The organism is Streptomyces sp. NPDC001443, assembly GCF_053597355.1.
Window position 1 is genome coordinate 551,833 of record NZ_JBSFIA010000001.1, and the last position, 56,656, is coordinate 608,488.

Below are 56,656 nucleotides of genomic sequence, written 5' to 3' on the forward strand. Positions count from 1 at the left end.
GGTGCCGCCTTGGGTGTTGCCGGTGCCGCCGCCTTGCGTGCCGCCTTGGGTGTTGCCCGTGCCGCCGCCCTGGGTGCCGCCTTGGGTGTTGCCGGTGCCGCCGCCTTGCGTGCCGCCTTGGGTGTTGCCCGTGCCGCCGCCCTGGGTGCCGCCTTGGGTGTTGCCGGTTCCGCCGCCTTGCGTGCCGCCTTGGGTGTTACCCGTGCCGCCGCCCTGGGTGCCGCCTTGGGTGTTGCCGGTGCCGCCGCCTTGCGTGCCGCCTTGGGTGTTGCCGCCGCCGCCACCCTGGGTGCCGCCTTGGGTGTTGCCGGTCCCGCCGCCTTGCGTGCCGCCTTGGGTGTTGCCGCCGCCGCCACCCTGGGTGCCGCCCTGGGTGTTGCCGGTCCCGCCGCCTTGCGTGCCGCCTTGGGTGTTGCCGCCGCCGCCACCCTGGGTGCCGCCCTGGGTGTTGCCGGTCCCGCCACCTTGCGTGCCGCCTTGGGTGTTACCCGTGCCGCCACCCTGGGTGCCGCCTTGGGTGTTGCCGGTGCCGCCCTGGGTGCCGCCCTGGGTGTTGCCGGTTCCGCCGCCTTGCGTTCCGCCTTGGGTGTTGCCAGTGCCGCCCTGGGTCCCGCCCTGGGTGTTGCCGGTCCCGCCCTGCGTGCCGCCCTGGGTGTTGCCCTGGCCGCCGATCTGAGTCCCGCCGATGGTGTTGCCGGTGCCGCCGTTGATCGTGTTGTTGACGATGTTCGTCACGTTGTTCGTGACGTTGTTCGTCACCTGGTTCACCACGGAAGGCGGCAGGCCGAGCTGCTGCGCCGCTGCCTGCGCCGCCTGCCGCCCGATCACGGCGGCCTGCGCCGCTGACGCGCCACCGCGCACCGCCTGCTGTACGGCGGCGTTGCCCTTCGCGGTGGCCGCTGCGGCGCCACCGGCCGTTGCCGTGCCCGATCCGGTCCCCGACGACGTGCACTTGACCGTGCCCAGGGAAACCGGGCCGCTGCCGGAAACCGTGGCCTTGATGTTTCCGGTCGCCCCGGCGGAGGTCCTCGAAACGGACTTTCCGTTGCTCATGACGTTGTACATCTGATTGGGAGTGAATCCGTTTCCGGTCACCGTCCCGCCCTGCACCCTGCATGTCGCCGCCGGGGTTGCCGTCGGACCGGTGGCGGCCTGGGCGGCTGGAATGGAGCAGACGACCGATCCCGCGGATATCACCGCGGTTACCGCCGCTGCCAGAATTCCCTTTGCCATGGAATTCCCTCCTCCAGGGAGTCTGAAAGTATTTCGTCTGCTCCGCACGGTCGACGACGCGACCCATTCCGATGCTCGCCTTGCGTGTCGGCTGAGTCAACTGGAATCCCAGGTCGGAGAATATTCGATCACCTCGGCTGTCACCGGAAATGCCCACACGTGAAGCGAGAGGTCGACGTATTCAATAGGCGAACCGGTGCCGGTCCTGTGGGTGGAATTAACCACATGCCGAGCGCGGAATTGACCACACGTGGTGCGGCGGTGCCGGGCGGTGCGTCCCGGCGGCACGGGCCCGCTCGCCGTGGAACCGCCCGTACACCCGCCCGTATGGGCCGCCGGGAGTGCTGCGCCCCGCGCGAGGGCCGACGCTGGGATCGGACGGCGTAGAGTCGCCGGCCGGTCCGCCCCGCCGCGTCATGCGGCCGGTGGCCCCCGCCTACGCTGGAGCTTGCGATGAGCCCGTCGGTGACGTCCTTGGCCGTTGTCTGCGACTGGCCGTTGCTCCGGTCCGGTCTGGCGCAGGCGATCAACACTCAGCCGGACCTCGAGATCACGGCCTTCGTGAAAAGCGTCGACGACCTGTCCCACAAGGAGAACGTCGCGGACATCGCCATGCTGATCAACCTGCAGATGTCCGATCAAGTGGCGTCCGGACAGGTCGCCAGGCTGCACCGGCACGGGTACGCGGTCATCGTGCTGTCGATCTCGGAGACCCAGTCCGACGCCGTCCTGTGCATCCAGGCCGGCACGCGCGGGTATCTGAGCCGGCACACCGACGACACGGAGCTGGTGACGGCTGTCCGCGCCGTCGCCGCGGGCAGCAGCTACTTCGGCGCCAGCCTGGCGGGGCACAGCCTGCCCGCGCCGCCCCCGCGCATCACCCTCCGGGAGAAGCAGATCCTGGAACTGGTCGCGAGCGGTGCGACGGATCGAGAGATCGCCGCCGAACTGAACATCACCGAGAACACCGTTCATACTCACTTGGAGCGACTGCGGAGAAAGAGCGGCTCCCGACGCAGGGCCGATCTCACCCGGCTGGCACTCAAATACGGCGTATTGGGAGACCCGTCCGCCGAGTGACCATCAGGTCGGATGGATGTCGTTCAGGCTTTCGACAGTTATCGTGGCCGGCGGATCAGAGGGCCTGGGCACCTGGACAAGAAACGGAATATAAACCATTTCGCCGTGCCGGAATTCGGCCTTCGCCGATATTCGATAACACACGACATCCGCTGGATCACTGCGCGTGGCGTAGCATCGGAGCGCCGATTCCGCGGCAGGGCTTCGCGAACTGTGTGCCGTTGCCGGGGACGCGGCCGACACCGCGATGACGCTCGCCGCCGCGGATGCCGCTGCCAGGACTGCGACTGCCTGGATTCTTCCTCGCATGGACCTGCCTCCTCCTGCGAGGGCGGGTCCGGATCGCCCGCTCATGTGTCGAGAGTCGGTCCGCTTCCGATCCTTGGCCCGCGTGCCGGTCGAGTCAACTCGAGTCGCGCCCCGGGGCGCCGGGTCAGTGGTGGTGGCCCGGCGGGGGCGGGGGAGGCAGTGTCGTGCGCGGGGCCTCGCCGGGCCAGACCAGCAGCACGGGGCACGGGGCGTGGTCGACGACGAAGCGGGTGGCGGGGCCGAGGCTGTGCGGACCGAGCCGGGTGCGGTCGCCGTCCCGGGCCAGGATCAGCAGATCGGCGCCCTGGGCAGCGAGGACGACCTCGCGCTCGACGCGTCCGGCGCGCTCCATGCGGACGCAGTCGCGCCCGAGACGATCGGCGGCGTCCTGGAGCAACCGGTGGGCCGAGGCGGCGGCGAGGTGTTCCAGCCGGGTGCCCGGGTCGCGTTCCCGGTGGCCTCGTCCCAGCAGGCCGGCGAAGGCGCCGTGGGCGGTCTCGGCGAGCGCGTCGTCGTTCACGTACAGCAGCACGATCTCCTCGTCGGGGACCGTGCGGGCGAGGGCGGCCTCGACGCAGGCGGGCCAGGTGCCCTCGGTGATCCAGACGATGACGCTCATGGGGCGGCTCCGGGAGCGTAAGGGGCGGTTTCAGGTGCCGATGGTGTGCAGCATCCCCCACAGGGCCAGGGTGGAGGCAAGAAGCGTGGCCGGTACGGTCAGCAGACCGAGCCGGGTGAACGGGCCGAGCTCCGCCCGGGTGCCGTGGGTGTGCAGGATGCGCCGCCACAACAGCGTGGCGAGGGAACCGACGTAGGTCAGGTTGGGGCCGAGGTTCACGCCGATCAGGACCGCGAGGACCGGTCCGGGACCGTGGGGTGCCACCAGGGGCAGCAGGGCCAGGACGGCGGGCAGGTTGTTGATCAGGTTGGCGAGGACCGCGGCCACCACGGCCACCACGAGCAGTTCGGTCAGGGAGTCCCCGCCGGGCAGCAGCCTGCCGAGCCCGGTGTCCAGGCCGTTGTCGACGACCGCCTGCACCACGACGCCCAGGGCCAGTACGAACAGGCAGAACAGCGGGGCGGCCGCGCCGACCAGTTCCCGGGGCGTGGTGCGGCGCCGCAGCAGCGCGCGGCCGCCGAGGACGAGCACGCCGGCGAGCGCCGCCCACGCCGGGTCGAGTCCGGCGAAGGACGCCAGCACGAAGCCGGCCAGGGTCAGGGCCAGCACCACGAGGGTGAGGACCGGGAGTTCGGGGCTCGGCTGCGGGGCGCCGGGCGTGGTGCCGGCGGCCAGGTCGGTGCGGAAGAAGACGCGGAAGACGGCGTACTCCACGACGATCGCGGCCAGCCACGGCAGCGCCATCAGCGACGCGAACCGGGTGAAGGTCAGTCCGCTCGCGGAGAACGCCAGCAGGTTGGTCAGGTTGGACACCGGCAGCAGCAGGGACGCGGAGTTCGCGAGATGGGCGGTCGCGAACACATGGGGACGCGCGCGGGCGCCGGTCCGGGCCGCGGTCGCGAAGACGACCGGGGTGAGCAGGACCACCGTCGCGTCCAGGCTGAGGACCGCCGTGGTCACGGAGGCGACCGCGAACACCCCGGTCAGCAGCCGGCCCGCGCCGCTGCCGCACCAGCGGGCGACCGCCGCCCCGGCCGCCTCGAACAGCCCCTCGTCCGCGCACAGTTGCGCCAGTACGAGGATCAGGGCGAGGAAACCGACGACCGGCAGCAGGCTGCGCGTCTGCGCCCAGGCGGCGTGCGGCGACACGGCCCCGACCAGCATGACCAGTACGGCCGCGGGTACGGCGGCCGCCGCCTCCGGCCAGCCGCGCGGGCGCACGACGGCGAACGCCAGCACGGCCAGCAGCAGCACGACCGAGACGGCCTCGTAGACGACGGTGGTACTCAGTGCGGTCCTCCAGCGAGCAGGAGCGCCTGTCGGCAACCCTCTGAACAGCGACGTTCAAGGGTCGCACCTTGGTGGGCGTCTGCCGGTGCGCGACGGTGCCGGAGGTCGGGACGGCGACCGCCGCCCCGGTGCCGTCGGTCACCCCGGGGCCGGTCCGGTCGGCCCGTCGCCCACCACCGCGGCCGCCATCAGTTCCGCCCGGTCCTGGGGCATCCCGCCGTGGCGCATCAGGGTGCGGGTCACGATCCGCCGTACCTCCCGCCACTGCTCCTCGTCGATCCGGGCCCCGGGCGGATCGTCCGCGGCCGGGGCGGCGGCCGGCGGTCCGTCCTCGCCGGGGGTCCGGTGGAGCATCCGGCGGACCAGCTCCCGCGAGGCGGTGGCCGCCCTGTCCGCCAGATGCGTCAGCACCGCGGCGGCGGCCGCCACCAGGACCGGCGTGAGCAGCTCGTGCGTGCCGGGCAGGCCGGGACCCGGTGGCCCGGCGCCGTTCGCCGCCGGGCGCGGTGCCGGTGCCCGCCGGGGATCCGCGAAGTAGGCCATGCACATCATGGCGAACGCCCGGCGTTCGGCGGCGACCTGTTCCGGTGCCACGAGGGCGGCCCGTTCGAGCATCCCCCGTGCCAGTTCCGCCACTTCGGCGTCGTACGCGTGTCGTGAGGTCTTCACGGCATCCCCCTGACCAGAGCGTCTGTGCGAGCGCGCGGGTCCGTTCCGGAGGGAGCGGCCCGCCCGGCTGTCTCGGGGGTCCAAGCTAGGAATCGACGCGACGGGCGGGGACGGGTACCGGTGAATCCGTGATCGTCGCCGTCGTCATACGGTATTGCGGCATTGCGGTATTGCGGCATTGCGGTACGCGGTCGTGCGCACACGCCCGAGCCCCCCGTCCAGCGGTGGGGCGCGGACGGAGGGCTCGGGAGGAAGAGGCGGTCGGGACCTACTTGTGCGTGCCCGGCTTGGGCTCGTAGGCCTTGCTGCCGCACTTGTTCACGTCGATCCGGACCACCTGGGGGTCGTGGTCGCTCGCCTGGTCGGCGAACTCGGAGTTGATGTGGACGACGTCGTAGTCGTAGTGCGTGACCGAGGGGCTGGTCAGGATGTGGTCGAGGGTCTGGCTGTTGCCGTCGTAGACGTAGCTGTAACGCTGGTCGGCGGGCAGGGTGTTGATGAGGTCCGTGAGGACGTCCCCGTTGTCCGTCAGGGTCTTGACCGCGTCGGAGAACTCGTAGTCGTTGAGGTCGCCGAGGGCCACGATCCGCGCCCTGGGGTCGGCGGCGAGGAGGGAGTCGACGAAGGCGTTCTCCTCCTGCGCCTGGAGCCCCCGCTGCGTCTCCGAGGAGCGGCTGGGCTCCTGGAAACGGCCGTGCATCGGGTCGTCGCCGCCCTTGGAGTTGAAGTGGTTGGCGATCACGAAGACCGTCCGGCCCTGGAACCTGAACTCGCCCACCAGCGGCTTGCGGCTGCTGTTCCACGCCGTGCTGGCGGGGTTGATGCGGCCGGGCGAGGCGGAGAGGTGGGCCTCGTGCGTCCACCGGTCCTTCACCACGGAGACGGCGGTGGTGGAGACGTCGGTGGCGGAGGCGCGGTCCACGAAGGAGACCCGCTTGGGGTTGAAGAGGAACACCTGGCGGATGTTGCCGCCGGGCTCGCCGCCGTCCTTGTCGTTGACGGGGTTGACGTAGCGCCAGGAGTACTTCGGGCCGCCGGCCGCCCGGATCGCCGCGGTGAACTTGGTCAGCGTCGCCTCGGCGGAGACGGTGCCGTCGTCGGTGGCGCCGTTGTCGTCCTGGATCTCCTCCAGGGTGACGATGTCGGGCGAGGAGAGGTTGGTGACGACGCCCTTGGCGAGACGGGTGAACTTGTCGTCGCCGTCGGTCGGGTCGAGGTTCTCCACGTTGTAGGTGGCCAGGGCGAGTTCGTTGCCCTTCTGGCGGCGCGTGACCTCCGGCTTGAGGCCGTTGTCGACGGCCGTGCCGGTGGTGGCGGCGGTCGGGGCGAGCAGGTAGCCGCCGAAGGAGGCGTAGTCGACCGGCCCCGTGGTGGTGCCGGCCAGCTCGTCGCCGACGTTGAGGGTCGGGGTGGAGCCGTCGGCCGCGGCTATCTCGATCCGGCCGGTGTTCTGCTGGTCGTAGGCGCCGTAGACGGTGCCGCCGCGCGGGGTGGGGCGCTCGTCGGGCTTGGCGGTGACGAACATCTCGCCGTAGCTGTTGGTCGCGCCGACCACGCGGGCGTCGCTGACCGAGGCGCGCATGCCCTCGATCGACTCGTAGAAGTCCTGCGAGTAGACGGCCGGCCGGAGGGGCAGGGCCTCGATGCTGCCGCCGCCCGCGGTGGGCGTGTACGTGTCCGGGACGGTCGAGTCGTCGAGGACGACCGCGTCCGGCAGGGCGTTGCCGCCGGACAGGGTGGTGGAGACCGGGCTGCCGAGCTCGGTGACCGACTGCGTGCCGGTGCCCGGGTAGTACTCCGTGACCTTGCCGCTGACCAGCACCGAATCGCCGACCGAGACGGTCGGGGCGGCGGAGCCGGTGAAGACGAACAGGCCCTCGCTGGTGGCCGGGTCGGCGTCCGGGGTCGGGTCCTGGATCCAGTAGCCCTTGCTGCCGGTGGTGCGCACGGCGGTGACGACGCCGGGCACGCCCACCACGCTCTGGCCCTTGAGGGGCGAGACCCGGGTGGTGCCCTGGATGTCGTGGATGCGGAACGCGCCGGGCGCGGTCGGCCCGCCGGAGCCGCCGCTGCCGCCGTCGCCGCCCGCGGTCTGGCCCGCGCTGTTGGTCGGGGTGGGCGTACCGGCGGTGAAGTCCGCGGAGTTGTCGTCGGTGTCGGCCAGCGAGGCGGACCGGGACACGGAGGCGGTGTTGGTCGCGGCGGGCGCGGCGGAGCCCTCGCGGACGACGGCGGTGCCGTAGCCGAGGAGGTCGACGACATCGGGGTTGCCGGTGCAGTCGGCGGCCGTCTTGCAGGTCAGCGCCGTGGTGCCCTTGACCAGGGCCACGGTGCCGCTGCCCGCGGCCATGGCGATGCTGCCGGTCGCGTCGGGGGCCGGCAGCGCGGCGGTGCCGCCGGTGCCCGCGCCCTCGCCGACCAGGTAGCTGCCGCCGGGGGCGAGCGAGCCGGTGAGGGGTGTGACCTGCCAGAGCGAGCTCGCGGACGCGGAGCCCGGCAGGTACTGGACGCTGTATCCGTCGAGCGGGTACGCGGTCGTCGAGCGGTTGGCCAACTCCACGAAGTCGTTCGTCAGCGTGGCCCCGGAGTTGCCGCCGCCGCCGTACGCCTCCGATATCACCGCAGTCGTCGACGGCGTGGCGTAGGCGGCGGGCAGCGGTGCCACGACGACGGCCGCGGTGGCGGTCGCGGCCACGAATGCGGCGCCGGCTACGCGCGTTGCGCTGGGTCTGTGAATCGGCACGAGGGTGACTCTCCTTCAACGTCCGCTGCACTAGCGGCACATGAGCTGCGATACGGCTGTCTGGGGCCATGCGTCGGCTGAGGTTACGCGCGTAGAAAGGGCGTATCAAGGGGTACGTCGTTAAATCTGCGGGTCCAGCCGCTGACATTCAGTGTCGAGTCGCCTCACCTGCGGTGATGTTGAGGCCCGATCAGCGCGCGACGCGGTAGGGCTCCGGGCTGCGGGCGCGGGCCGCCGCCGAGGATTCCCGTTCTCCGTGCATGAGCGGTGTCCGTGTGGGCACGATGTGCTTCACCGTCGAGGTCGCGAGGGTGGAGGAGCCGGGTACGGGGCATGGGTTCCGTACCGGATGCGCAGCACGAGGAGGCGTCATGAATCGTCAGGCCCGGGTTCGTGTCCGTGTCAGCCGTCGGCCCGCCTCCCCGCGGGACGAACAGATCGACCGCAGGACGCCCTCGGGCCGGATCCTGCCCTACTGACGGCCGGTCGACTGCCGGCAGCCCGTCCGCGCTCGCCGACGGGCTGTGCTCACAACGGCGACTGCCAGATCACCGTCGTACCGCCACCGCCACCGCCACCGCCACCGCCACCGTCGCTGCCGCCACCGCCACCGTCGCTGCCCCCGTCGCCACCGCCGTGGCCGTCGGTGTCGCCGTCCGGCGCCGGGGTGCCGTCGTCCGGGGTGCCGTCGTCGTGGACCGTCAGGCGTACGCCCTCGCGGCCGTCCGGCAGCGTTGCCGTGACGTCGACGGTGATCTCGACGCGGGAGACCGCGGTACGGCGTGCGGTGGCGGCCAGGGCGCGGCGCAGGGCGGCCAGCAGATGACCGGCGGCCCGGTCCGGGACCCGGCTGTCGACGGCCCCGGTGAAGCGGACGGACGGCGGTCGGCCGAGTACGGCGGCGAGGCCCGCCACCTCCCGCAGCACCCTGCCGCGGACCGTGGCGGGAGCCTCGGCGGGCGGCTGCTGCAGGGTGAGGATGGCCGTGCGCACCTCCTCGATCGTCGACTCCAGTTCGTCCTCGGCCCGGCCCAGGGCCTCCCCGACCTCCCCGGTGTCGCTGCGGCGCCGGGCGGCCTGGACCATCATGCCGGTGGCGAACAGCCGTTGGACGACGAGGTCGTGCAGGTCCCGGGCGATCCGGTCGCGGTCCTCGTAGACCGCGAGGCGCTCCCGGCCGCGCCGGGCGTCGGCGAGGACCAGGGCGAGGGCCGCCTGGGAGGCGAACTGCGTCGCCAGCAGCCGTTCCTCGGGGGTGTACGGCTGCTCGCCGCGCCGCCGGGGCAGGGCGAGGGTGCCGATCAGCCGCCCGCCGGCCTGGAGCGGCAGCATCATGCTCGGGCCGAAGCCGCGCCCGACGGGTGTCGCCGTCCGCGGGTCGCCCGCCGGGTCGTCGACGAACACCGGTTCCCCGCCCAGGAGCCGGGCGAGCACCGGATGGCCCGGCTCGATCGTGGTCCCGACCAGCGCGCCCGGGTCGTCGGGCGTCGAGGCGGTCACGACCTCCATGCCGCCCGGCGCGGTGGGCTGGAGGACGACACCGGCGGCGGCGTCGGCGAGGACCCGGGCCCGGTCGGCGACCGTCAGCAGCGCGTCGGCGGCCGGATCGCCGGTGAGCAGGGCGTTCGTCACAGCCGCCGCGCCCTCGATCCAGCGTTCGCGCCGGCGGGCCGTCTCGTACAGGCGTGCGTTGCCGATCGCGATGCCCGCCTGGGCGGCGAGGGTCCGCAGCAGCAACTCGTCCTCGGTGGTGAACGGGCCCCCGGTGCGCTTCTCGGCCACGTACAGCCGTCCGAACACCTCCTCGCCGACCCGGATGGGTACCTCCAGGGTGCCGGGCCGGGCGCCGGGTCCGTCCGGCCGTGCGGGTCGATCCGCGCCGGGTGGTCCGGGCAGGTCGGTCTCCGGCTGTCCGGGCCGGTCCGCGCCACGGACCTCCACGAGCCGTTCCGGACCCGGCCCCGTGGTGCCGACGGCCGCGCGGCGGGCGCCGGTCAGCCCGGCGGCGGCGTCCACGATGTGCTGGAGCGTGGTGCGCAGTTCGAGGTCGGCGCCGACGCCGAGGACGGCGTCGAGCAGGGGCGGCAGGTCCGGTACGCGCGCGTCGGCCATGGCGCTGCCGCCCCTCGGGTCAGGCGGCCAGCGGGTTCAGGGTCAGCGGTTCGATCCGGCCCTCCAGCATGGCGCCGAGCCCCTGCACGGCACACACGTCGGGCCGCTCGGCGATGTTCACCGGCATCCCGGTGGCCTGCCGCAGCATCCGGTCGAGTCCGGGGAGCTGGGCGGAGCCGCCGACCATCGTGATCCCGCGCTCGGCCAGGTCGGCCACCAGATCGGGCGGGCACTCCCGCAGGACCCGCCCGATACCGTCGAGCACGGCGGTCAGCGGGGTCTCGATCGCGTCGCGGACGGCGGCGGTGTCGACCCGTACGGAGCGGGGGAGCCCGGTGGCCACGTCCCGGCCGTGGATCTCGGTGGACATGAGCGCGGGCGCGTCGAGGCCGTCCACGGACAGGGCGAGCTGGAGCGGCCGCACGGACTGGCTGGGCAGCATCAACTCGTGCGCGTGCCGCAGGTGCTGGACGATCGCGTGGTCCACCGCCTCGCCGCCCACCGGGATCCGTTCGGCGGTCACGATCGAGCCGAGGGAGAGGACCGCGACCTGGGTGGCGGCGGCACCGCACACCATGATCATGGTGGCTTCCGGCCGCTCGACGGGCAGCCCGCAGCCGACGGCGGCGGCGATGAGCGTGTCGACGAGCTCGACGCGGCGCGCGCCGAGGCCGACCAGCGTCTCGATCGTCGCGCGCTGCGCCAGCGGGTCGGCGTCGTGCGGGGTGCAGGCGGCGGCGCGCAGCCGGGGCTTGCGGCGCAGACTGCGGCGGATCTTGTCGCCGAGCAGGTGACGCAGCATGCGCTGCGCCATGTCGATGTCGACGACCGTGCCGCCGGACACCGGGCGCACGACGCGGATGTAGTGCGGGGTGCGGCCCGTCATCTTCTCGGCGAACTCACCGACCGCTATGAGTGCGCCGGTGCGGGTGTTCACGGCGGCGGTGGACGGCTGGTCGACGACGAGCCCCGCCCCCTTCACGTACACCCGCGTCCTCGCCGCGCCCAGGTCGACGGCGAAGTGGCAGCGGCGCAACTGCTCCAGACTGGCGGTCATGGCAGATCCTCCCGTGAGCGCGGGGCCGGGGGGCCGGCCGGGCGGCGGGCCTTCTCTCGCATCGTTTCCGGGCCGGGCGGGGGTCGCCTGCTGGAGGGGGCCGGGCGGGGTGCCGCCGAACGGGGGGTTCTCGGTACGCCTACCGCGCGTCGGCGGGCTTCGGGAGGGTTCAGGGGTGCGGGGAGGTGTCGGGCGGGGCGTCCGTGCGGGCGGGGAGGTGCCGGGCGGGGCGTTTGTGCGGGCGGGGTGCCCGTGCGGGCGGGCCGCGGCCTACTCGCGCGTCACCACGCCCCGGATCACGCCCAGCTCCACCAGGTCCTGGGGGCGGATGCGGAGCTGGTTCGCGGTCGCCTCGGCGTCCTGGGGCGGCCGTTTGAGGATGGCGGCCGCCGGTTCGGGCGCGATGACCGAGAAGTAGCTGTCCGGCACCGCCCAGGTGTTGCCGGGCGCGGCCAGCGCCAACGCGCCGCCGGAGCCGCCCTCGCCGATCACCAGCGTGGTGACCGGCGTACGGGCGGCGGCCACCGCGCCGAACAGGTCGGCGATCGCGGCGCCCGCCCCCTGCGCCTCGGCCTCGGCGTCGTTGGCCGCGCCCGGGGTGTCCACCAGGGTCAGCACCGGTATGCCGAGCCGGTCCGCGAGCCGGACCAGCCGGGCGGCGGTGCGGTAACCGGCCGGACGGGTCGCCGTGCCTGCCTGGGCGGCGTAGGCGACGGTCCGCCCCCGGTGCTCGCCGAAGCCGCACAGCATGCCCGCGTCCCGGCCGCCGCAGCGGTCCCCGCCGAGCGCGACCCGCTGCGTGAAGTAGGCGTCCAGATAGCTCGCGGCCCGCGGACGCCCGGCCGCGCGGGCCCGCCGCACCGCCTCCCAGCCGGTCGCCGGGAGGTCCGCCGAGCCCAGCGCCCGCGGCACGGGTGCCGCCCCGGCCGACGGCGCCGTCAGCAGCCGCAGCCACCGTCCGAGCACCCCGCGCAGCTCCTCGGGCGCCACCACCGCGTCGGCGGCGCCCGCCGCCACCTGCGCCTCCGCCGTGTACGCGGCCGGGTCGGCGTCCGGCGGCCGCACCCGGGACCCCGCGAAGCCGACCTGCGCGCCGGGCAGCGCGAGGACCACGTCCGCGCCCGCGCCCAGCGTGGCCCAGCCGCCGCCCGTGGTCGGGTCCCGCAATACGGCGACCTGCGCGAGACCGGCCGCCCGGGTGAGCGCGGACTGCCGGGCCACCCGCTGGAGCTGGGTCAGCGCGAACATGCCCTCCTGCATCCGGCTGCCGCCCGTGGCGACCAACGGCACCACGGGCAGGCGGTGTTCGCGCGCATACGTGTACGCCGCCGCCAGCCGGTCCCCGGTGCGCACGCCCAACGAGCCGCCGAGGAAGCCGAACTCGAACGCGATCAGCACGGCCCGGGTGCCCTCGACGTGCGCGGTGCCGCAGACGACGGACTCGCTCTCGCCGGTGCGCGCCTGCGCGCGGGCCCGGGAGGCGTCGTAGCCCGGCCAGTCGAGCGGGCCGTCGACCGGCTCGGACTCCCTTTCCGGGTAGGGGAGTTCGGTGAAGTCGTCGGCGACGAGCGCGAGGGTGGCGCGAGCCGTGCGGCCGTCGGTCATGACGGCAGCGCCCGCTTCATGATCTTCCCCATGTCGTTGCGGGGCAGGGCGTCCAGGTAGCGGACCACGCGCGGCCGCTTGTGCGGGGCCAGCCGGGCCGCCACATGACCCGCCAACTCCTCGGACCCGGGCGGCTCCTGGGGATCGGCCGGGACGATCCAGGCGACGACCCGCTCGCCCAGGTCGGCGTCCGGCTCCCCGGTGACGGCGGCCTCGCGCACCCCCGGATGCTCCAGCAGAGCGTTCTCGATCTCGCCCGCCCCGATCTTGTAACCGCCGCTCTTGATCAGGTCGGTGGCCTTGCGGCCGACGATCCGGACGTAGCCGTCGGCCTCGCGCACCGCCATGTCGCCGGTGCGGAACCAGCCGTCGGCGGTGAAGGCGGCAGCGGTGGCGTCGGGCCGGTTGAGGTACGCGGTGAACAGGTTCGGGCCGCGTACCTGGATCTCGCCCACGCTCTCGCCGTCGTACGCGCCGAGCGGGGTGCCGTCCTCCTCGACGAGCCGCAGTTCGACCCCGGGCAGCGGCACACCGACGGTCCCGGCCCGTGCCTCGCCGTCCGCCCGCACGCTGGTGTTCATCAGCGTCTCGGTCATGCCGTACCGCTCGATCACCCGCCGGCCGGTCGCCGCCGTGATCCGTTCGTGGTCGTGCACCGGCAGCGCGGCGGAACCCGAGACGAGCAGCCGGGCCCCGGCCAGCGCCTCGGCCAGGGCGGGATCGTCGGGCAGGGCCTCGGCGATGCGGTGGTACATCGTCGGTACCCCGAACAGCATGGTCGCGCCGTCGGTCAGCTCGCGCGCCACACCGTCGGTGTCGAACCTGCCGAGATGCCGGAGCGAGCCGCCGCGCCGCAGCGGGCCCAGGACGCCCAGCACCAGGCCGTGCACATGGAACAGGGGCAGCCCGTGCACCAGTACGTCGGCGCCGGTCCACCGCCAGGCGTCGGCGAGCGCGTCCAGGGTCGCGGCGATCGCGCGGCGCGGGATGACGGCGCCCTTGGGCGGGCCGGTGGTGCCGGAGGTGTAGACGATCAGGGCGGGGTCGCCGCCGTCCGCGTCGTCGGCGTCGTCGGCGACCACAGGTTCACCGGTCGCGCGCACATCGACGTCGATCCGTGCCAGGGCGCCCACGGAGGGCGGGAGTTCGTCGCCGGGGGCGGCCAGCACCAGGGCCGGCGCGCTGTCGGACAGGATGTGGTCGAGTTCCTTCTCGCCGGATCTGGGGTTCAGCGGCACGGCGGCCGCACCGGCCAGCAGCACGCCCACGGTCGCGACGGCCGTCTCCAGCGAGGGGGTCGCCCACACGGCCACCCGGGCCGCCCCGCGGATCCGCCCGCCGACGGCCCCGGCGGCCGAGGCGAGTTGCGCGTACGTCAGGGAGCGGTCGCCGAACCGGAGGGCGGCCCGCCCGTCCGGATCGTCCGTCAGGGCCGGGAAGAGGGAGGTCACGCGGTGCACTCCTGGTGGTGAGGGAACACGTCCGGGAACAACACCTCCGTTCCTACACCAGCGGCCCCCCGGATCAGGCCCGCCCACGACTTGACGTCGGTCACTCGCGGGCGCCCGGCGCCGGACACCCGGGCGCGGCCGGCAGCGCCCGGGTGCCCACCACCGTGCTCAGGTCGGGCGCGAGCCGCAGTTCCACCGACCGCAGCGCCGGATGCTCCAGCCAGAAGCGGCGCGGCAGGTCGGGGCGGTCCTCGTGCAGCGGCGGCCAGGTCGTCGCGGGGGTGAAGTCGTCGACGACCACCGTGCCGCCCGGTGTCAGCAGCCGCTCGACGTCCGCCGCGGGACCGTCCCCCTTCCCCTGCCCGCCGCCGTCCAGCACGAGCAGGTCGTACGGCCCCCGCTCGCCGATCCGCTCCCAGTCGCCGGTGAGCACCTCCACCCCGGGCAGGTGGGCGAACAGCCCGGCGGAGACCCGGGCCCGCCCGGGGTCCCGCTCCACGCCGACCAGCCGTACGCCGTCGCCCGCGCCCGAGGCGAGCCAGGCCAGTCCGACCCCGAACCCCGTGCCGGTCTCCCCGATGACCCCCCGGGCACCCCCGGCCAACGCGTGGAGCAGGCGCCCCTGTTCGGGCCGGCAGGAGTACGGGAAGCCGTGCGCGCGGGCGGCGGCGACGGCCCGCTCGACGAGCGGGGGGAGGTGACCGTGGGAGTCGTAGGCGCTCGTTCCGGCGATCGACATGCGGCCGATCCTGCCGCGGTTCAGGCCTCGGCCGCCACCAGATCGGCGACCACGCAGCTGACGTTGTCCGGGCCGCCCGCGTCGTTCGCGGCGTCCACCAGGGTCCGTACGGCGTCGTCGGGATCGGTGCCGTCGGACAGCAACTGCCGTATCCGGTCGTCGGGGACCACCCCGGACAGGCCGTCGGAGCACAGCAGATAGCGGTCGCCGGGCAGCGCGTCCTTCAGGTGCAGGTCCGGCACCGCCGGCGCGCCGCTCGACAGGGCCTTCAGGAGCAGGGAGCGCTGGGGGTGGGCGGCGGCCTCCTCCGGCGTCAGCCGGCCCTCGTCGAGCATCGACTGGACCAGGGTGTGGTCGTGGGTGATCCGGAACAGCTCACCCGCGCGCAGCAGATAGGCGCGTGAGTCCCCGATGTGCACCAGGGCCAGCTTGGAGCCGGTCCACAGCAGGGCGGTGAGGGTCGTACCGGTCGCACCAGCCGCACCGGTCGCACCGGTCGAGGAAACCTCCTGTACGGCGCGGGTCGCGCTCTGCACGGCGTCCTCCAGCAGGTTGAGCACGCTCCCGGCGGGCACCTCCGCGGTGTCCAGGGCCGTCAGCGCCGTGACGGCGGCGCGGCCCGCCGGTCCGCCCGCCGGACCGTAGCCGTCGGCCACGGCCAGCAGCCGGGTGCCCGCGTAGGCGGTGTCCTGGTTGGCGGGGCGGACGCGGCCGCGGTCGGAGTGGGCGCAGTAACGCAGTTCCAGCATGACGGTGTCCTTCCTGGGCGGCGGCGCGGGCGCCGTCGCGGCGAGATGGTCGGCGAGGAACACGGCGAGGTCCCGCCGGGCCGCCGTCTCCGCCTCGACCCGCGCCCAGTAGGCGCGGATCTCGGCGGCGGCCGCCGCCGGGTCGAGGGCGCACACCCGGCGGATGCCGGCCAGCGGCATCCCCAGCCGCCGCAGCCACGCCACCAGTCGCGCCTGCTCCAACTGCGCGTGGGCGTAGTAGCGGTAGCCGGTCACCGGGTCGACCCGCGCGGGCCGCAGCAGCTCCAGTTCGTCGTAGAGCCGCAGCGCCTTCGGAGACAGCCGGGACGCCTTCGCGAAGGCGCCGATCGTCAGCAGGTCCATGTACATCCCGTCCGGTTTCCCTCGGTCTTCCTGCCATCGATGCTGGGGGCTGCCCCAGGGTGAAGGTCAAACACCTTGGTCCGCGGCCGCGGCCGCCGGTTAGCCTGCGTGGGTTCGTCCGCCCCCGCAGGAGGGAATCCGCCGTGCCCCGCATCGCACTCGCCACCTACGACCCCGGCCCGGAGCCGGGCAAGGACAGCGACCTCCCGGTCCTGGTGGAGGCGCTGCGGGCGGCCGGGGCGCAGGCCGTCGCCGTGCCCTGGGACGACCCCGGGGTCGACTGGAGCGGCTTCGACCTGGTCGTCATCCGCTCGACCTGGGACTACAGCTGGCGCGCGGCCGAGTTCGCGGCGTGGGTGCGCCGGTGCGACGCGGTCACCCGGCTGCTGAACCCCGCCGACGTCGTCCGCTGGAACGCCGACAAGCGCTACCTGGGGGAGCTCGCGGCGGCCGGCGTGCCCGTCGTCCCCACCCGCTACCTCGCGCCCGGCGATCCGGCGGACCTCCCGGACGGCCACGAGTACGTCGTCAAGCCCACCTCGGGCGCCGGTGCCCGCTTCGCCGCCCGTTACAGGCCCGAGGAGCGCGAGAGCGCCCTGCGGCACCTGGCCCGGATGCACGACGAGGGGCACACCGCCATGGTGCAGCCCTACGTCACCGGCATAGACGTCGGCGGCGAACGGGCCCTGCTGTACGTCGGCGGCCGCTTCCTGCACGCCAGCCGCAAGCGGGCGGTCCTGTCGCCCGGCACGGCCTACGACGCGGACAAGGTGGCGCACCCCGGCCTGGAGCCGTGGACCGCGACCCCCGCGGAACTCGCGGTCGCCGAACGGGCGCTGGCCGCCGTGCCGGGCGCGCCCGAGCTGCTGTACGCGCGGGTGGACCTGGTGGACGGGGACGACGGGCGGCCCAGGGTGATGGAACTGGAACTCGTCGAGCCGAACCTGTTCCTGTTCCTGCACCCGGGGTCCGTGGGCCCGGTGGTGGACGCGGTGCTGGCATCGGCCTGAGCGCTCCACCGAAGCGGGGCGACGGATCCGCGGGCCGTCGTGGGCCGGGCGCGCGGTGGCCCGCGCCGTTTCAGGGCGCCGCCGGAGCGGGCCGGGCCGTCGCGGTCCGCTGGAGCAGTCCCCAGGTGAACTCGGCGACGACCTCGTGCGCCGCCCCGTCCCGGTCGGGCGCCGTGAACGCCAGTCCCCACCGGGTGGGAGCCGTGCCCTGGAGCGGGCGGGCCGGGGCGAAGGCACGGGCCGCCTCGTCGACCGTGCAGGACCAGGGGACGAGGTCCTCGACGGTGCGCGGTACGGCGGCGGGCGCGCCCGGCGCCCGTACCAGCCACTCGTTCCACACCACCCCGTCGGGCGCGACGAGGACCTCGAAGCGCAGGTCGGGCCAGAGCGGCAGCGGCCACAGCCGGGCCTCGCAGTCGAGGTCGCCGATCCGGCGGGCGACGGCGGACTCGGGCGGGCCGAGGACCGAGCGGTAGCGGGCGGCCGCGGAACGGGCCCGGGGCGAGTGCAGCATGGCCTGCCAGCGCCTGTTCGCCTCCCGCATGTCGGTGAGCGAGGCGCCCAGCAGCCGGCGCGCGTCGTCCACCAGAACGGGGTTGTGGTCGGCCATGCGACGCAACAGGACCAGCTGGAGGTCCGCGGCGGTGAAGGGACCGGCGGGGGGCTTCGGGGACGGCATGGCACCCATCGTCGCGCACCGCCCGCACTCCCGGGAGCCCCGGCCATTGCCCGCGGAACCCCACTATGACTAGCCTATGTTCGCAATCCCGATCGACTGTTGAAATATCGAACGTCGATCGTGAACACTGGCAGAGCACTGTCGTGAACACCGTTGTGAACACCGTGAACACCGTGAATACCGTGAACACCGTCACCTAGTGAATCAAGGGAGGGGGCCGGTCGTGGGACGACTCGTACCTGCCGTGACCCGGGCTCTCGACATTCTGGAGCTCTTCCTCGACGGGGACGGGACGCTCTCCGCCCCCGACGTCGTGCGCAGGCTCCAGCTGCCCCGTACCACCGTGCACGAGCTGGTCACCACGCTCGCCGCCCGCCAGTACATCGTGCCGGTGCCCGGTCAGCCCGGACGCTACCGGCTCGGGGTGCGTCCGTACCAGCTCGGCAGCCGGTACGCCGAGCAGCTCGACCTCGCCGCCGAGGGGCAGCAGGTCGCGCGGTCGGTCGCCGAGACGTGCGACGAGACCGTGCACGTGGCGATCCTGGAGGGCACCGACGTCATCTACATCGCCAAGGTCGACTCCACGCACGCCGTGCGCATGGTGTCCGCCGCCGGCCGTCGGCTGCCCGCCCACTGCACCTCCGTCGGCAAGATGCTGCTGGCCTCGCTGCCCGACGCCGAGCTCGACTCGCGCGTGCCCGAGGACGCCGACCTCGTCGCGATGACCCCGAACAGCATCACCTCCCCGGCCGCGCTGCGCGAGGCCCTGGCGGAGATCCGCCGGCGCGGGGTCGCGGTGGAGAGCCGCGAGTCCAACCCGGACGTGAGCTGTGTGGCCGCGCCGGTGCGCGACCGGACCGGGCGGGTGGTGGCCGCGCTGTCCATCTCCGTGCCGATGATCCGCTGGAGCGACGAGCGCCTGGCGGAGCTGGAACAGCTCGCCGCCAAGGGTGCCGTGGAGCTGTCGGAGCGCCTGGGCCACCGGAGCGTGGCGTGACGGCGTACGAGGTGGCGGTCCGGGCGGAGGCGACGCTCGGCGAGGGCCCGACCTGGGACGCGGCGGCCGGCCGGCTGATCTGGCTGGACATCCTGGGCTCGCGGATCCACACCTACGACCCCGCCTCCGGCCGCCGCACGGTCCGTACGACCCCGCAGCACGTCGGCGCGGTCAAGCCCCGCGCGGCCGGCGGACTGGTGCTGAACCTCCGGGACGGCGTCGCCCTGCTCGACCCGGACGGCACCCTCGGCTGGCTGCACCACGACCCCGTGCCCGGCCGCCGCGCGAACGACGCCGCCGTCGCCCCCGACGGCTCGCTGTGGGTCGGCACGATGCGCTACGACGAGGCCGCGGGCGGCGGCACGCTGTCCCGGATAGCCGGCGACGGCACGGTCGAGACGGTCCTCGACGACGTGACGGTCAGCAACGGCACCGGCTGGAGCCCCGACGGCCGCCTGATGTACTACGTCGACAGCCCGACCCGCCGGATCGACGTCTTCGACCACGACGGCGGCCGGATCACGAACCGCCGCACGCTGGCGGAGATCGAGGCGGGCGCAGGCTTCCCGGACGGCCTCACGGTCGACGCCGACGGCTGTGTGTGGGTGGCCCTCTGGGACGGCGGCGCGGTCCGCCGCTACACCCCGTCCGGCACCCTCGACCGGGTGATCACCCTGCCGACCCCGCGCATCACGGCCTGCGCCTTCGGCGGCCCGGACCTCAGGGACCTCTACGTCACCACGGCCCGTACGGGCCTGTCGGCACCGTCGGCGCTCGCGGGCTGCCTGCTGGTGATCCCGGGAGCGGGCGAGGGCCGGCCACAGCCGACGTTCACGGGCTGACCCGGGACGGGCCGGGCCCCGGGCCCGCCCGTCCTCGGCCCGCAGCCGGTCGCGTGCGGACTTGGCCCTGCAGTCCGCAACCGGTCGCGGGTCGGCTCGGCCCGCAGTGCTCAGCCGGTCGTGGGCCGATCCGGCCCGGGGCCCGCAGCCGTTCGTGGGCCGGCTTGGCCCGCAGTGCTCAGCCGGTGGCGAGCCCACCCGGCCCGGGGCCCGCAGCCGTTCGTGGGCCGGCTTGGCCCGCAGTGCTCAGCCGGTCGTGGGCCGATCCGGCCCGGGGCCCGCAGCCGTTCGTGGGCCGGCTTGGCCCGCAGTGCTCAGCCGGTCGCGTGCCGACTTGGCCCGCAGTCCGCAGCCGGTGGCGAGCCCACCCGGCCCGGGGCCCGCAGCCGGTCGCGGACCGACCTGGCCCCGCAGTCCGCAGTCCGCAGTCTGTCGTGGGTCGGGGCGGGCCGGTTCGTCGTGCTCAGCCCGCCGCCTCCACCAGCCGTCGCTCCTCGTGGGTCAGCGGCGGGCCCGACAGCGGTGGCAGCAGGGGACCGTTGAGGATCGCCAGGAGGGCGGTCGGCCGGAGCAGGCGTTCGGGGCCCGTCAGCAGACTCGTCACGTCCCACAGGGCCGATGCCGCGCCGTGGGAGCCGGTCGCCGCCAGGGTCAGTCGGCGGGTGAAGCGGGTGAGCACGCGGTCGCCCGCGCCGGGCCGGGCGCCGCGGGTCTGCGGGTACCAGACGTCCTGGCCGACGGCCGCCGCCCAGGCCGCGTCGACCGGCCGGGCGGCCCCGCGCTGCACCCGGCGGGCCAGCCCGGCGCCGCCGATGCCACCGTCCGTCAGTTCCCGGCTCAGCACCCGGGCGCCGAGCGCCGCCACCGTCATGCCCTGCCCGTACGCCGGGTTGAAGGTGGCCAGCGCGTCGCCGAGCACGACCAGGCCCTCGGGCCAGTCGCGGACCTTCTCCAGGTACCGGCGGTCGTTGCGGGTACTGCGGCTGAGGTACACGTCGGTGAGGGGTTCGGCCCGGGAGATCAGCCTGCTGACCACGGGGTGGGGCAGGTCGAGGGCGTAACGCAGGAAGCCCTCCGGATCGGCGGGCGGTTCGCCGCCGCGTGTGCCGCCGAGGCTGACCATCCAGCGGCCGCCCTCGATCGGCAGGATCATCCCGCTGCGGCCCGGCCGGGACGCGTACGGGTCGGCCTGGAGGACCGTCATGGGGAAGCGTTCGGCGCCCTCGGGGGCGCGGTACACGCGGGTGGCGTTGACCAGGCCCGTGTCCACGGTCCGTTCCCGGACGCCGGTCACCCCCAGCCCGCCCAGCCAGTGCACCACCCGTGACCCGCGGCCGCTCGTGTCGACGACGAGGTCCGCGGCGAGGTCGTGCTCGCCGACGTCCTCGGCGCCCTCGGCGGCCACGCGTACGCCGCTCACCCGGCCCGCGTCGCCCAGCAGGCCGACGGCCCGGCCCCGGCGGATCACCACCCGCGGGTCCGCCGCCACGGCGACCCGCACCACCCAGTCCAGCAGCGCGCGGCTGCACGCGATCAGCCGGGGGCCCTCGTCCTGCCAGCGCCGGAACCAGCCCTCGGGGGTGAGCGCCAGCATGTCCCGGCCCAGGGACAGTTCGTGGGCGCCCGCGGCGAGGAGCTGCTTGCGTATGCTCACGCCCGGCACGACCTCCTCCATCGCCGCCAGGCCGCCGGCCATCAGCACGTGGGAGTGGCGGCCCTGCGGCAGACCCTTGCGGTGGGCGGGTCCTTCGGGCAGCTCGTCGCGCTCCAGCACGATCACTTCGTCCACGCCGGTGGACAGCGCGGCCGCGGCCAGCATGCCGGCCAGGCCGGCGCCGATGACGACAGCTCTGCGCGTCATGGGGCTCCTCAGGGTCGGTCGGGGGTCGCGGTCACCGTACCTTCACATACCGCGGTGACAGGTGTTGATCGGGTGAACTCCTGAGCCAGCTCCACCAGTTCGGCCAGCCCGCTGGTCCCGGAGGCCCTGGTGGCCCGCAGCCGGTACCCGCTCGGCGCGTCGAAGGGCCGCGACCGCGCGGCGGCATGGCGCGCGGCGGCGGCGAGCATGGCCGCCTCCGCCGCGGCCCGCGCCCGGTGCGGGGTGCGGCCCGCGCGCAGGGCGCCGTCGAGGGCCCGTTCCCGGACCCGGTCGTCGAAGTAGGGGGCCAGCGTCAGCAGCGCGTCGTGGATGGCGACCTCGCGCCATTGCAACCGCTCCCGCGGCAGCCGCCACCAGGAACCGGGCGGTGGCGGCGCGGTGGAGGCGAACCGCAGCGCCGACCACAGCGGCCCCAGCGCCCGCAGGTCGCGCAGGCTGTGCCAGTGCGCGGCGACCGAGGGCCCGAGCCGGGGCAGCACGAACCCCACGGAGCAGGTCAGCGCGCCGAGCGAGGCCATCGGCGGGGCGACGGCGGTGGACAGGAAGTCGAGGTCGTGGCCCGCCCAACGTGCCACGACAGCCGTGTACTTGGTGAGCTGGAAGCCCACCAGGTCGAGCATCGAACCGATCAGGATCAGCCGCAGTCCGGTCCGCAGCAGCCCGGTGACCTCGCGCCCCCACTTGACGCCCACCGCGCACAGCCCGACGGTGGCGACGCTGTGCCCGGCCAGATAGAGCACGATCATCTCGCGCATGTACGGCGTGTCGGCGTAGTAGGTGTCGAGGTCGGTGAGCCGCTCCACGGGCGCGTCCGCCAGCGTGAACAGCGTGACGAGGGTGACGATCAGCGCCGTGTAGGCGGCGACGGCCCGCAGCACCATGCGCCGGATCCGCTCGCGGGGCCCGCCGCGCCAGTTGATCAGCAGGACGAACAGCGAGCAGCTGTAGGCGGAGAGCATGCCGTAGGTGAGCGGGGCGCCGAAGTTGGGGACGCCGGTGAGGTCGTTGACGGCGGCCAGGGTCAGCGGGGCCGAGCAGACGAGGACGAGCGAGGCGAGGGCGAGGGTCGCGCACGTCGACACGGTCAGCGGGTTGCGCACGGCCCGTACTCCCGCGCGCGGTCGCCGGAACAGCACCGCGCCGGACAGCGCGAGGCCGACGGCGGCGACGTAGAGGACGACGTTCATGCGCTGCCCGAGGTGGTCGCGCCGCACACGCGGGCCGCCGCGACGAGCGGCGAGGAGGCGAGCGCGTCGGCGATCCGCACGAGCGCGTCCGGGCCGGGCGTGCGGTCCGCGATCCAGTCGGTCCCGGCGGCCTGCGCGAGCGGTCCGGCCCGGTGCTCCTCCTCCCGTACGGCGACCGTGATGACGGCGGCCCAGGCGACGGCCTCGGCCTGCTCGGGATCGCCACCGGTGTCCGCCAGCGCGGCCTCGCGGGTGCGGTCGTACAGACCCCGGTCGAAGAGCGCGTCCAGGTGACCGAGCGCGTTGTGGATGCTGGTCCGGCGCCAGATCAGCCGGGTGGTGGGGGAGGACCAGCGGGGCCGGGGCAGCCGCAGTGCGCGTCGGGTGAGGACGTCGTCGAGTTCCCGCTCCAGCGGTTCGAGCCGCGCGTACGCCCGCCGGGAGCTGTGCCACTGGGTCAGCCGGGGGCCGAGCAGCGGGATCAGGACGCCGGTGACCGTGGTCAGGGCGCCCAGGCCGGCGGCCGCCGGCGAGACGGTGGTGCTCAGCCCCGACCAGTCGCGCCCGCTCCAGCGGGCCGCCACCGCGGCGAGCTTGCTCACGCTGTAGCCGGCGTTGCACAGCGTGCCGAGGCCGAGCGTCACCAGGCCCGCGCGCAGCCAGCCGCGCACCTGGCGGGCCCAGCTCAGGGACGACACCGTGGTCACGACCGCGGCGACGAGGTGCCCGGCCAGGTAGAGCACGATCATCTCGGCGACGAACGGCGTCGTCGCGTAGTAGGTGTCCAGGTCGGTACGGCGTTCCACGGGCGCGTCGCCGAGCGCGAACGTCCCGGCGATGCCGACCAGGACGCAGGTGTACGCCACCACCCAGCGACGGGTGGTGCGGTGCACGTGCGGACCGCCCCGCCAGTACACGATCAGGATCAGCGCGGCGGCGCTGTACGCGGTGATCGACGCGTACGTCAGCGGGGCGGCGAGGTTCGGCACGCCGCTGATCCGGTTGACGGCGCCGACCGTCGGCGGGGCGCCCAGGAAGAAGCAGGCGCCGGCCAGGCCCAGCACCACACAGATGGCCCGCAGATAGGGGTCGCCGCGGTGCCGCATCAGGTCGGGGGCCTTGATCACCAGGCCCAGCCACAGCACCCCGCAGCTCACATAGTTGATCAGACCGCTCATCCTCGTGTCCCGCGGTAGTTGAGGGCGGCTCCGATGCGCCCGGACAGATCGTGGGTGCCGTTGCTGTCGGCGGCGTACACGGAGTCGGCCGGTGCTTCCAGCCAGGTGCGCAGCCGACGGCCCATCAGCATGCCGAACTGGTCGGCCTCCTGCTCGTCGGCGAGGCTGAAGTCGGTGCGTGCCGCGACGAGTCGGGGGCCCGCGCCGTCGACTCCCGCGTCCGTGCCGTCCGTTCCCTGCCGGTGCATGTGCCACACCTCGTGACAGAAGATCACTATCTGGTGCCAGGCGGCGGCCCGTTTGTCGATGACGACGTCGTCGTGGGTACGCCCGTCCAGCCACAGCCCGCTGGCGGTGTGCGGCGGGAACACCCGCCGGTGCACGACGACCTCCCGGCCCCGCCACTGGCTGACCGACTCCACGAGCGCGTCGAAGAGGTCCCCGGGGTCGGCCGGGATCGGGATCCGGATGGGATCGATGAGCGTGCCGGCGAGCCGGCGCATCTCCCGCTTCGTACGCACCGTCGAAATATGCCGGGAAAGACCCCGCTTCAGCTACCCCACCTCCGGTGCGGAAATCGGCGGCCCGCCCGCCCGCGCACCCGCCGGCGCCGCCGCGCGGGCGCGTACCGCGTCGATGTCGTCGGGTCTGCGCAGCTCCCGCGACACGGCCGCGATCCCCCGGAGCAGATCGGTGGCGTCCGCGTCGTCGGCGCTGCCGTCCCCGTCCGGCCGCCCCCGGGAGCCCTCGACGGCGTCCAGGATCGCCACCGCGGCGGCCAGCGCCTCGGCCCGCCGCGGCGGGAACCCGAGGGCGCGGGCGGCGTCGTAGGCCCGTCCGCGCAACTCCACGTCGATGTGCCGGGCCAGCGGCAGCAGCACGTCACGGATGAACGTCTCGCGGCGGGTCAGGCGCAGTTCGGCCGTGCCGCGCGGCAGCCGGGGCACGCCGCCGCCGGCGACGGAGCGGGTCAGCAGGTACAGCGGCCGCAGCTCGCGGTGGGCGAGCCGGAGCCGCCAGCGGTCGTGCAGGTACTGGCCGACGTGCGGCAGGATGAAGCCGACCGCGATCGCGATCGCCGACAGACAGGCCACCGGCGGTGCCACCCCGGTGCTCAGCACGTCGAGGTCGTGACCCGTCCAACGGGCCGCGACGGCAGCCGACTTGGACACGTCGAAGATGAGGTTCAGCCCGTAGCCCGCGCCGAGGAACGTCAGCCCCCAGCGCAGCCAGGCGTCCAGCCCGTCGGTGCGCACCCAGTTCCACAGCAGCCGGGACGTGATCAGCACCGCCACGGCGTGCGCGAGCAGATACAGCACGATCATCTCGCGCATGTACGGCGTGTTGGCGTAGTAGGTGTCGAGGTCGGTGATCCGTTCCACGGGCGCGTCCGCCAGCGCGAACAGCACCCACAGCAGCACGATCACGCCCGTGTACCCGAGGACCACCCACCGCATGGCGCGCCGGGTCCCGGCCGAGCGGTCGGACAGGCCGTTGCGCCAGGCGATGATCAGCAGCAGACAGGACCCGCAGAACGCGGTGAGCAGCGAGTACACCCAGGGCGCGGAGATGTTCGGCACGCCGGTGACCCGGTTGGTCCAGGCGATCGTCGACGGCGCCACGAACACGAACACCGAACAGGCGAGCAGCAGCAGCCCGCCCACGGCCCGCAGCAGCGGGTCCTTCCACAGCCGGATGATCGTGGGCAGCTTGATCAGCAGGGCGACCGTCAGCACCGCGGTGGGGATCCAGAAGGAGATGGAGAAGCCACTGCCGCCTGCCATCCCTCCCCCTTCCCCCGCCTTCCCCCGGCACCCTCCGCCCCACGGCGGGTCCGAGGTTACGCGCCCGGAAGTGTCCGCGTCATGTCTTCCTCCGGCCGTTGTCGGCCACCGAACGGCCCCTGTTCTGGCCGGAGTACGACGTAGGGGCCCGCCTCGGGCGGCCGCCGCGTGCTCGCGCCCGCAGGTACCGTGCCCGCCCCGACGCCCCACAATGGGGGCATGAGGATCTCGGCACGGGCGGACTACGCGGTACGGGCGGTTCTCGAACTCGCCGTACGCCAGGACGGGGACCCGGTGAAGGCGGAGACGATCGCCGGGGCGCAGGACATCCCGCACAAGTTCCTGGAGGGCATCCTCGGCGATCTGCGGCGCGCCGGGATCGTCGACAGCAGGCGCGGCGGGGGCGGCGGCTACCGGCTGGCCCGGGACGCCCGCGCCGTCACCGTCGCGGACGTGATCCGCGCGGTCGACGGTCCGATCGTGTCGGTACGCGGCGAACGCCCGACCGAACTCGCCTACACCGGCTCCGCACAGCCGCTGCTGCCCCTGTGGATCGCCCTGCGGGCCAATGTGCGCAGGATCCTGGAGGGCGTCACGATCGCCGACGTCGCGGCGGACGCGCTGCCGGACCCGGTACGCCGCCTCGCGGCGGAACCCGCGGCGTGGGAGAACCCGTAGACCCGTGACGGTGCGGTGGTGACGGGCCCTAGGGGGACTTCTCCCGGGCCGCCCGGGTGAGTGCCTGGGCCACGGCGTCCGTGCCCTGTCCCAGCAGGGCCTTCTCCAGGCTGTGGTCGTCATGGCGGGCCATGCGCTCGCCCTCGGCGAAGTCCGCGGGTCCCAGCACCCGGCCGCACCACTCCCCGTTGCCGACGGTGTGGCGGTCGAACGGTACGACCGCGCCCTCTCCGAGGGAGACCCAGCCGCCCTCCTCCCAGCGCAGGGCGAGGACGTAGGTGTGGCCGGGCACCACGCGGGGCGCGTCGCCGGTCAGGACGTCGACGCGGGTGGAGACGTCGGAGCGCGGGATCTTCCAGCCGGGGGCGACGTAGTCGACGGCGGGGCCGGGGGAGGGGTGGGTCCGGCGCCCGGAGGTGAACACGACCGATTCCCGGGTCAGTCGCACGGTGCGCTCCACCTGGTACCGGTACGCCCCGACGGCCAGTTCCTGCCGGTCGCTCTCCCACTCGCGTGTCGCGCGTCCGACGATCACGACATCGGCGTTGTCGACCCAGTCCCGCGCGCTTTCGGACGGATACCGATTGACCGGAAGACCGCACCCGTTGATGGTGTCCAGGCCATTCCAGCCGACCAGTACACCGGCGGCGACACCCGCGGCGGCGAGTGCCGCGACGACGGGACGGCCGGTCATTACCGGGGGTAAGGGGTTTCTGCGCATCTGTTGATCTTGAAGCGATCCGGCCTGCCCGGCTGTGGCGGAAGCCATACCTCCAGTCACAGTCGTGTCACAGAGAGGCATTCCGGATGGCCGGAGTTGGGGCTGACCGCCGTGCCCCCCGGGCGCCTACGATGCCACCGCCCCGGCCTTCACAACGTACTCATGGTTTCTCCACAGGCCGGGTGTGCGCGTGCCACCCCCCACTGAACGACCGAATCATTAGGAGAACCATGTCCGTTGGACTCCTGCTCAGCGGAGCGGCCGCCGCCGCGCTGCTGACCTCGGCGCTTCCCGCGCAGGCCTCCTCCCCCGTGTTCGACGACCCGCCCCCGGACAAGATCGTCATCACCGTCGCCACGGTGAACGGCTCCGGCTGTCCCCAGGGCACCACCGCCGTCGCCGTCTCCGAGGACAACACCGCGTTCACGGTGACCTACAGCAACTACCTCGCCCAGGCCGGCGGCAACTCCGACCCCACGGCGTTCCGCAAGAACTGCCAGCTCAACCTGGTCGTCCACGTCCCGCAGGGCTTCACGTACGCCATCGCCAGCGCCGACTACCGCGGCTTCGCCGCGCTGGAGTCCGGTGCGAGCGCCACCCAGCGGGCCTCGTACTACTTCCAGGGCTCCCCGGCCACGGCGTACCGCAGTCACCCGTTCAGCGGCCCCCTGAACGACAACTGGGAGGCCACCGACAGCACCGACTGGGCCCAACTGGTCTGGGCGCCCTGTGGAGTCCAGCGCAACTTCAACATCAACACCGAACTCCGGGTGAACGCCGGCACCTCGTCGCCCGGCAAGGTCAGCTTCATGACCATGGACTCGACCGACGGTGACATCAGCACGGTCTACCACCTGGCCTGGAAGGACTGCGCGGCGTCCTGAGCCGGATCGGGGGGCCGCACCGCCCCCCGACGGGTCGGACCCTGGGTGACCTCGGCCGGCCGGCCGAGGTCACCCAGGGTCTTTCGGGTGGGGGAGGGTCGGCTACTGCTCGACGCCCAGAGTGAGGGTGCCGGCGTAGCCGGAGGAGGCCGAGCTGCCCAGGGCGGTGAGGGTCAGAAGGCCGGACGCGGCGCCTCCGCCGTCGTAGATCGAGTCCTGGGTGAGGGTCGTGCGGGTGACCTTGTTGGTCGAGTAGGGCGAGACCTTCGCCATGGCGGTCGTCACCGTCTCGCTGAAGAAGAGCTGTCCGGTGTGCAGTTCCTGGCCGCCGGTGAACGAGCCGTCCGAGGTGAGCGTGACGCCGGTGTGCACCTTGACGTGGATGTGCACGCAGCGGCCGCGGTACCAGCCCGGGTAGATCGTGGTGATACCGGCGAGGCCGCTGGAGTCGGTGAGCACTCCGCCGCGCAGGAAGGTGCCGTCGTCGGGCTCGCTGTGGCCGTTGTTGCCGACGAACCCGGAGTACTCGCCGAGCGCGTCGCAGTGCCAGATCTCCACCAGGGCGTTGGAGAGCGGGGCGCAGGTGTCGTCGTCCACGACGGTGAGCGCCAGCTTGAGCGGGGCGCCGGCCTTGCCTTCCGTGACGTCGGCGCGGACGTACTGTCCGTCCAGGTAGTAGGGGCCTTCGGTCATCTCCTTGGTGAGAGTGCAGACAGCCGCGGCGGCCGCGGGGGCCAGGTCGGGGGCGGCTTCCGCAGTGGGGGACTCGGACGCGACGGCCGCACCCACGGCCAGCGTCGCGGCGGTGACGCCCGTGGCCATCAGCACGGTACGGCGTCCGATGCGGGTTCCTGTTTCCTCAGGGGTGTCTGTCATGAACACGGCACCGTAGAGAGGGATGCTGTCGGAAGCCTGTCGGACGGCTGTCAGTTGCGCAAAACGACGGCCCGTCAAGTCTCTTGTGAGCCGCGCGCGGATCCGGCCGTGCGGCCCCGCGGGCTCCCGGTGGCTGCGCGGACCATTGACGCGCAAGGGGTTCGATTCTACGGTCCCGTCCGATGACTCGACCCGCGTTCGACATGGCGAACGTGCCCGTGATCCCCGTGATTTCCGTGATCCCCGTGATGTCTGTGATTCCCCCCACCAAGGAGCGTCCGTATGAGCCGCACCTCCCGCAGGGCCCTGCTCCTCGCCGTCCCGGCCGCGATCCTGCTGGCGCTGGCCCCCTCGACCGCGTCCGCCTATCCCAATCCCGGCACGGTCACCGGCTCCACCGTCGTGCACGACCCGACGATGATCCGCACCTCCGCCGGCCGCTACCTGCTCTACGCCACCGGCGGCGGCCTCGCCTACCGCACCTCCACCGACCGCGTCGCGTTCGGCTCCGGCTCCGACGCGTTCACCACCAAACCGAGCTGGTGGTCGTCGTACGCCACCGAGGCCTGGGCGCCCGACATCTCCTACCGCGGCGGCAAGTACCTGCTGTACTACGCCGTCTCGACCTTCGGATCCAACAAGTCGGCGATAGGTCTGGCGGGTTCGAGCACCGGACTGCCCGGCTCCTGGAGCGACTACGGCATCGTCTACACCTCCACCACCTCCAGCGACTACAACGCCATCGATCCCAATCTGTTCGTCGACGACGACGGCAAGTGGTGGCTGTCCTTCGGCAGTTGGTGGACCGGCATCAAGATGATCCGGATCGACCCCTCGACCGGGAAGCAGTACTCCGGCGACACCACCCGCTACTCGCTCGCCTACCGGCCCACCGGCACCAAGGCCGTCGAGGCGCCGTACGTCGTCAAGCGCAACGGCTACTACTACCTGTTCGCCTCGTACGACACCTGCTGCGCCGGCACCTCCTCGACCTACAAGGTCAAGGTCGGCCGGGCCACCGGCGTCACCGGGCCGTACTACGACAAGAGCGGGGTCGCCATGACGAACAACGGTGGCACGGCGGTACTGGAGACCCACGGCAGCGTCATCGGCCCCGGCGGTCAGTCGATCATGAACGACAGCGACGGCGACCTGATCGTCTACCACTACTACGACGGCAACGACAGCGGCACCCCCAAGCTCGGCATCAACCTGCTGAACTGGAGCACCGGCTGGCCCGTCGCGTACTGAACGGGCCGCCGGCTCGCCGGTCCGGGCCGGACGGGCTCAGCCCGTCTGGCCCATGCCCGCCGCGTTCGGCCAGTTCTGCGCCTGGGGCCAGCCCGTCGCCGGGGCGGGGGAGAGGCCGTTGGTGCCTCTGACCTGGGCCGCGGTGAGGCCGCCGCGAGCGGGGACCCCGGGCGGGGTCGGGCCGGCCATCGGCGCGGGGGCCGGTTCCGGTGCCGGGGCGGCCATCTGGGCGGCGGCCGGGAGCTGCGCGGGGTACGGGGTGGGGGCCGGTGCCGCCATCGGCTGCGGGAACTGCTGCGGAGCCTGCTGCGGGAACGGGGCCGGGACCGGCTGCGGAACCGGCGCGGGGATCTGCTGGGGAACCTGCTGCGGTACCTGCTGCGGCGCCGCCTGGGCCGCCACCGGCATCGGTGTCCCCGCGCCCATGGACTGGCCCGCCATGGCCTGGGCGGCGAGCCCCGGCATGCCCCCGCCGTTCGTCGCGCCGACGAGCCGGTCCACCGCCGCCGTACCCGAGCTGTAGCCGGTCCCGGTGGCGAGCTCGGGCACGGCGGCTCCCCTCCTGGTCCCGTAGAGCACCTGCTCCAGGCCGGTCACCAGGCGACGCACGTCGACCTGGGGGCGCACCACGAGACGCAGGAAGCGGCTGGACGAGCCGACCTTGTTGCCGCACTCGCGCACCAGGATCCGGTGCTCGGTGAGCATCCGGTCGCGGACCACGGTGCCCTCGGCGCCGACGGGAAGGCGTACGAAGAGGAAGTTGCCCTGCGAGGGGTAGACCGTCAGGCCGGGCAGCGCGGCGAGCTGGGCGGCCATGTCCAGACGGTCGCGACGGACCTGCTGCAGGCTCTGCATGTACTCGGTGCCGTGCTCCTTGAGCATGAACACCACGTGCTCCGCGAAGGAGTTGAGGTTCCACTTGGGCAGCATGGAGCGGACCTTGCCGGCCAGCGAAGGGTTGGCGACCAGATAGCCGAAGCGGATGCCGTGCAGGCCGAAGTTCTTGCCCAGGCTGCGCAGGACGACGACGTTCGGACGCAGCATCGCCTCCTGCACGACGCTGGGTTCCGCCTCCGCGTCCGCGAACTCCAGGAACGACTCGTCGATGACGACCAGGTCCAGATCGGCCATCGCGTCCATGAACTGCACCAGCTGCTGCTTGTGCAGGAAGCCGCCGTCGGGGTTGTTCGGGTTGCAGATCACCGCGACCCGGGTGCCCCGCTTGCGGATGAACTCGGCGTACTGCGCGAGGTCCAGGACGAACCCGTTGGACTCCTGGAGCGGGAACATGTCGACGCGCTTGCCGGTCTCCATCGGCTGGTCGGTCCAGCGGCCGAAGGTGGGGACGGGGACGGCGAGGGACTCGCGGACCAGCAGGTGGTCGATCCAGGTGATGAGTTCGGTGGAGCCGTTGCCCATGGCCACGCACTGCGGCGGGAGCTGGAGCAGGTTGCACAGCTCGCCGGTGATCGTGTCGGCGCTGCTCGGGTAGTACGTGATGATGTCCCGCAGCCGGGCGGCCATCTCCTCGAACATCGCCGGGGTGGGGAAGTAGGGGTTGCACGGGATGCAGAAGTCCACGGGACCCGATCCGTCGCCCTCCCGCGTCAGCGCCGCCATCGACGGACTGTGCGCCGCTGTGCTGCGGAACAACGAGGTGACGTTGTCGGGCATGGATCCTCCATATGGGGCGGGCCCGGAGGGGACGTCCGGGCCCGTCGTCATTGGGTGGCCCGCGCGGGGGAGCACGGGCCGCCCTTGCATACGGATTCCTGGGAGGCGCTGTTCAACTCTGGTGAAAGAAGTGTGACTTCCCTCGGCCCGGTCTCACACGCCGAACGTATGGACCGTGGACGTCCGGTATGTCTGGCCCGGCCGCAGCACGGTCGACGGGAACGACGGCTTGTTCGGCGAGTCCGGGAAGTGCTGGGTCTCCAGGCAGAGGGCGTCGCCCTGGCGGTAGATGCGGCCGCCGGAGCCGACCAGGGTGCCGTCGAGGAAGTTGCCCGAGTAGAACTGGAGGCCCGGCTCGGTGGTCGCGATGCTCAGCGAGCGGCCCGAGGACGGGTCGCGCAGGGTCGCGACGTGCACGGGCTTCGCGGTGACGCCCTTGTCGAGGACCCAGTTGTGGTCGATGCCCTTGCCGTACAGGAGCTGCTGGTCGGCGACGCGGATGTCCGCGCCGACCGCCTTCGTCCTGCGGAAGTCGAACGGGGTGCCCGCGACCTTCGCCAGTTCGCCCGTGGGGATCAGCCCCGAGTCGACCGGCGTGTAGCGGGCGGCGGCGATGGACAGCTCGTGGTCGTAGACGGACCCGCTGCCCTCGCCGGCCAGGTTCCAGTACACATGGCTGGTGAGGTTGACGACGGTGGCCTTGCTGGTGGTGGCCTCGTAGTCGATGCGCCAGTCGCCGGACCGGGTGAGGGTGTAGGTGACCTTCGCCCGGAGCGTGCCCGGGTAGCCCATCTCGCCGTCGACGCTGGTGTAGTGCAGGTGCAGGCCGACGTCGGAGCCCTTCGTGAACGGCTCGACGTCCCAGACGCGCTTGTCGAAGCCCTGGGCGCCGCCGTGCAGGCTGTTCACGCCGTCGTTGACGCTGACCTGGTAGGCGGTGCCGTCGAGGGTGAACTGCCCCTTGCCGATGCGGTTGCCGTAGCGGCCTATCAGAGCGCCGAAGTACGGGCTCTTGGCGACGTAGTCCTCGATGTTGCCGAAGCCCAGCGAGACATTGCGGTGGCGGCCGTGCCGGTCGGGGATCTCCAGGGAGTTGACGATGCCGCCGTAGGACAGCACCTTGAGCCGGGTGCCGCCGTTCTCCAGCGACCAGCGGTGGACCCTGGTGCCGTCGGCGAGCGTGCCGAAGAGCTCCTTCACCGGCTTCCTGACCCCCGAGGCGTGTGCGGTGCCGATGGTGGCGGCGGTTAAGCCTGCTGCCGCCGCTCCTGCGATGACCGTGCGTCTGCTCATGTCCATGTGCGGCTCCTGCAAATGGAAGGGGCCCCACCTTTCGGGTGGGGCCCTGATGAGTTACGAACCGGACTTGCGCTTGTTCCACACGTCGAACCCGACCGCCGCCAACAGGGCCAGGCCCTTGATGACCTGTTGCCAGTCGGTGCCGACACTGAGGAGGTTCATGCCGTTGTTCAGCACGCCGAGGACCAGACCACCGATGATCGCGCCGAGGACGGTACCGACACCGCCGCTCATGGACGCGCCGCCGATGAACGACGAGGCGATGGCCTCCAGCTCGAAGTTCAGGCCGGCCTTCGGGGAGGCCGCGTTCAGGCGGGCGGCGACCACCAGACCCGCCAGGGCCGCGAGCATGCCCATGTTGAGGAAGACATAGAAGGTGACCTTCTTGTCCTTGACGCCGGACAGCTTCGCCGCCGGGAGGTTGCCGCCGATGGCGTAGATGTGACGGCCGAAGACGGCGTTGCGCATCACGTAGCCGTAGCCGACGACCAGCACGCCGAGGATCAGCAGCACGATCGGCGCGCCCTTGTAGCTGGCGAGCAGCATCGTGACGGTGAGCACCGCGGCGACCAGCGCCACCAGCTTCAGCGCGAACAGCTTGGCCGGCAGCACGTCCAGGGTGAACTCCTGCTGGCGCTTGCGGTCGCGGACCTCCTGGAGGACCACGAAGACGATCACGGCGAGGCCGAGCAGCAGGGTGATGTTGTGGTAGTTGGTGGTCGGGCCGACCTCCGGCAGGAAGCCGTTGCCGACCTTCTGCAGGCCGTCCGGGAACGGGCCGAGGGTCTGCCCCTTGAGCAGGATCTCGGTCAGACCGCGGAAGAGCAGCATCCCGGCGAGGGTGACGATGAAGGACGGTATGCCGAGATAGGCGATCAGGAAGCCCTGGACCGAGCCCGCCACGGCGCCCACCAGCAGGCACAGCAGCAGGGCGAGCGGCCACGCCATCCGGTGTTCCACCATCAGCACGGCCGCGAACGCGCCCACGAACGCGGTCAGCGAGCCGACCGACAGGTCGATGTGGCCCGCGATGATCACCAGCATCATGCCGATCGCGAGGATCAGGATGTAGCTGTTCTGCAGGACCAGGTTGGAGACGTTGCGCGGCAGCAGCAGGTCCCCGTCGGTCCACACGGCGAAGAGGACGACGATCAGGCCGAGCGCGATCAGCATGCCGTACTGGCGCATGTTGCGGCGCAGGCCGTCGAGCATCAGCCGCACCAGGTTCTCCCCGGTCTCGCCGCCGCCCTTGCCCGGTGGTGCCTCGGCCGGGCTGTTGGTCACATCGGTGCTCATCGCGTTACCTCTTTGTCCTTCGTCATCTGACGCATCAGCACTTCCTGCGTGGCCTCGGCCCGCGAGAACTCACCTGTCAGCCGCCCGGCGGCCATGGTGTAGATGCGGTCGCACATGCCGAGCAGTTCGGGCAGCTCGGAGGAGATGAAGATGATCGCCTTGCCCTCGGCGGCCAGCTTGTCGATGACCGTGTAGATCTCGAACTTGGCGCCCACGTCGATGCCGCGGGTCGGTTCGTCCAGGATCAGCACGTCCGGACCCGCGAAGATCCACTTGCTGAGGACGACCTTCTGCTGGTTGCCGCCGGACAGCTTGCCGACCGGCTCGAAGACGGTCGGCGCCTTGATGTTCATCGACTTGCGGTAGCGCTCGGCGACCTGGCGCTCCTCGTGCTCGTCGACCATGCCCCGGTTGGCGACCTTGTCCAGGGCGGTCAGCGAGATGTTGCGGTTGATCGTGTCGATCAGGTTGAGGCCGTAGTGCTTGCGGTCCTCGGTGACGTACGCGATGCCGTGCCCGACCGCCTCCGCGACGGTCTTGGTACGGATCTCCTTGCCGTCCTTGAGGACCGTGCCGCCCGCGTACCGGCCGTAGGTCCGGCCGAAGACGTTCATCGCGAGCTCGGTGCGGCCGGCGCCCATGAGGCCGGCGATGCCGACGATCTCCCCGCGCCGCACGTGGAGCGACACCTCGTCGGCCACCTTGCGCTGCTGGTCGATCGGGTGGTGCACGGTCCAGTCGCGGATCTCCAGCGCCGGGGCCGCATCCTCCTCGGGGTGGTGCGGGGTGCGCTCGGGGAAGCGGTGGTCGAGGTCACGGCCGACCATGCCGCTGATGATCCGGTCCTCGGTCGTCTCCGCCGCCGTCACGTCGAGCGTCTCGATGGACCGCCCGTCGCGCAGGATCGTCACCGAGTCGGCGACCCGGCGGATCTCGTTCAGCTTGTGGGAGATGATGATCGAGGTGATGCCCTGGTTCTTCAGCTCCAGGATCAGGTCCAGGAGCTTGCCGCTGTCCTCGTCGTTCAGTGCCGCGGTCGGCTCGTCGAGGATGAGCAGCTTCACCTCCTTGGACAGCGCCTTCGCGATCTCCACGAGCTGCTGCTTGCCCACGCCGATGTCGGCGACGCGGGTCTCGGGGTGCTCGTCGAGGCCGACGCGTCGCAGCAGTTCGCTGGCGTGCCGCAGGGTCTCGTTCCAGTTGATGAACCCACGCTTGGCGTGCTCGTTGCCGAGGAAGATGTTCTCCGCGATCGACAGGAACGGCACCAGCGCCAGTTCCTGATGGATGATCACGATGCCGTGCTGCTCGCTCGCCCGGATGTCCCGGAAGCGGCAGACGTCGCCCTCGAAGAGGATCTCGCCCTCGTAACTCCCGTGCGGGTGGACGCCGGAGAGGACCTTCATCAGGGTCGACTTGCCGGCGCCGTTCTCCCCGCAGATGGCATGGACCTCGCCCTGGCGGACGGTCAGCGTGACGTCCGACAGTGCTTTGACGCCGGGAAAGGTCTTGACGATCGAGCGCATTTCCAGGACGGGTCCCGCCATGGTCGTGCCTTCCAATCAGTAGAAGTCAGTGGGACCGGTGGCTACTTGAGCTCGTCCGCCGTGTAGTAGCCGCCGTCCACCAGGACCGACTGGTAGTTGGCCTTGTCGACGCTCACCGGCTGGAGCAGGTAGGCGGGGACGACCTTGGAGCCGTTGTCGTAGGTCTTGGTGTCGTTGGTCTCCGGCTTCTTGCCGTTGAGGACCGCGTCGACCATGTTCGAGGCGACCTTGGCCAGTTCGCGGGTGTCCTTGTAGACGGTCTGCGTCTGCTCGCCCGCGATGATCGACTTCACCGAGGCCAGCTCGGCGTCCTGGCCGGTGAGGACCGGCAGCGGCTTGGCCTTGGAGCCGTAGTCGTCCGACTTCAGCGCCGACAGGATGCCGATGGAGATGCCGTCGTACGGCGAGAGGACCGCGTCGACCTTCTTGCTGGAGTACGACTTGGTGAGGATGTCGTCCATGCGCTTCTGGGCGGTGGCGCCGTCCCAGCGCAGGGTGGTGACCTGGGTGAGACCGGTCTGGCCGGACTGGACGACGAGCTTCTTGCTGTCGATGTACGGCTGGAGCACGCTCATCGCGCCGCCGAAGAAGTACTTGGTGTTGTTGTCGTCGTTGGAGCCGGCGAACAGCTCGATGTTGAACGGGCCCTTGCCGCTCTTCAGACCCAGCTTGTCGACGATGTAGTTGGCCTGGAGCTCGCCGACCTTGGAGTTGTCGAAGGACGCGTAGTAGTCGACGTTCTTCGTGCCCAGGATCAGGCGGTCGTAGGCGATGACCGGGATGTGCGCGTCCGCGGCCTGCTGGAGCACGTTGTTCAGGGACTTGTTGTCGATGGCCGCGACGATCAGCGCCTTGACGCCCTGCGTGATCAGGTTCTCGATCTGCGAGACCTGCTGGTCCGGGTCGTCCTCGCCGTAGACCAGCTTGGTCTTGTAGCCCTTGGACTGAAGGTCCTTCTCGACGTTGGCACCGTCGGCGATCCAGCGCTCGGAGGACTTGGTCGGCATCGCGATGCCGATGGTCCCGCCCTTGCTGCTGCCCGTCTCCTCCTTGCTGCCGCCGTCGCTGTTCTGACCGCAGGCGGTGAGGGTGAGCGCGAGGGAGGCGGCTCCGGCTATGGCGGCGAGGGCGGCTCTGCGAGTACGCATGATCATCATCCTTGATGTGTGTGGAGCAGGGCTCGGTCTGGCGTGGTGCGGGTGCTCGAACGGTGCAGCAAGTCCGAGAAGCGGTTGTGGGATTGTGTTCGACTGCGTCGTCTTTTGTGAAGGGGGATTGGCCGGAACGTTATGCGGAAGTTTCGAACCGCTTCAGGGTGCCGGGCAGACGGGACCCGAGAGGGGCCATTTCGCCGTCGACCCCGTGCCGTGCGAGCAGGTCCAGGGCCAGCCGGCCGCGCCGCACGCGCTCCCGCGCGGTGGACAGGGTCAGATCCCTCAAGTGGTGCCCGTACGGGTAGATTCCGGGCGCCTTGGACAGGCCGAACTTGAGGTAGAGCGGTGCGCCGCGCCGGATCAGCTCGGCGACCTCGTACATCCGGACATACCCGCCGAGATCGTCGGGAGCCTCGATGTACATGTCCATGGGGGCGGCCGACACCCGCCGGATCTCCGTGAGGTGGTCGAGCGTCAGGTCGCTGGGCACGTTGACCGAGTCGGCGCCCAGCCCCTCGTAGACCGCGTACGCGGCCGGGTTGACCGGGCCGATGAGCGCGGACACCTTCAGGGTGGTGTCCGCCGGGATGATGCCGGCCAGGCGCGCCCGGTGCAGCGTCCACAGCACGCCCTCGTCGGCGACGAGGAGGCATTTGACGCCCAGTTCGGTGGCCCGGACGGCGTCCTCGACGCACCCGGCGACGGCGTCGTGGCCGCGGGCGCGGGTGCCGCCGCCGCGCGAGTCGGTGCGCGTCGAGCCGCCGATGTCCCAGGTGCCGCGCGGTCCGGTGAACAGGCAGAGCTCGATGTCCCGTTCGGCGGTCGCGTCGACCATCTCGGTGATCTCGGCGTCGGTCAGCATCCACACGCCGCTGCCCTGGCTGATCCGGTGGACCGGCACGTCCAGGCGCGAGGCCTCCTTCAGGACGACGGCCAGCGCCTCGGGGCCCTCGCAGGAGGGGATCTCGGTGCGCCAGCGGCCACCGCCCGGGAAGCTGTGGGGCGAGGCGTCGGCGGGGTCGAGGGCGGGTGCGCCCAGGCCCAGTGCGGCGAGCGCCGGCTCGCCGGGTCGACGGGCTGCCGTGGCGGAAGCGTCGGTCACAAGCTGTCCTTCTTGTTCGGTATTTCGGACGAGGTTCGCGGCTCTGGGTGCGGAACGGGCGGGGTGTACGCCGGCACGAGGGCCGTCAGGTTGCCTTCGTGCCGACGTACGGCCGGGGGGTGGAGCCGGGCGGGTGGTGCGGGGGCCTGCGTGCCGCCGTACGGCCACGGGAGGGGCGCGGAGCGGACTCCGGCCCTTCCGTGGCCCTAGGGGCGCAGCAGGACCTTGCCGACCTTCGGGTCGCCGGACCCCACCAGCTCGATCGCCGCGGAGAACTCGGTGAGCGGCAGCTCGTGCGTGACCAGCGGCAGCGGGTCCAGCAGCCCGGCCGCGAAGACCCGCACCGTGTGCGCCCAGGCGTCCGGCGGCGCACCGAAGACGGTGTGCACCTCCAGCTGCCGTACGACCAGATCGGTGGGGTCGAGACCGTCGGCGCCCGGCGCCGGGATCCCGGTCAGGACCAGCCGCCCGCCGCGCCGCAGCAGCGCCGCGGCGGTCCGGGCGGCCGAGGCCGACCCCGCCGTCTCGATCACCACGTCGAAGTCGGCGGGCAGCTCCTGGTCCTTCGTGCGGAAGTCGGTGGCCCCGAACTGCCGGGAGAGCGCCTCCCGGTCGTCGCGGGTGCCGACCACCAGCAGCTCGCCCGGCGAGCCCGCCCGCAGGAACTGCACGGCGAACATGCCCAGCGTCCCGGTGCCGACCACCGCGACCCGCTCGCCCGGCCGCGCGTTCGCCTTGATGGCGGCGGCCGCGATGCAGGCGGCCGGCTCCAGCAGCGCGGCGGCCGTCAGGTCCGCGTCGTCCGGCAGGGCGTGCAGCAGCCGGGCCGGCAGGGTGAGGGTGGCCGCCATGGCCCCCGGCTGGGTGAAGCCGGTCTCCTCGTACCCGTCGGTGCACAGCGTCGTCTCGCCCGCGTGGCAGCGGTCGCACACCTGGCAGTTGCGGAAGCCCTCGCCCACGACCTTGCGGCCGACCAGCGACCGCGGCACCCCGGCGCCGACCGCCTCCACGGTCCCCGACCACTCGTGACCGGGGGTGAGCGGATAGCGGACGTACCCCTCGGGCCGGTTGCCCTGGTACACCTCGCGGTCGCTGCCGCAGATCCCGGTGGCGTGGACGCGCACCAGCGCCTCCCCGGCCTCCGGCCGGCGCGGCTCGTGCGCGGTGATGCGGTGCTCGCCCGGCGCCTCCACGACCACGGCGGCGCTCTGCGCGGTGTTCCCCGTGGGATTCCCCGCGGTGCTCACTGCTGCGTGCCCTTCGGCTTGCGCTGCTCCCAGCCCTCGGCCCACAGGTCGAAGCGGGCCTGCTGCTGCGGGAACTCCGCGGCCGCGTCGACGTCCAGCTCGACGCCCAGGCCCGGCGCGTCGGAGAGGTGGAAGTAGCCGTCGACGACCTGCGGGGCGCCCTTGACGACCTTCTTGATCTCCGCGTCCGCGAAGTCGTTGAAGTGTTCGAGGATCTTGAAGTTCGGCGAGGTGAAGCCGACCTGGAGGGAGGCGGCGGTCAGCACCGGCCCGCCGACGTTGTGCGGGGCGACCAGCATGTAGTGGGTCTCCGCCGTCGCGGCCAGCTTCCGGGTCTCCCAGATGCCGCCGATGTGGCCGACGTCCGGCTGGATGATGTCGACGGCCTGGCTCTCGAACAGCTCCCGGAACTCGATCCGGTCGTGGATGCGCTCACCGGTGGCGACCGGGATGTCGACCTTGGCCGCGACCTTCTCCAGCGCCTTCAGGTTCTCCGGCGGGCAGGGCTCCTCCAGCCAGGCGGGCTTGAAGGGGGCCAGCTCGCGGGCGAGGCGTACGGCCGTCGCGGGGGAGAAGCGGCCGTGCATCTCCAGCATCAGCTCGGCGTCCGGCCCGATCGCGTCCCGGACCGCCTCGATCAGCGAGACGGCGTACAGGCTCTGCTCGTGGTCCAGCTCGAAGTGCCCGGTGCCGAAGGGGTCGATCTTCAGCGCCTTGTAGCCGCGCTCCACGACCGCCTGGGCGGCCTTGTGGTACGCCTCGGGCGTGCGCTCCGTGGTGTACCAGCCGTTGGCGTAGGCCTTGACCTTGTCGGTCACCTTGCCGCCGAGCAACTGCCACACCGGCACGCCCAGCGCCTTGCCCTTGATGTCCCAGCAGGCCATCTCGACGACCGCGATGCCCGACATCACGATCTCGCCCGCGCGCCCGTAGTCGCCGTACTTCATGCGGCGCACCAGGTCCTCGACAGCGAACGGGTCGGAGCCGAGAATGTGATTGGCCTCGGCCTCGCGCAGGTACCCGATCAGAGCGTCGGTGTGGCCCAGCATCCGGGTCTCGCCGACTCCGGTGATCCCCTCGTCGGTGTGCACCTGGACGTACGTCAGGTTGCGCCACGGCGTCCCGACCACGTGTGTGCTGATTCCGGTGATGCGCACGACAGTTGCCCCTTGCTGCTTCGTCGGCTCGGTTGGCTGGCGTTTCGACGTGTTCGATATTTCGTCACACGTTCGAAATGCTGGCGTGACAGTAAGGACGGGGCGGTCGGGGTGTCAATGGGTCGGACGCATAACGGTTTCGATAGTTTCGAAGTCCACTTTCGGGGCAATGCCGGATGCTTCACGCCGCCTCGGGCGCTTTGCGCGGCATCTCGCGCTGTTAAACCTGTTCTCCCACAAAAATTCCACAGCACCCCCTAGGAACGCCGCCCCCGGGAACTTAGTCTTCCCGCGTCATGAACTACTGCCACTCGTGCCGGCGGCATCTCAACGGCGCCTTCGCGTGCCCGGGGTGCGGCACCCCTGCCGACCAGCTCCGCGCGGACGCGGACGACGACGGCACCGGCGACGCCGGTGGGCCGTCCCGCGAGGGTGCGCGCGAGCGCGGCGGCGCCGGTTCGCACCCGGAACCGGGCGGCCGTGCCGCCCGGCGCCGGGAACAGGGCCGCGGGGGCCGCAGGCGCGGGCGGACCGAGGCCGTACGGCCCGAAGCCGGGCGCTCCGGCGGACCGGACCGCCGGGCCGACGCGGCGGAGCCGGCCGACGATCACGGCTTCGTGCCGGAGCCCGGCGAGCGGGAACACCGGGCGGGCGGCGCCGGACTGCCCGACGGTCCCGGGCACCCGGCGGACGACGCCGGGCGGACCGTAGGGCCTGAGTACTACGCAGAAGACGCAGAAGACGCAGAAGACGCTGCAGACGCCGAATACGCGGACGACGCGGACGGCGCGGAAGACGCGGACGACCCGGCGGAGCCGGACCGCGAGCCCGTCGTCAGCCGTCGCGATCGCAAGGCTGCCGCCCATCGCCGGCGCCGCCGTCGCACCCTGTTGATAGTCACCGGCTTCGCCCTCGCGGCCGGCGGGCTGAGCCTCGCCGAACTCGGTGTCGACGCGCCGGGCTTCTCCTCCGATCGGCCCGCGGCCGTGGTGGACCCCTCGACCGAGGACGGTGCGTCCGACGAGGCGTCCGCGTCCGCTTCGGCCAGCACCCTCGACAGCGCGCCGGCCACCCCCACGGTCTCGGCCTCGGCCTCCCGTACGGCCGCTCCGGTGGCGTCGAAGTCCCCGAAGGCCGTCGCGTCGAGGTCCACCGCCCCGGCCGACGAGGAGACCACCTCCCCGGCCTCGGCCGCGCCGACCGCCTCGGCGTCCTCGGCGGCGCCCCCCACGGCGGACCCGTCCGTGTCTGCGGTGCCGACGAGCGCGGAACCGACGCCCGACCCGACCCCTTCGGAGACGTGCAACCAGATCCTGTGGTGGTGCAGCTGAGGCTCCTGGGGGCCCGGGCGGCTCGCTAGGGCGCCCGCGGCGCGCCCGGGCCGCCCCGAGGCTTCCGCCGCGTCCGCCGTCGGCCAGAGGCCTAGGCGTCCCCCTGCGGAGCTCCCGGTTCCAGCATCCGGCGCAGCAGCCCCCGCAGCACCACCCGCTCCGCCTCGCTCAGCCCCGCCAGCGGTTCGCGGGCGAAGTGCAGGGACTCACGCAGGCTGCGGGCCACCTGGATGCCCTCGTCCGTGGCCGCCGCCAGCTTCACCCTGCGGTCGGCGGCGTCCGGGCGGCGCTCCACCAGTCCTCGGGACTCGAGGCGGTCGACTATTCCGGTGACGTTCGACGGCTCGCACTTCAGCTTCTGGGCCAGCTTGCGCATGGGCAGCGCCTCCAGCGAGAGCAGGCTCAGCAGCCGGGCCTGGGCGCCGGTCAGGGCGTGGTCACCGGCGGCGGCCTCGTAGTCCTCGTAGAACCGGGCCACGACCTCGCCGATCAGCTCGACTACGTCCATGGTCAGGGCGTCGGGGCGGGGCGTCCGCGGTGAGGTGGGCATGCCCCGAGGGTACCCCGTTACTTGACATCATGAAATATTCAGGCGCATGGTTGTTTCAGGTACTGAAGTATTTGACCGTGTGAAGCACCGAGGAAGGCCCGGGTCCCATGACCGACACCCCCACGCTCCCCGCCACCAGCCGTGAATGGCACCTGCTCAGCCGCCCGGTCGGCTGGCCGAAGCCCGAGGACTTCGCCCTGGTCGAGGCGGAGATCCGGCAGCCCGGCCCGGGCGAGGTGCTGGTGCGCAACGCCTACGTCTCCGTGGATCCCTACATGAGGGGAAGGATGAGCTCCGCCAAGTCGTACGTGGCCCCCTTCGAGCTGGGCAAGGCCATGCAGGGCGGTGCCGTCGGCGAGGTCGTCGCCTCCGGCGCCGAGGGCATCGCCCCGGGCGACCACGTGCTGCACTTCGGCGGCTGGCGCGAGTACGCCACGGTCTCCGCCGAGCAGGCCGTCAAGGTCGACCCCGAGGCCGCGCCCCTGTCGACGTACCTCGGCGTCCTCGGCATGACCGGCCTGACCGCCTACGCCGGACTGCTGCGCACCGCCTCCTTCAAGGAGGGCGACTCGGTGTTCGTGTCCGGGGCCGCGGGCGCCGTGGGCAGCCAGGTCGGGCAGATCGCCAGGCTCAAGGGCGCCTCCCGGGTCATCGGCTCGGCCGGGTCCGACGACAAGGTCAAGCTGCTCGTCGAGGAGTACGGCTTCGACGCGGCCTTCAACTACAAGAACGGCCCGGTCTCCGAGCAGCTGCGCGAGGCCGCCCCCGACGGCATCGACGTCTACTTCGACAACGTCGGCGGCGACCACCTGGAGGCGGCCATCGGCTCGCTGAACCAGGGCGGCCGGATCGCGATCTGCGGCATGATCTCCGTCTACAACAACACCGAGGCCGCCCCCGGCCCGCGGAACCTGGCCCGGCTGATCCAGACCCGCGGCCGCATCGAGGGCCTCCTCGTCGGCGACCACTACGACCTTCAGCCGCAGTTCGTCCAGGAGGTCGGCGCCTGGGTCCGCTCCGGCGAGCTCAAGTACGCCGAGACGGTCGTCGAGGGCATCGAGAACAACCTGGAGGCGTTCCTCGGGGTGCTGCGCGGCGACAACACCGGAAAGATGATCGTCAAGCTCTGACCGGCCGGACGGGCCGCGCCCCCATGGGGCGAGGCGGGCCGCGCCCCCATGGGGCGCGGCCTTCGCACGGGCCGACGGGTCGGACGGCCGGCGCCGCCTCATACGGCCAGCGCCGCCCGGTGCACCGCCGCCGCCAGCCCGGCGTTCTCCGGCGCGGCCCCGCCCGGGAAGGCGTTGCGCCGCCGGGTGTAGCCGTAGGCCAGGCCGCTGCGCGGGTCCGCGAAGGCCTGGCTGCCGCCCGCTCCGCTGTGCCCGAACGCCCCCGCGCCCAGGAACGGGTGCCAGGTGTCCGCGGTGGCCTGGAAGCCCAGCCCGTACGACTTGTGGGTACGGGCCACCAGGTCGTACCCCACGGAGTGGAACTGCCCGAACTCCGCCGCCGTGTCCTCCTTCAGCAGCGGGGCCTTCCCGTCGATCTCGCTGACGGCCGCCGCGTACAGCCCCGCCAGCCCGCGCGCCGACGCCACCCCGCCGACCGAGGCGGGACCCTTGGCGCGGATCTCCGGCCGGTTCGGCAGCAGCGCGAGGTCGGTCGGCTCGGCCGTGTGCGTGTTGAAGGCGATGGACGCCAGCGTGTGCGGCCCCTGCGGCAACGCGTCGAGCAGGGCCTGCTGTTCGGCGGTCGGGGCCATCGGCTGCGCGGTACGGAAGCGCGGCTCGTGCGCCGCGGGCAGGCCCAGGAAGAAGTCCAGCCCGTACGGGGCGCGGATCCGCTCCTCGTACACCTCCTGGAGCGTGCGGCCGGTGGCGCGGCGCACCACCTCGCCCGTCAACGCGCCGATGACCAGGGCGTGGTAGCCGAAGGCGGTGCCCGGCCGCCAGAACGGCCGCTGGTCGGCTAGCCGTTCGGCGACCAGCCGGTCGTCGGCGAGTTCGGCCGCGCTGAAGCCGGTGCCCGTGCCGACCAGCCCCGCCCGGTGCGCGAGCAGGTCCCGCAGCGTCAGCGAACCCTTGCCCTCGGAGCCGAACTCCGGCCAGTAGTAGGTGACTTTGCGGTCCAGTTCGAGGGTGCCCTCCTGCACGAGGAGCGCCACGACCAGATGGGCGGCCCCCTTGGTCGAGGAGTACACGCCGTAGAGGGAGTCGGCGTCGGCGCCCGCCCACAGGTCGACGACCCGCCGTCCGTGCACGTACGCGGTCAGCTGCCCCTCGTAGTCGGGCCGTTCCCCGGCGACGAGCGCCGCGAACTCCGCCCGCACCGCCTCGAAGCCGTCCGCGACGGTGCCGTGGATCTCCTGCGTCATGCGCTCTCCTCCAACTTCAGCCGCTGTGCGCGTGTGCCATGGTGATCAATGCCCGTCCGGGCTGGGGGGACTCCGCTCCCTTCAGGTCGTTCAGGTCGTTTCGGAAGTCGCGTCCGGGTGGTCCCGGAAGCCGTTCTCGGGCGGTCACGCAGGAGACGCCCGACGTGGACGCGCCTCCCGCGGGCTTCCCGAGATCGGTACGGCGAGACCCACCCGTTCGACTCAACAGCGACGAGCGGGTGTTGATGTCGGCCGTGCCCTGTACGGCGTACCCGCGCGGCCGTGCCGGGCTCGGTGCGGTCCGGTGCGGTCCGGTGCGGTCCGGTGAGGTCCGGGCGCCGGTACGGCCGCGCATTCGGTACCGGACGGTGACGCTCTGGCCGGAGGTCGATCGGGATTCACCCGATAGAGTTCGAGCATGCGCGATCTCGGGGTGGGTTTCAGCTATCTCCTGAAGGGCCAGCGCTGGGTGGCCCGGCACGGAAAGCAGTACGGCTTCGGCCTGCTGCCCGGTCTGATCACCCTCGTCCTCTACACGGCGGCGCTGGTGGCTCTGGCCCTGTGGGGCGAGGACCTCGTCTCCTGGTCGACGCCGTTCGCGGACGACTGGTCGAGCCCCTGGCAGGGTCTGTTCCGCGGCTTCCTCACGGCCGTGCTGTTCGCGCTCGGCCTGCTGCTGGCGGTCCTCACCTTCACCGCGGTCACGCTCCTCATAGGCCAGCCCTTCTACGAGAACCTCTCCGAGAAGGTCGACCGCGACGTCTCGCCCGACGGCACCGCCCCCGAGTCGGAGCTGCCGCTCTGGCGCGAGCTGTGGGTCTCGGCGCGCGACAGCCTGCGCATCGTGGTGCGCGCCCTGGTCTGGGGCGTCCTCCTCTTCGCCCTCGGCTTCCTGCCCGTGGTCGGCCAGACGGTCGTCCCGGTGCTCGGCTTCTTCGTCACCGGCTTCTTCCTCACCGAGGAACTCGCCGCCGTCGCCCTCCAGCGCCGGGGCGTCGAACTCCGTGACCGGCTCGCCCTGCTGCGCTCCCGCAAGACCCTGGTCTGGGGCTTCGGCACCCCGCTGGGCCTGGCCTTCCTGGTGCCGTTCGTCGCGGTGTTCCTGATGCCGGGCGCGGTCGCGGGCGCGACCCTCCTCGCACGCGACCTGCGGGGCGAGGAGATCATCGATGGCGCGGACGGCGCGGACGGCGCGGACGGCGCGGACGGCGAGGCCGAGGAGGCTCCCCGGGCGGAGAACGCCACCCGCTGACCGAGGCCGGACACCGCCACCGCCACCGCTATCGCCTTCACCCCGCCCCGTCGCCGCGTACACCGCGCGCGCCGGGGCGTCCTGCGTCCTGCACCCGAGCCGGGCGCGGCCCGTCCCGCCGTGCCGCGGTCACGACGGAGGTTCCGCAGCGTTTCCTTCGAGATTTGGGATAGAAGGCGAGCTCGTGGGTAGTTGTGAAGGGTTCGTACGAACTTCGCCTCGTCCGCTCGATCGCCGACCACGGAGCGAGTACGACGGTTAACGTCTGATCCGGGCGCTCGCGTCCCGGGCCCTCGGGCTCCGGCGTCCCCCGAAGCAGCCCCGGTCCGGTGACCTGACCTCCGGACCGGGGCTCATTCACTTCCCGGGGCCGGTCAGCGGGTCGAGAACGCGTACACCGTCGCCGAGCGGTACACCGAGCCCGGCCGCAGCTCGGTGCTCGGGAACTCCGGACGGTTCGGGGAGTCCGGGAAGTGCTGCGTCTCCAGCGCGACCCCGTCGCCGGGCGCGAACGGGGCCTGAAGGTGGTCCGCGGTGTACAGCTGCATCCCCGGCTCGGTCGTCGCCACCGTCAGCACCCGCCCGGACACCGGGTCGTGCAGCTCGGCCACCTCCTCGACGGCCGGCGTCACCCCCTTGTCCAGGACGAAGTTGTGGTCGTAGCCGGTGCCCACCTTGCGGACCGTGCGGAAGTCGAACCGGGTGCCCGTCACGTCCTCCAGCACACCGGTCGGGATCAGGTCCGCGTCGACCGGCGTGTAGCGCGAGGCGGCGATCCGCAGCTCGTGTCCGCCGGTGCTCCCGGCCCCGCCCAGGTCGAAATAGCTGTGGTTGGTGAGGTTGACCACGGTCGGCTCGTCCGTGGTGGCCTCGTAGGCGATCCGCAGCGCCCCGGACGCCTCCAGGGTGTACGTCGCCGAGACCTCCAGCCGGCCCGGGAAACCCTCCTCGCCGTGCGGGCTGACCCGGCTCAGCCGCACCCCGTGCTCGACCGGCGTCACGTCCCACACCCGCTTGTCGAAGCCGCGCTCACCGCCGTGCAGCGAGTTCGGCGGAGTATTGGGCTCCAGCGCGTACGTCAGCTCGCCCAGCGGGAAGCGGCCGCCCGCGATCCGGTTGGCGTACCGGCCGACCAGCGCGCCGAGGTACGGTCCCGGGTGCGTCACATAGCCGTCCAGGTCGGCGAACCCCAGCACCACGTCCCCGGGGCGACCGTCCCGGTCGGGGACCTCCAGGGACTGCACGATCCCGCCGTACGACAGGATCCGGACCCGGGTCCCGGCCCGTTCCAGGGTCCAGACATGGACCGGGGTGCCGTCGGGAAGTGTGCCGAAAAGTTCGCTCATGTGGGAAACCCTAGGTCACGGTTCCCGCGCGGTGACGGTGCGGTAGGCGATCTCCGCGAGCCGTGCCTGCCCGTCCGTGCTCGGGTGGAACCAGTCCCAGTGGCTGAGCTGGTCCGTGTCGAAGCGGTAGTCGTACACCGCGTTCCCGTCGAAGCGGCATCGGGTGTCCTTCGCGCAGACCTCCTCCAGGACCCTGTTGTACGCCTCCACCCGGCGCTGCACCCTGTCGCGCCGGGCCGTCGCCGCCGCGTCCAGCGCGTCCGCGTCGCCCAGCATGGACGGGCACAGGCCGAGCCGCCAGATCTGCTTGCCGAGCGGGTTGGAACGCCCCTGCGACCACAGTCGCTTCAGGTTCGGCACGCTCGCCACATACACCTGCGTCTTGGGCAGCTCCTCGCGCAGGGAGCGCAGCGCGTCCTCGAAGTCCGCCCGGAAGTCCGCGACCGGCGTCATGTCCGACACGGAGGACCGGCAGGCGTCATTGGCCCCCACCATCACCGTCACCAGTTGCGGCCGCCGGGCCGCCGCCCGCCCGACCTGCGCGGGCAGGTCCGCCATCCGGGACCCGGTCACCGCGTAGTTCCAGCTGTGCCCGGCCGCGCCCGCCGCCCCCAGCAGCCGCACGGCGAGGCTGTCGACCTTCGCCGAGCTGCCCGTCGCCCACGACACCTCCGGGCAGTCCGACAGGACCGCGCAGGCGTCGAAGCCGCGGGTGATGGAGTCACCGACCGCCGCCACCGAGTTCGGGCTGCGGTCCCACACCGGGGTGGGCGACGGCTTCGCCCGGGCCTGCGAACCGCCCGGACCCGGCGGGTCGCCGCCGACCGTGTCGCACCCCCCGGCACCCAGGACGGCCGCCGCCACGACGGCGACGACGGCTCGCACCTGGCTGCTCCGCTTCCGCATCCTCGGCCATCCCCTCGGTCGTCCTGTACGTCCCCCCTCCATCACAACGTGCGAGGGTTCCCGGTCGGCGCGGTGCAACGCCGTACCGCGTACAAGCGTCCCCCTGGGTGAATGGCAGACGATTGTGGGTACCGGGACCGACGGTACGTCACACTCCTTGCGCCGCCGCACGGTAGCCTCGCCATCAACGTGGCCGATGTGCCACTGAGCATGGCCCCAGTAGCAAGATGTCCCGCTCTGCCCGGAGGTCCCGGTGACGACACGTGGAGTTCTGTACGTGCACTCCGCGCCGCGCGCGCTGTGCCCGCATGTCGAGTGGGCCGTCGCCGGGGTGCTCGGTACGCGCGTCAACCTCGACTGGATCCGGCAGCCCGCCGCGCCGGGCACCTGGCGCTCGGAGTTCTCCTGGCAGGGCGAGGTCGGCACCGCGTCCAAGCTCGCCTCCGCCCTGCGCGGTTGGCAGATGCTGCGCTTCGAGGTCACCTCCGAGCCCTGCCCCACCGCCGAGGGCGAGCGCTACAGCTGCACCCCCGACCTCGGCATCTACCACGCGGTCACCGGGATGCACGGCGACATCCTGATCCCCGAGGACCGGCTGCGCGCCGCCCTCCAGCGCTCCCAGCGCGGCGAGACCGACCTGGAGGCCGAACTCGCCAAGCTGCTCGGCAAGCCCTGGGACGACGAGCTGGAGCCGTTCCGGTACGCGGGCGAGGGCGCGCCGGTGCGCTGGCTGCACCAGGTGGTCTGACCCCCCGGCCCGGCCCGGCTCGATCCGTCGGCGCGCCCGCCCCGCCGGCGCGGCACCCGACCGTACGCCCGCCGCGTACGCAGTCACGTGAGGCCGTACGGGTACGCCGTCCCGTACGTCCGTCGTACACGTCGTCGTCTGCGTCCGTCGTGCGCCCCGCACGCGAGGCCTGCCACGGACCTGCGGCGCGATGGGGCCGCAGCGCGCAGTACGCCCTTCCCGCGGCCTCCCGAGGCGCCACGCGCACGACGGACCGCCTCCGTGCCCCCGCTCCGGACCCGTCCCGGAGGGAACCGCCCGGCCCGGAACGCACCGCGGCCCGTCGCCCGCGCCGGAGCGCGGGGGACGGGCCGTCGGAAGTCCTCGAAGTCAGCCGCGAGGACGGTGGGTTCAGATGGTGCGGAACGCCAGCACCACGTTGTGGCCGCCGAAGCCGAACGAGTCGTTCAGCGCGGCGATCCGGCCGTCGACCGGGAGCTTGCGCGCCTCGCCGCGGACGATGTCGGCGTTGGCCTCCGCCTCCGGGTCGAGGTTCTCCACGTTGATGGTCGGCGGCGCCACCCGGTGGTACAGGGCGAGGATGGCCGCGACGGACTCGACACCGCCCGCGCCACCGAGCAGGTGACCGGTCATCGACTTGGTCGCCGAGACGGCCATGTGGTCCGTGTCGTCGCCGAAGACCTTGCGCAGCGCCTTCAGCTCGGCGATGTCACCGGCCGGCGTGGAGGTGGCGTGCGCGTTCACGTGCACGATCTCCGCCGGGTCCAGGTCCGTGCTGTCCAGCAGGTGCTGGAGGGCGTGCGAGATGCCGCGGCCCTCCGGCTCCGGCTGCACGATGTCGTGGCCGTCGGCGGAGATGCCCTGGCCGACCGCCTCCGCGTACACCCGGGCACCGCGCTTGGCGGCGTGCTCGGCGGACTCCAGGACGATCACGCCGGCACCCTCGCCGAGGACGAAGCCGTCCCGGGCGACGTCGTAGGGACGCGAGGCGCCCTGCGGGTCGTCGTTGTTCTTGGACATCGCCATCATGTTGCCGAACGCGGCGATGGGCAGCGGGTGGATCGCCGCCTCCGTGCCACCGGCGACGACGACGTCGGCACGGCCGGTACGGATCATCTCGATGGCGTAACCGATGGCCTCGGCGCCCGACGCACAGGCGGAGACCGGCGTGTGCACACCCGCGCGGGCGCCCACGAGCAGACCCACGTTGGCGGACGGACCGTTCGGCATGAGCATCGGCACGGTGTGCGGGGAGACGCGGCGGACGCCCTTCTCCTTGAGCACGTCGTACTGGTCGAGGAGGGTCGTCACACCGCCGATGCCGGAGGCGATGACGGTCCCGAGACGGTCGGGGTCGACCGAGCCGTCCTCACCCGCGCGAGCGGTGAAGCCGGCGTCGGCCCAGGCCTCCTGGGCCGCGATCAGCGCGAACTGCGCCGACCGGTCCAGGCGGCGGGCCTGCGGCCGCGGGATGACCTCGGTGGGCTCCACGGCGACCGGGGCCGCGATACGGACGGCCTGGTCGGCCGCCCACTCCTTCTCCAGGGGCTTGACGCCGGAACGACCGGCGATCAGGCCCTCCCAGGTAGAGGCTGCGTCGCCACCCAGCGGTGTGGTTGCGCCGATACCGGTGACGACCACGGTGCGATTGGTCGGGCTCACGGGAATTCTTTCTCCAACGGATACGAGGATTCAGCGGCGCCACCGCCGGGTGGCGGGGCCGGCAGCTCCGGCCTAAGGGGTTTCTCAGGCCTGGTGCTTGAGGATGTATTCGGTCGCGTCACCGACGGTCTTGAGGTTCTTGACGTCCTCGTCGGGGATCTTGACGTCGAAGCGCTCTTCGGCGGCGACGACGACCTCGACCATGGACAGCGAGTCGACGTCCAGGTCGTCGGTGAAGGACTTGTCCAGCTGGACGTCCTCAACCGGGATCCCGGCGATCTCGTTCACGATCTCCGCGAGACCGGCGACGATCTCTTCCTGAGTGGCGGCCATGTCGGCGCTCCTTCGTAGATGTTCCAGAGGGTGTGGCTCCCACCGCGTGCGCGGCGGGTGGTGCGTTTCCCGTACCGGATGCATGATCCGGCACGGAGTGCCTAGGGGAGGGTAACGACCGTCGCGGCGTACACGAGACCCGCCCCGAAGCCGATGACGAGCGCGGTGTCGCCGCTCTTCGCCTCGCCGGTCGCCAGGAGCCGCTCCATCGCGAGCGGGATCGAGGCGGCCGAGGTGTTGCCGGTGGTGCGCACGTCACGCGCGACCGTGACGGTCTCCGGCAGCTTGAGTGTCTTCACCATCGAGTCGATGATCCGCTCGTTGGCCTGGTGCGGGATGAAGACGTCCAGTTCGTCCGAGGTGATCCCGGCCGCCTCCAGCGCCTGCTGGGCGACCTTCGCCATCTCGAACACGGCCCAGCGGAACACCGCCTGGCCTTCCTGGGTGATCGCGGGGAACTTCTCGACCTCGCCGTTGCGGTAGTCCGTCCACGGCACGGTCTGCTTGATGGTCTCCGACTTGTCGCCCTCCGAGCCCCACACGGTCGGGCCGATGGCCGGCTCCTTGGAGGGGCCCACGACGACCGCGCCCGCGCCGTCACCGAACAGGAAGGCCGTGGCCCGGTCCTCCAGGTCGGTCAGGTCGGACAGCCGCTCGACCCCGATGACCAGGACGTACTCCGCCGAACCCTCGACGATCATGCCCTTGGCGAGGGTCAGGCCGTAGCCGAAGCCCGCGCAGCCGGCCGAGATGTCGAAGGCGGCGGCCTTGGCGGTGCCCAGCTTGTGGGCGATCTCGGTGGCGACGGCCGGGGTCTGCTTGAAGTGCGAGACGGTCGAGACGACGACGGCGCCGATCTGCTCGGCGGAGATCCCGGCGTCGGCGATCGCCTTGCCGGAGGCCTCGACGGACATCGCGGCGACGGTCTCCTCGTCGGAGGCCCAGTGCCGGGTCTCGATGCCGGAGCGCGAGCGGATCCACTCGTCGGACGAGTCGATCGTCTCGAGGATCACCTCGTTCGGCACGATCCGGGTGGGACGGTAGCCGCCCACGCCGAGGATGCGCGCGTACGGGGCGCCCTTGCTGGGCTTGATCTTCGACATGATCGGTCGGCTCCTCGGGTCGTCAGGCATGCTCGGCGATGAGTTCGCGAGCCGCGTCCAGGTCGTCGGGCGTCTTCAGGGCCAGCGTCGTGACGCCGGGCAGCGCGCGCTTGGCCAGACCGGTGAGCGTGCCGCCGGGGCACACCTCGATCAGCGCGGTCGCGCCGAGCTCCTTGAAGGTCTCCATGCACAGGTCCCATCGGACCGGGTTGGCGACCTGGCCGACCAGCCGGGCGACGACCTCGTCGCCGGTGGCGACGGTCCGCCCGTCCTTGTTGGACACGTACACGACCTTCGGGTCGGCCGGCACGAGCTCCTTCGCGGCCTCGGCCAGCTTCTCGACCGCGGGACCCATGTGGTGCGTGTGGAAGGCGCCGGCCACCTTCAGCGCGACGACCCGGCGCACGCCCTCGGGCTTGTCCGCCTCCAGCGCCGCGAGCTGCTCCAGCGTGCCCGCGGCCACGATCTGGCCCGCGCCGTTGACGTTGGCCGCGGTCAGGCCCAGCTTCTCCAGATGCGGGACGGTCACCTCGGGGTCGCCGCCGAGCAGCGCCGACATGCCGGTCTCGGTGATCGCGGCGGCCTCGGCCATGGCCAGGCCGCGCTTGCGCACGAGGCTCAGCGCGGCGGTGTCGTCGAGGACGCCCGCGAAGGCCGCGGCGGTGATCTCGCCGACGCTGTGGCCCGCGACCGCGCCCGGGGCGAGGTCCGTGACGGCACCGAGTGCCGAGGCGGACAGCAGTCCGGCGGCGACCAGGAGCGGCTGCGCGACAGCCGTGTCCCGGATCGCGTCCGCGTCGGCCTGCGTGCCGTAGTGGACGAGGTCCAGACCGATGGCCTCCGACCACGCGGCGAGGCGGTCGGAGGCACCGGGCAGTTCGAGCCAGGGGGTCAGGAAGCCGGGCGTCTGAGCGCCCTGGCCGGGAGCGACGAGTACGAGCACTCTCACACTCTCTCTTGGGGACGGCCGCGGCCGCCCGTGGGGACAGGGACGAAGAACAGCAGGGGGTTTTGTAGGCCTTCGACAAACTCAGGTCTGGGGATCTCCATCGACCAGACGCCCCAGGATCAGCGCGATCCTCAGTGTGAACGCGGATCGTACATCGGATGGCGACCAGCCGGTGACGTCCGTCACACGTCGGAGCCGGTAGCGCACGGTGTTGGGGTGCACGAACAGCATCCGGGCGGCACCCTCCAGGCTGCTCGCCTGCTCGAGGTAGACGCTGAGCGTCTCCAGCAGAGCGGAGCCGGCCTCCTCCAACGGTCTGTAGATCTCCTCCACCAACTGGTCGCGCGCGCCGGGATCGCCGGCGATCGCGCGCTCCGGGAGCAGATCGTCCGCCAGCACCGGACGCGGGGCGTCCTGCCAGGCGGAACACGCCTTCAGCCCCGCCGCGGCGGCCTGCGCGGACCGGGTGCCGGCCAACAGGTCGGGGACGACGGGACCGGCCACGACCGGCCCCTGCGCGAACGGCCCGATCAGCGACTTGGCCACCGCGAGGGGGTTGTCGCTGCCGCCGGCGATCACCACGAGCCGGCTGCCCAGCACCCCGGTGAGCACCTGGAGCTTGGCGTGCCGGGCGGCCCGCCGGATGGCCTCCACGGTCAGTTCGGAGTCGCCGTCCGGGGCGGTCCCCAGCACCACGCACACGTGTTCCGGCGCGTTCCAGCCCAGCGCGGCCGCCCTGCTCACCGCGCCCTCGTCGGCCTCCCCGCTGAGCACCGCGTTGACGACGAGCGACTCCAGACGCGCGTCCCAGGCACCGCGTGCCTCGGCGGCCTGGGCGTAGACCTGGGCGGTGGCGAAGGCGATCTCACGGGCGTAGACGAGCAGCGCCTCGCGCAGCACGCGCTCGTCCCCCGGGGCCGCGACCTCGTCGATCGCGCTCTCCATGACCTCGATGGTGGTGCGCACCATCTCGACGGTCTGGCGCAGGGTGATGGCCCGGGTCAGCTCGCGCGGCGCGGTCCCGAACACGTCGGTGGAGATGGCCTGGGGGGCGTCGGGATGCCGGAACCACTCGGTGAAGGCGGCGATACCGGCCTGCGCGACGAGCCCGATCCAGGAGCGGTTCTCCGGGGGCATGGCCCGGTACCACGGCAGCGTCTCGTCCATCCGGGCGATGGCCTGGACGGCGAGGGTCCCGGCGGACTTCTCCAGCCGCTTCAGGGTCGCGGCGTGCGTCTGGGCGTCGTGCGCTGCGGTGGGGGACTTGCTGGTTTCGGGTTCGGGCACGGGACAAGACTGCCTTATCGGGACGCCGACGTGTGCCGCCGGGTCGCGCGGGCGGTCCGCGGCGGGTCCTTCGCGGGGCTACCGTGGTGGTCGTGATGGACGTACGGCGCGCAGGCGAGCGCTACCGCGGAGGGGACCCGCGGGCCGGCATCGATTCCCGGCACGCCTTCTCCTTCGGCCCCCACTACGACCCCGGCAACCTCCGTTTCGGCGCGGTGATCGCCTGCAACGAGGAGCGCCTCGCCCCGGGCGCCGGCTTCGACGAGCACCCGCACAGTCACACGGAGATCGTGACGTGGGTGGTCGAGGGCGAGCTGACCCACCGCGACTCCCTCGGCCGCGAGACGGTGGTGCGCGCCGGGGACGTCCAGCGGCTGAGCGCGGCGTCCGGCGTCCGGCACGTGGAGCGCAACGACGCCGCCGCGCCGCTGACCTTCGTCCAGATGTGGCTGGCCCCGCGCGAGCCGGGCGGCGACCCGGTCTACGAGATCGTCCGGGGCATCGCCGACTCCACCCCGTACGCGGTCCCGGAGGCGGCCGCGATGCTGCACGTGCGGCGGCTGGCCGCGGGGGAGCGGACGGCGGTACCGGACGCGGCCCGGCTGTACGTCCATGTCGTACGCGGCACGGTCCGGCTGGACGGCGCGGACCTGACGCCGGGCGACGCGGCACGGATCACCGACGCGAAGGACCTGGAGGCGGTGGGGCTGACGGCGGCGGAGCTGCTGCTCTGGGAGATGACAGCGGTCTGACCGGGCCGCCGCCGTCTCCGGCCGGCCGGGTCAGCGGGCGTACTCGGCCAGCACCGCGTCGGTGAAGGGGGGCCACGCCTCGACGGCCCAGGGGCCGAAGGGCCGGTCGGTCAGGGCGGCGCACGCGATCCCCGCGTCCGGGTCGATCCACAGGAACGTACCCGACTGCCCGAAGTGCCCGAACGTCCGCGGCGAGGACGAAGCGCCCGTCCAGTGCGGCGACTTGCCGTCCCGGATCTCGAGGCCGAGGCCCCAGTCGTTGGGGTTCTGGTGGCCGTAGCCCGGCAGGACGCCCTTCGTGCCCGGGTACTGCACGGTCATCGCCTCGGCGACGGTACGCGGATCCAGCAGCCGCGGCGCCTGCACCTCGGCGGCGAACCGCAGCAGGTCCGTCACCGTCGACACCCCGTCCTTCGCCGGGGAGCCGTCGAGGCCGGTGTCCGTCATGCCGAGCGGCTCCAGCACCGCCTGCCGCAGGTACTCGGCGAACGGGATGTCCGTGGCCTTCGCGATGTGCTCCCCGAGCACCTCGAAGCCCGCGTTGGAGTACAGCCGCCGCTCTCCGGGCGCCGACATCACCCGGTGCTCGTCGAACGCCAGCCCCGAGGTGTGGGCGAGCAGATGACGGACCGTCGACCCCGCGGGGCCGGCCGGCTCGTCGAACTCGATCGCCCCCTCCTCGTACGCGACGAGCGCGGCGTAGGCGGCGAGCGGCTTGGTGACCGAGGCCAGCGGGAAGCGCTGTCCGACGGGACCGTGGGTCCCCAGGACCGTGCCGTCGGCCCGTACGACACCCGCCGCAGCGGTGGGAACCGGCCAGTTCTCGATCAACGCCAAGCTCTGTGCAGACATGACGTCGAGCCTAAGCGGCCCGGAGCCCGGGCTCGCGACACCCCCCGCCGGAGCGATCACCGTCCGCCGCGGGCCGTGCCGCGCCCGGGCGTCGGCTGACTTGATCACACCACACCCGCCGCCTTCTCGTCGGCGTGGCTTGCCTGGAGTGCGCTCGAAGGCCATAGCGTGGAGGTCATGACGGTGATGCAGACGACGCCCGCGGCCACCGAGCAAGCCCCCACCCCCGCAGACAGCTGCGCCGCCCCGCCGCCACCGCATCCGCGCCCCGACGGCCGGGACAGCTACACCATCAGTGAGGTCGTCGCGTTCACCGGGCTGAGCGCGCACACCCTGCGCTGGTACGAGCGGATCGGCCTGATGTCCCACATCGACCGGTCGCACACCGGCCAGCGCCGCTACAACAACCGGGACCTGGACTGGCTCGGCCTCGTCGGCAAGCTGCGGCTGACGGGCATGCCGGTCGCCGACATGGTCCGGTACGCGGAGTTGGTGCGCGAGGGCGAGAACACCTACGAGGAGCGCCGCGAGCTGCTGGTGGCGACCCGGCACGACGTCCTGGCCCGGATCGCCGAGCTCCACGACACGCTCGCGGTGCTCGACCGGAAGATCTCCTTCTACGCGGACGCCGGGCACGCCCACGCCTCGGAGCGGGCGGGCTGACCGCCCCGGCCGGGGTGGCCGGGGGACGTCAGAACTCCGCGAGCAGCTCCGCCTTCTTCACCGAGAACTCCTCGTCCGTCAGCA

General features: G+C 72.4%; 50 protein-coding genes and 1 pseudogene (1 of these 51 cut by a window edge). 13 read left to right on the top strand and 38 right to left on the bottom strand.

Annotation, left to right across the window (positions count from 1 at the left end; all coding sequences use genetic code 11):
- Positions 1-1,233, bottom strand: a pseudogene (locus ACWC24_RS02345) (hypothetical protein); the annotation flags it as partial.
- 453 nt (positions 1,234-1,686) lie between these two features.
- Here ACWC24_RS02345 and ACWC24_RS02350 point away from each other — a divergent pair.
- Positions 1,687-2,313, top strand: coding sequence for a LuxR C-terminal-related transcriptional regulator (locus tag ACWC24_RS02350; RefSeq protein ID WP_450660925.1), 627 nt, complete (start codon positions 1,687-1,689; stop codon positions 2,311-2,313).
- Between the two features lie 433 nt (positions 2,314-2,746).
- Here ACWC24_RS02350 and ACWC24_RS02355 read toward each other — a convergent pair whose 3' ends face one another.
- The 10 genes from ACWC24_RS02355 to ACWC24_RS02400 form a co-directional block, all read right to left on the bottom strand.
- On the bottom strand, positions 2,747-3,241 hold the full coding sequence (locus ACWC24_RS02355; protein ID WP_450660926.1) for a universal stress protein: 495 nt from the start codon (positions 3,239-3,241) through the stop codon (positions 2,747-2,749).
- Between the two features lie 30 nt (positions 3,242-3,271).
- Positions 3,272-4,531, bottom strand: a complete 1,260-nt coding sequence (locus tag ACWC24_RS02360) for an SLC13 family permease (RefSeq protein WP_450661047.1) — start codon at positions 4,529-4,531, stop codon at positions 3,272-3,274.
- A gap of 138 nt (positions 4,532-4,669) precedes the next feature.
- Entirely contained in the window at positions 4,670-5,200 is a 531-nt protein-coding gene (locus tag ACWC24_RS02365; RefSeq protein WP_450660927.1) for a hypothetical protein, read from the bottom strand.
- A gap of 268 nt (positions 5,201-5,468) precedes the next feature.
- On the bottom strand, positions 5,469-7,943 hold the full coding sequence (locus ACWC24_RS02370; protein WP_450660928.1) for an endonuclease/exonuclease/phosphatase family protein: 2,475 nt from the start codon (positions 7,941-7,943) through the stop codon (positions 5,469-5,471).
- Between the two features lie 528 nt (positions 7,944-8,471).
- Positions 8,472-10,055 (bottom strand): GAF domain-containing protein, encoded by a 1,584-nt coding sequence (locus ACWC24_RS02375; protein ID WP_450660929.1) that lies wholly within the window; start codon positions 10,053-10,055, stop codon positions 8,472-8,474.
- A 19-nt stretch (positions 10,056-10,074) separates the two neighbouring features.
- On the bottom strand, positions 10,075-11,112 hold the full coding sequence (locus tag ACWC24_RS02380) for a rod shape-determining protein (protein WP_450660930.1): 1,038 nt from the start codon (positions 11,110-11,112) through the stop codon (positions 10,075-10,077).
- A gap of 270 nt (positions 11,113-11,382) precedes the next feature.
- Entirely contained in the window at positions 11,383-12,717 is a 1,335-nt protein-coding gene (locus ACWC24_RS02385) for a carboxyl transferase domain-containing protein (RefSeq protein ID WP_450660931.1), read from the bottom strand.
- Complete coding sequence (locus tag ACWC24_RS02390; RefSeq protein ID WP_450660932.1) at positions 12,714-14,168, bottom strand: acyl-CoA synthetase; 1,455 nt, start codon at positions 14,166-14,168, stop codon at positions 12,714-12,716. The genes ACWC24_RS02385 and ACWC24_RS02390 overlap by 4 nt, the downstream gene beginning before the upstream one ends.
- 100 nt (positions 14,169-14,268) lie before the next feature.
- Positions 14,269-14,907 (bottom strand): O-methyltransferase, encoded by a 639-nt coding sequence (locus ACWC24_RS02395; RefSeq protein WP_450660933.1) that lies wholly within the window; start codon positions 14,905-14,907, stop codon positions 14,269-14,271.
- A 20-nt stretch (positions 14,908-14,927) separates the two neighbouring features.
- On the bottom strand, positions 14,928-16,019 hold the full coding sequence (locus ACWC24_RS02400) for a MerR family transcriptional regulator (protein WP_450661048.1): 1,092 nt from the start codon (positions 16,017-16,019) through the stop codon (positions 14,928-14,930).
- A gap of 143 nt (positions 16,020-16,162) precedes the next feature.
- Between ACWC24_RS02400 and ACWC24_RS02405 the strand changes: the two genes are divergently transcribed.
- Positions 16,163-17,029, top strand: coding sequence for an ATP-grasp domain-containing protein (locus tag ACWC24_RS02405; RefSeq protein WP_450660934.1), 867 nt, complete (start codon positions 16,163-16,165; stop codon positions 17,027-17,029).
- Between the two features lie 70 nt (positions 17,030-17,099).
- Here the strand turns inward: ACWC24_RS02405 and ACWC24_RS02410 are convergent, their stop codons facing one another.
- Complete coding sequence (locus ACWC24_RS02410) at positions 17,100-17,708, bottom strand: hypothetical protein (protein WP_450660935.1); 609 nt, start codon at positions 17,706-17,708, stop codon at positions 17,100-17,102.
- Between the two features lie 223 nt (positions 17,709-17,931).
- Here ACWC24_RS02410 and ACWC24_RS02415 point away from each other — a divergent pair, with 223 nt between their 5' ends.
- Both ACWC24_RS02415 and ACWC24_RS02420 read left to right on the top strand, forming a co-directional pair.
- A complete protein-coding gene (locus tag ACWC24_RS02415; RefSeq protein ID WP_450660936.1) occupies positions 17,932-18,705 on the top strand; it encodes an IclR family transcriptional regulator in 774 nt (257 codons plus the stop codon).
- Entirely contained in the window at positions 18,702-19,547 is an 846-nt protein-coding gene (locus tag ACWC24_RS02420; protein ID WP_450660937.1) for an SMP-30/gluconolactonase/LRE family protein, read from the top strand. Before ACWC24_RS02415 ends, ACWC24_RS02420 begins: the two co-directional genes overlap by 4 nt.
- 463 nt (positions 19,548-20,010) lie before the next feature.
- Here the strand turns inward: ACWC24_RS02420 and ACWC24_RS02425 are convergent, their stop codons facing one another.
- From ACWC24_RS02425 to ACWC24_RS02445, 5 genes are read right to left on the bottom strand one after another with little or no spacing between them, the layout of a single operon-like run.
- Complete coding sequence (locus ACWC24_RS02425; protein WP_450660938.1) at positions 20,011-21,408, bottom strand: FAD-dependent monooxygenase; 1,398 nt, start codon at positions 21,406-21,408, stop codon at positions 20,011-20,013.
- Positions 21,409-21,416: 8 nt separating this feature from the next.
- Complete coding sequence (locus tag ACWC24_RS02430; RefSeq protein ID WP_450660939.1) at positions 21,417-22,643, bottom strand: MAB_1171c family putative transporter; 1,227 nt, start codon at positions 22,641-22,643, stop codon at positions 21,417-21,419.
- Positions 22,613-23,794 (bottom strand): MAB_1171c family putative transporter, encoded by a 1,182-nt coding sequence (locus ACWC24_RS02435; protein WP_450660940.1) that lies wholly within the window; start codon positions 23,792-23,794, stop codon positions 22,613-22,615. The genes ACWC24_RS02430 and ACWC24_RS02435 overlap by 31 nt, the downstream gene beginning before the upstream one ends.
- Positions 23,791-24,315: a toxin gene (locus ACWC24_RS02440; protein WP_450660941.1), complete on the bottom strand. Its 525-nt coding sequence runs from the start codon at positions 24,313-24,315 to the stop codon at positions 23,791-23,793. The genes ACWC24_RS02435 and ACWC24_RS02440 overlap by 4 nt, the downstream gene beginning before the upstream one ends.
- Before the next feature lie 33 nt (positions 24,316-24,348).
- The gene (locus ACWC24_RS02445) at positions 24,349-25,578 is read right to left on the bottom strand and encodes an MAB_1171c family putative transporter (RefSeq protein ID WP_450660942.1); all 1,230 of its coding nucleotides are present in this window, start codon (positions 25,576-25,578) and stop codon (positions 24,349-24,351) included.
- 219 nt (positions 25,579-25,797) lie between these two features.
- Between ACWC24_RS02445 and ACWC24_RS02450 the strand changes: the two genes are divergently transcribed.
- Positions 25,798-26,256, top strand: a complete 459-nt coding sequence (locus ACWC24_RS02450; RefSeq protein WP_450660943.1) for an RrF2 family transcriptional regulator — start codon at positions 25,798-25,800, stop codon at positions 26,254-26,256.
- A gap of 28 nt (positions 26,257-26,284) precedes the next feature.
- Here ACWC24_RS02450 and ACWC24_RS02455 read toward each other — a convergent pair whose 3' ends face one another.
- The gene (locus ACWC24_RS02455) at positions 26,285-26,950 is read right to left on the bottom strand and encodes a hypothetical protein (protein WP_450660944.1); all 666 of its coding nucleotides are present in this window, start codon (positions 26,948-26,950) and stop codon (positions 26,285-26,287) included.
- 257 nt (positions 26,951-27,207) lie between these two features.
- Here ACWC24_RS02455 and ACWC24_RS02460 point away from each other — a divergent pair, with 257 nt between their 5' ends.
- Entirely contained in the window at positions 27,208-27,861 is a 654-nt protein-coding gene (locus ACWC24_RS02460; protein WP_450660945.1) for a DUF4360 domain-containing protein, read from the top strand.
- Between the two features lie 102 nt (positions 27,862-27,963).
- On the opposite strand, the gene ACWC24_RS02465 is transcribed toward ACWC24_RS02460, so the two are convergent.
- Complete coding sequence (locus ACWC24_RS02465) at positions 27,964-28,737, bottom strand: intradiol ring-cleavage dioxygenase (protein ID WP_450660946.1); 774 nt, start codon at positions 28,735-28,737, stop codon at positions 27,964-27,966.
- 282 nt (positions 28,738-29,019) lie between these two features.
- Between ACWC24_RS02465 and ACWC24_RS02470 the strand changes: the two genes are divergently transcribed.
- Positions 29,020-29,988 carry an arabinan endo-1,5-alpha-L-arabinosidase gene (locus tag ACWC24_RS02470; protein WP_450660947.1) on the top strand — a complete coding sequence of 323 codons (969 nt, stop codon included), beginning with the start codon at positions 29,020-29,022 and terminating at the stop codon, positions 29,986-29,988.
- 36 nt (positions 29,989-30,024) lie between these two features.
- Here the strand turns inward: ACWC24_RS02470 and ACWC24_RS02475 are convergent, their stop codons facing one another.
- The 8 genes from ACWC24_RS02475 to ACWC24_RS02510 form a co-directional block, all read right to left on the bottom strand.
- A complete protein-coding gene (locus ACWC24_RS02475; protein WP_450660948.1) occupies positions 30,025-31,662 on the bottom strand; it encodes a pyridoxal phosphate-dependent aminotransferase in 1,638 nt (545 codons plus the stop codon).
- Positions 31,663-31,815: 153 nt separating this feature from the next.
- The gene (locus ACWC24_RS02480; RefSeq protein ID WP_450660949.1) at positions 31,816-32,961 is read right to left on the bottom strand and encodes an aldose epimerase family protein; all 1,146 of its coding nucleotides are present in this window, start codon (positions 32,959-32,961) and stop codon (positions 31,816-31,818) included.
- Between the two features lie 54 nt (positions 32,962-33,015).
- Entirely contained in the window at positions 33,016-34,257 is a 1,242-nt protein-coding gene (gene mmsB / locus ACWC24_RS02485) for a multiple monosaccharide ABC transporter permease (RefSeq protein ID WP_450660950.1), read from the bottom strand.
- The gene (gene mmsA / locus ACWC24_RS02490; RefSeq protein ID WP_450660951.1) at positions 34,254-35,804 is read right to left on the bottom strand and encodes a multiple monosaccharide ABC transporter ATP-binding protein; all 1,551 of its coding nucleotides are present in this window, start codon (positions 35,802-35,804) and stop codon (positions 34,254-34,256) included. Before mmsA ends, mmsB begins: the two co-directional genes overlap by 4 nt.
- Positions 35,805-35,845: 41 nt before the next feature.
- Complete coding sequence (chvE, locus tag ACWC24_RS02495; RefSeq protein WP_450660952.1) at positions 35,846-36,952, bottom strand: multiple monosaccharide ABC transporter substrate-binding protein; 1,107 nt, start codon at positions 36,950-36,952, stop codon at positions 35,846-35,848.
- Positions 36,953-37,091: 139 nt separating this feature from the next.
- Positions 37,092-38,060, bottom strand: a complete 969-nt coding sequence (locus ACWC24_RS02500) for a hypothetical protein (RefSeq protein WP_450660953.1) — start codon at positions 38,058-38,060, stop codon at positions 37,092-37,094.
- A 206-nt stretch (positions 38,061-38,266) separates the two neighbouring features.
- Positions 38,267-39,307, bottom strand: a complete 1,041-nt coding sequence (locus ACWC24_RS02505; RefSeq protein WP_450660954.1) for a zinc-dependent alcohol dehydrogenase — start codon at positions 39,305-39,307, stop codon at positions 38,267-38,269.
- The gene (locus tag ACWC24_RS02510) at positions 39,304-40,464 is read right to left on the bottom strand and encodes a mandelate racemase/muconate lactonizing enzyme family protein (RefSeq protein ID WP_450660955.1); all 1,161 of its coding nucleotides are present in this window, start codon (positions 40,462-40,464) and stop codon (positions 39,304-39,306) included. The genes ACWC24_RS02505 and ACWC24_RS02510 overlap by 4 nt, the downstream gene beginning before the upstream one ends.
- Positions 40,465-40,760: 296 nt before the next feature.
- On the opposite strand from ACWC24_RS02510, the gene ACWC24_RS02515 reads away from it, so the two are divergent.
- The gene (locus ACWC24_RS02515) at positions 40,761-41,795 is read left to right on the top strand and encodes an SCO2400 family protein (RefSeq protein WP_450660956.1); all 1,035 of its coding nucleotides are present in this window, start codon (positions 40,761-40,763) and stop codon (positions 41,793-41,795) included.
- A gap of 91 nt (positions 41,796-41,886) precedes the next feature.
- Here the strand turns inward: ACWC24_RS02515 and ACWC24_RS02520 are convergent, their stop codons facing one another.
- Entirely contained in the window at positions 41,887-42,345 is a 459-nt protein-coding gene (locus ACWC24_RS02520; RefSeq protein WP_450660957.1) for a MarR family winged helix-turn-helix transcriptional regulator, read from the bottom strand.
- A gap of 107 nt (positions 42,346-42,452) precedes the next feature.
- Between ACWC24_RS02520 and ACWC24_RS02525 the strand changes: the two genes are divergently transcribed.
- On the top strand, positions 42,453-43,475 hold the full coding sequence (locus tag ACWC24_RS02525; protein WP_450660958.1) for an NADP-dependent oxidoreductase: 1,023 nt from the start codon (positions 42,453-42,455) through the stop codon (positions 43,473-43,475).
- Between the two features lie 98 nt (positions 43,476-43,573).
- Here ACWC24_RS02525 and ACWC24_RS02530 read toward each other — a convergent pair whose 3' ends face one another.
- Positions 43,574-44,719, bottom strand: coding sequence for a serine hydrolase domain-containing protein (locus ACWC24_RS02530; protein WP_450660959.1), 1,146 nt, complete (start codon positions 44,717-44,719; stop codon positions 43,574-43,576).
- A 418-nt stretch (positions 44,720-45,137) separates the two neighbouring features.
- On the opposite strand from ACWC24_RS02530, the gene ACWC24_RS02535 reads away from it, so the two are divergent.
- The gene (locus ACWC24_RS02535; RefSeq protein WP_450660960.1) at positions 45,138-45,971 is read left to right on the top strand and encodes an EI24 domain-containing protein; all 834 of its coding nucleotides are present in this window, start codon (positions 45,138-45,140) and stop codon (positions 45,969-45,971) included.
- Between the two features lie 374 nt (positions 45,972-46,345).
- On the opposite strand, the gene ACWC24_RS02540 is transcribed toward ACWC24_RS02535, so the two are convergent.
- Together ACWC24_RS02540 and ACWC24_RS02545 are read right to left on the bottom strand one after the other, a co-directional pair.
- Complete coding sequence (locus ACWC24_RS02540; protein WP_450660961.1) at positions 46,346-47,317, bottom strand: aldose epimerase family protein; 972 nt, start codon at positions 47,315-47,317, stop codon at positions 46,346-46,348.
- Positions 47,318-47,332: 15 nt separating this feature from the next.
- Complete coding sequence (locus tag ACWC24_RS02545; protein ID WP_450660962.1) at positions 47,333-48,223, bottom strand: SGNH/GDSL hydrolase family protein; 891 nt, start codon at positions 48,221-48,223, stop codon at positions 47,333-47,335.
- Between the two features lie 253 nt (positions 48,224-48,476).
- Here ACWC24_RS02545 and ACWC24_RS02550 point away from each other — a divergent pair, with 253 nt between their 5' ends.
- On the top strand, positions 48,477-48,971 hold the full coding sequence (locus tag ACWC24_RS02550) for a DUF3145 domain-containing protein (protein ID WP_450660963.1): 495 nt from the start codon (positions 48,477-48,479) through the stop codon (positions 48,969-48,971).
- Positions 48,972-49,361: 390 nt separating this feature from the next.
- Here the strand turns inward: ACWC24_RS02550 and ACWC24_RS02555 are convergent, their stop codons facing one another.
- The 5 genes from ACWC24_RS02555 to ACWC24_RS02575 form a co-directional block, all read right to left on the bottom strand.
- A complete protein-coding gene (locus tag ACWC24_RS02555; protein ID WP_450660964.1) occupies positions 49,362-50,633 on the bottom strand; it encodes a beta-ketoacyl-[acyl-carrier-protein] synthase family protein in 1,272 nt (423 codons plus the stop codon).
- Between the two features lie 84 nt (positions 50,634-50,717).
- Positions 50,718-50,966, bottom strand: a complete 249-nt coding sequence (locus ACWC24_RS02560) for an acyl carrier protein (protein ID WP_029384719.1) — start codon at positions 50,964-50,966, stop codon at positions 50,718-50,720.
- A gap of 101 nt (positions 50,967-51,067) precedes the next feature.
- Positions 51,068-52,069: a beta-ketoacyl-ACP synthase 3 gene (locus ACWC24_RS02565; RefSeq protein WP_450660965.1), complete on the bottom strand. Its 1,002-nt coding sequence runs from the start codon at positions 52,067-52,069 to the stop codon at positions 51,068-51,070.
- Positions 52,070-52,091: 22 nt separating this feature from the next.
- Positions 52,092-53,012, bottom strand: a complete 921-nt coding sequence (locus ACWC24_RS02570) for an ACP S-malonyltransferase (protein WP_450660966.1) — start codon at positions 53,010-53,012, stop codon at positions 52,092-52,094.
- 87 nt (positions 53,013-53,099) lie between these two features.
- Positions 53,100-54,305, bottom strand: a complete 1,206-nt coding sequence (locus ACWC24_RS02575; protein WP_450660967.1) for a PucR family transcriptional regulator — start codon at positions 54,303-54,305, stop codon at positions 53,100-53,102.
- A 95-nt stretch (positions 54,306-54,400) separates the two neighbouring features.
- On the opposite strand from ACWC24_RS02575, the gene ACWC24_RS02580 reads away from it, so the two are divergent.
- Positions 54,401-55,057 carry a pirin family protein gene (locus ACWC24_RS02580; protein WP_450661049.1) on the top strand — a complete coding sequence of 219 codons (657 nt, stop codon included), beginning with the start codon at positions 54,401-54,403 and terminating at the stop codon, positions 55,055-55,057.
- 30 nt (positions 55,058-55,087) lie between these two features.
- On the opposite strand, the gene ACWC24_RS02585 is transcribed toward ACWC24_RS02580, so the two are convergent.
- Positions 55,088-55,909: a serine hydrolase domain-containing protein gene (locus ACWC24_RS02585; RefSeq protein ID WP_450660968.1), complete on the bottom strand. Its 822-nt coding sequence runs from the start codon at positions 55,907-55,909 to the stop codon at positions 55,088-55,090.
- Positions 55,910-56,086: 177 nt separating this feature from the next.
- On the opposite strand from ACWC24_RS02585, the gene ACWC24_RS02590 reads away from it, so the two are divergent.
- Positions 56,087-56,572 (top strand): MerR family transcriptional regulator, encoded by a 486-nt coding sequence (locus ACWC24_RS02590; protein WP_450660969.1) that lies wholly within the window; start codon positions 56,087-56,089, stop codon positions 56,570-56,572.
- A 28-nt stretch (positions 56,573-56,600) separates the two neighbouring features.
- Here ACWC24_RS02590 and ACWC24_RS02595 read toward each other — a convergent pair whose 3' ends face one another.
- Positions 56,601-56,656, bottom strand: partial view of a DUF4429 domain-containing protein gene (locus ACWC24_RS02595; RefSeq protein ID WP_450661050.1) — the final stretch only. It continues 826 nt past the right edge of the window; 56 of the gene's 882 nt are visible here — the last part of the coding sequence; its start codon lies beyond the right edge, outside the window — the gene reads right to left on this strand; the stop codon is at positions 56,601-56,603.

What these genes read in the sequence shown, in the direction of transcription:
- ACWC24_RS02350 (WP_450660925.1), top strand. Translation starts at nt 1,687, where the DNA reads ATGAGCCCGTCGGTGACGTCCTTGGCCGTTGTCTGCGACTGGCCGTTG.
- ACWC24_RS02355 (WP_450660926.1), bottom strand. Translation starts at nt 3,241, where the DNA reads ATGAGCGTCATCGTCTGGATCACCGAGGGCACCTGGCCCGCCTGCGTC.
- ACWC24_RS02375 (WP_450660929.1), bottom strand. Translation starts at nt 10,055, where the DNA reads ATGGCCGACGCGCGCGTACCGGACCTGCCGCCCCTGCTCGACGCCGTC.
- ACWC24_RS02380 (WP_450660930.1), bottom strand. Translation starts at nt 11,112, where the DNA reads ATGACCGCCAGTCTGGAGCAGTTGCGCCGCTGCCACTTCGCCGTCGAC.
- ACWC24_RS02385 (WP_450660931.1), bottom strand. Translation starts at nt 12,717, where the DNA reads ATGACCGACGGCCGCACGGCTCGCGCCACCCTCGCGCTCGTCGCCGAC.
- ACWC24_RS02395 (WP_450660933.1), bottom strand. Translation starts at nt 14,907, where the DNA reads ATGTCGATCGCCGGAACGAGCGCCTACGACTCCCACGGTCACCTCCCC.
- ACWC24_RS02400 (WP_450661048.1), bottom strand. Translation starts at nt 16,019, where the DNA reads ATGGACCTGCTGACGATCGGCGCCTTCGCGAAGGCGTCCCGGCTGTCT.
- ACWC24_RS02410 (WP_450660935.1), bottom strand. Translation starts at nt 17,708, where the DNA reads ATGCCGTCCCCGAAGCCCCCCGCCGGTCCCTTCACCGCCGCGGACCTC.
- ACWC24_RS02425 (WP_450660938.1), bottom strand. Translation starts at nt 21,408, where the DNA reads ATGACGCGCAGAGCTGTCGTCATCGGCGCCGGCCTGGCCGGCATGCTG.
- ACWC24_RS02435 (WP_450660940.1), bottom strand. Translation starts at nt 23,794, where the DNA reads ATGAGCGGTCTGATCAACTATGTGAGCTGCGGGGTGCTGTGGCTGGGC.
- ACWC24_RS02445 (WP_450660942.1), bottom strand. Translation starts at nt 25,578, where the DNA reads ATGGCAGGCGGCAGTGGCTTCTCCATCTCCTTCTGGATCCCCACCGCG.
- ACWC24_RS02450 (WP_450660943.1), top strand. Translation starts at nt 25,798, where the DNA reads ATGAGGATCTCGGCACGGGCGGACTACGCGGTACGGGCGGTTCTCGAA.
- ACWC24_RS02455 (WP_450660944.1), bottom strand. Translation starts at nt 26,950, where the DNA reads ATGACCGGCCGTCCCGTCGTCGCGGCACTCGCCGCCGCGGGTGTCGCC.
- ACWC24_RS02460 (WP_450660945.1), top strand. Translation starts at nt 27,208, where the DNA reads ATGTCCGTTGGACTCCTGCTCAGCGGAGCGGCCGCCGCCGCGCTGCTG.
- ACWC24_RS02465 (WP_450660946.1), bottom strand. Translation starts at nt 28,737, where the DNA reads ATGACAGACACCCCTGAGGAAACAGGAACCCGCATCGGACGCCGTACC.
- ACWC24_RS02470 (WP_450660947.1), top strand. Translation starts at nt 29,020, where the DNA reads ATGAGCCGCACCTCCCGCAGGGCCCTGCTCCTCGCCGTCCCGGCCGCG.
- ACWC24_RS02475 (WP_450660948.1), bottom strand. Translation starts at nt 31,662, where the DNA reads ATGCCCGACAACGTCACCTCGTTGTTCCGCAGCACAGCGGCGCACAGT.
- ACWC24_RS02480 (WP_450660949.1), bottom strand. Translation starts at nt 32,961, where the DNA reads ATGGACATGAGCAGACGCACGGTCATCGCAGGAGCGGCGGCAGCAGGC.
- mmsB (WP_450660950.1), bottom strand. Translation starts at nt 34,257, where the DNA reads ATGAGCACCGATGTGACCAACAGCCCGGCCGAGGCACCACCGGGCAAG.
- mmsA (WP_450660951.1), bottom strand. Translation starts at nt 35,804, where the DNA reads ATGGCGGGACCCGTCCTGGAAATGCGCTCGATCGTCAAGACCTTTCCC.
- chvE (WP_450660952.1), bottom strand. Translation starts at nt 36,952, where the DNA reads ATGCGTACTCGCAGAGCCGCCCTCGCCGCCATAGCCGGAGCCGCCTCC.
- ACWC24_RS02515 (WP_450660956.1), top strand. Translation starts at nt 40,761, where the DNA reads ATGAACTACTGCCACTCGTGCCGGCGGCATCTCAACGGCGCCTTCGCG.
- ACWC24_RS02520 (WP_450660957.1), bottom strand. Translation starts at nt 42,345, where the DNA reads ATGCCCACCTCACCGCGGACGCCCCGCCCCGACGCCCTGACCATGGAC.
- ACWC24_RS02525 (WP_450660958.1), top strand. Translation starts at nt 42,453, where the DNA reads ATGACCGACACCCCCACGCTCCCCGCCACCAGCCGTGAATGGCACCTG.
- ACWC24_RS02530 (WP_450660959.1), bottom strand. Translation starts at nt 44,719, where the DNA reads ATGACGCAGGAGATCCACGGCACCGTCGCGGACGGCTTCGAGGCGGTG.
- ACWC24_RS02535 (WP_450660960.1), top strand. Translation starts at nt 45,138, where the DNA reads ATGCGCGATCTCGGGGTGGGTTTCAGCTATCTCCTGAAGGGCCAGCGC.
- ACWC24_RS02540 (WP_450660961.1), bottom strand. Translation starts at nt 47,317, where the DNA reads ATGAGCGAACTTTTCGGCACACTTCCCGACGGCACCCCGGTCCATGTC.
- ACWC24_RS02545 (WP_450660962.1), bottom strand. Translation starts at nt 48,223, where the DNA reads ATGCGGAAGCGGAGCAGCCAGGTGCGAGCCGTCGTCGCCGTCGTGGCG.
- ACWC24_RS02560 (WP_029384719.1), bottom strand. Translation starts at nt 50,966, where the DNA reads ATGGCCGCCACTCAGGAAGAGATCGTCGCCGGTCTCGCGGAGATCGTG.
- ACWC24_RS02565 (WP_450660965.1), bottom strand. Translation starts at nt 52,069, where the DNA reads ATGTCGAAGATCAAGCCCAGCAAGGGCGCCCCGTACGCGCGCATCCTC.
- ACWC24_RS02580 (WP_450661049.1), top strand. Translation starts at nt 54,401, where the DNA reads ATGGACGTACGGCGCGCAGGCGAGCGCTACCGCGGAGGGGACCCGCGG.
- ACWC24_RS02585 (WP_450660968.1), bottom strand. Translation starts at nt 55,909, where the DNA reads ATGTCTGCACAGAGCTTGGCGTTGATCGAGAACTGGCCGGTTCCCACC.
- ACWC24_RS02590 (WP_450660969.1), top strand. Translation starts at nt 56,087, where the DNA reads ATGACGGTGATGCAGACGACGCCCGCGGCCACCGAGCAAGCCCCCACC.